Annotated in this window: 42 protein-coding genes and 7 pseudogenes; 39 read left to right on the forward strand and 10 right to left on the reverse strand. The window is 53.5% G+C overall.

The window, feature by feature from the left end; translation table 11 throughout:
* The 4 genes and pseudogenes from AB2L51_RS11925 to AB2L51_RS11940 all read left to right on the forward strand — a co-directional run.
* Positions 1–231, forward strand: a pseudogene (locus AB2L51_RS11925) (IS701 family transposase); the annotation flags it as partial.
* Positions 232–1308: 1077 nt separating this feature from the next.
* Positions 1309–2370, forward strand: a complete 1062-nt coding sequence (locus AB2L51_RS11930) for a fatty acid desaturase family protein (protein WP_395582448.1) — start codon at positions 1309–1311, stop codon at positions 2368–2370.
* Positions 2371–2798: 428 nt separating this feature from the next.
* Positions 2799–3030, forward strand: a pseudogene (locus tag AB2L51_RS11935) (IS5/IS1182 family transposase); the annotation flags it as partial.
* Between the two features lie 95 nt (positions 3031–3125).
* Positions 3126–3945, forward strand: a pseudogene (locus AB2L51_RS11940) (transposase); the annotation flags it as partial.
* A 134-nt stretch (positions 3946–4079) separates the two neighbouring features.
* Here AB2L51_RS11940 and AB2L51_RS11945 read toward each other — a convergent pair.
* Together AB2L51_RS11945 and AB2L51_RS11950 are read right to left on the reverse strand one after the other, a co-directional pair.
* Entirely contained in the window at positions 4080–5594 is a 1515-nt protein-coding gene (locus tag AB2L51_RS11945; RefSeq protein ID WP_395582447.1) for an MFS transporter, read from the reverse strand.
* The gene (locus tag AB2L51_RS11950; protein WP_395582446.1) at positions 5591–5998 is read right to left on the reverse strand and encodes a GlcG/HbpS family heme-binding protein; all 408 of its coding nucleotides are present in this window, start codon (positions 5996–5998) and stop codon (positions 5591–5593) included. The genes AB2L51_RS11945 and AB2L51_RS11950 overlap by 4 nt, the downstream gene beginning before the upstream one ends.
* Before the next feature lie 111 nt (positions 5999–6109).
* On the opposite strand from AB2L51_RS11950, the gene AB2L51_RS11955 reads away from it, so the two are divergent.
* The 3 genes and pseudogenes from AB2L51_RS11955 to AB2L51_RS11965 all read left to right on the forward strand — a co-directional run.
* Positions 6110–6997, forward strand: coding sequence for a LysR substrate-binding domain-containing protein (locus AB2L51_RS11955; RefSeq protein WP_395582445.1), 888 nt, complete (start codon positions 6110–6112; stop codon positions 6995–6997).
* A gap of 398 nt (positions 6998–7395) precedes the next feature.
* Positions 7396–7614: pseudogene (locus tag AB2L51_RS11960) on the forward strand (integrase core domain-containing protein); the annotation flags it as partial.
* 44 nt (positions 7615–7658) lie between these two features.
* Positions 7659–7872, forward strand: a pseudogene (locus AB2L51_RS11965) (IS5/IS1182 family transposase); the annotation flags it as partial.
* Between the two features lie 318 nt (positions 7873–8190).
* Here the strand turns inward: AB2L51_RS11965 and AB2L51_RS11970 are convergent.
* Together AB2L51_RS11970 and AB2L51_RS11975 are read right to left on the reverse strand one after the other, a co-directional pair.
* Positions 8191–8988 carry an IS5 family transposase gene (locus tag AB2L51_RS11970; RefSeq protein WP_395582444.1) on the reverse strand — a complete coding sequence of 266 codons (798 nt, stop codon included), beginning with the start codon at positions 8986–8988 and terminating at the stop codon, positions 8191–8193.
* A 286-nt stretch (positions 8989–9274) separates the two neighbouring features.
* Positions 9275–10678: an aminotransferase-like domain-containing protein gene (locus AB2L51_RS11975; protein WP_354859688.1), complete on the reverse strand. Its 1404-nt coding sequence runs from the start codon at positions 10676–10678 to the stop codon at positions 9275–9277.
* A 442-nt stretch (positions 10679–11120) separates the two neighbouring features.
* Here AB2L51_RS11975 and AB2L51_RS11980 point away from each other — a divergent pair, with 442 nt between their 5' ends.
* From AB2L51_RS11980 to AB2L51_RS12025, 10 genes and pseudogenes are all read left to right on the forward strand, one after another.
* Positions 11121–11603, forward strand: coding sequence for an MSMEG_0572/Sll0783 family nitrogen starvation response protein (locus AB2L51_RS11980; protein ID WP_354859742.1), 483 nt, complete (start codon positions 11121–11123; stop codon positions 11601–11603).
* A gap of 24 nt (positions 11604–11627) precedes the next feature.
* Entirely contained in the window at positions 11628–12602 is a 975-nt protein-coding gene (locus AB2L51_RS11985; RefSeq protein WP_395582443.1) for a Nit6803 family nitrilase, read from the forward strand.
* Positions 12599–13708, forward strand: a complete 1110-nt coding sequence (locus AB2L51_RS11990) for an MSMEG_0568 family radical SAM protein (protein WP_395582442.1) — start codon at positions 12599–12601, stop codon at positions 13706–13708. Before AB2L51_RS11985 ends, AB2L51_RS11990 begins: the two co-directional genes overlap by 4 nt.
* Positions 13705–14268, forward strand: a complete 564-nt coding sequence (locus AB2L51_RS11995; protein WP_395582441.1) for an MSMEG_0567/Sll0786 family nitrogen starvation N-acetyltransferase — start codon at positions 13705–13707, stop codon at positions 14266–14268. Before AB2L51_RS11990 ends, AB2L51_RS11995 begins: the two co-directional genes overlap by 4 nt.
* Positions 14268–15239, forward strand: a complete 972-nt coding sequence (locus AB2L51_RS12000; protein ID WP_395582440.1) for a sll0787 family AIR synthase-like protein — start codon at positions 14268–14270, stop codon at positions 15237–15239. Before AB2L51_RS11995 ends, AB2L51_RS12000 begins: the two co-directional genes overlap by 1 nt.
* Complete coding sequence (locus AB2L51_RS12005) at positions 15236–16417, forward strand: MSMEG_0565 family glycosyltransferase (RefSeq protein WP_395582439.1); 1182 nt, start codon at positions 15236–15238, stop codon at positions 16415–16417. Before AB2L51_RS12000 ends, AB2L51_RS12005 begins: the two co-directional genes overlap by 4 nt.
* Positions 16405–16692 carry an MSMEG_0570 family nitrogen starvation response protein gene (locus tag AB2L51_RS12010; RefSeq protein WP_395582438.1) on the forward strand — a complete coding sequence of 96 codons (288 nt, stop codon included), beginning with the start codon at positions 16405–16407 and terminating at the stop codon, positions 16690–16692. Before AB2L51_RS12005 ends, AB2L51_RS12010 begins: the two co-directional genes overlap by 13 nt.
* 15 nt (positions 16693–16707) lie before the next feature.
* Positions 16708–17955 (forward strand): MSMEG_0569 family flavin-dependent oxidoreductase, encoded by a 1248-nt coding sequence (locus AB2L51_RS12015; RefSeq protein WP_395582437.1) that lies wholly within the window; start codon positions 16708–16710, stop codon positions 17953–17955.
* Positions 17956–17971: 16 nt separating this feature from the next.
* Positions 17972–19759 carry an AMP-binding protein gene (locus tag AB2L51_RS12020; RefSeq protein ID WP_395582436.1) on the forward strand — a complete coding sequence of 596 codons (1788 nt, stop codon included), beginning with the start codon at positions 17972–17974 and terminating at the stop codon, positions 19757–19759.
* A 556-nt stretch (positions 19760–20315) separates the two neighbouring features.
* A pseudogene (locus tag AB2L51_RS12025) lies at positions 20316–21349 on the forward strand (transposase).
* 578 nt (positions 21350–21927) lie between these two features.
* On the opposite strand, the gene AB2L51_RS12030 reads toward AB2L51_RS12025, so the two are convergent.
* Positions 21928–22521, reverse strand: a complete 594-nt coding sequence (locus tag AB2L51_RS12030; RefSeq protein ID WP_395582435.1) for a redoxin domain-containing protein — start codon at positions 22519–22521, stop codon at positions 21928–21930.
* A gap of 664 nt (positions 22522–23185) precedes the next feature.
* On the opposite strand from AB2L51_RS12030, the gene cyoA reads away from it, so the two are divergent.
* From cyoA to cyoD, 4 genes are read left to right on the forward strand one after another with little or no spacing between them, the layout of a single operon-like run.
* Positions 23186–24100 (forward strand): ubiquinol oxidase subunit II, encoded by a 915-nt coding sequence (gene cyoA, locus AB2L51_RS12035; RefSeq protein ID WP_395582434.1) that lies wholly within the window; start codon positions 23186–23188, stop codon positions 24098–24100.
* A complete protein-coding gene (gene cyoB, locus AB2L51_RS12040; RefSeq protein ID WP_395582433.1) occupies positions 24100–26076 on the forward strand; it encodes a cytochrome o ubiquinol oxidase subunit I in 1977 nt (658 codons plus the stop codon). The genes cyoA and cyoB overlap by 1 nt, the downstream gene beginning before the upstream one ends.
* Positions 26076–26687: a cytochrome o ubiquinol oxidase subunit III gene (cyoC, locus tag AB2L51_RS12045; RefSeq protein ID WP_395582432.1), complete on the forward strand. Its 612-nt coding sequence runs from the start codon at positions 26076–26078 to the stop codon at positions 26685–26687. The genes cyoB and cyoC overlap by 1 nt, the downstream gene beginning before the upstream one ends.
* 35 nt (positions 26688–26722) lie before the next feature.
* A complete protein-coding gene (cyoD, locus tag AB2L51_RS12050) occupies positions 26723–27043 on the forward strand; it encodes a cytochrome o ubiquinol oxidase subunit IV (protein ID WP_354859007.1) in 321 nt (106 codons plus the stop codon).
* A 207-nt stretch (positions 27044–27250) separates the two neighbouring features.
* Here the strand turns inward: cyoD and AB2L51_RS12055 are convergent.
* A pseudogene (locus AB2L51_RS12055) lies at positions 27251–28017 on the reverse strand (integrase core domain-containing protein).
* Between the two features lie 417 nt (positions 28018–28434).
* Here AB2L51_RS12055 and hemA point away from each other — a divergent pair.
* The 3 genes from hemA to AB2L51_RS12070 are packed head-to-tail and all read left to right on the forward strand — an operon-like array spanning position 28435 to position 32153.
* Entirely contained in the window at positions 28435–29664 is a 1230-nt protein-coding gene (hemA, locus tag AB2L51_RS12060; protein ID WP_354859009.1) for a 5-aminolevulinate synthase, read from the forward strand.
* A gap of 22 nt (positions 29665–29686) precedes the next feature.
* Entirely contained in the window at positions 29687–31696 is a 2010-nt protein-coding gene (locus AB2L51_RS12065) for a DUF2849 domain-containing protein (RefSeq protein ID WP_395582452.1), read from the forward strand.
* The gene (locus AB2L51_RS12070) at positions 31683–32153 is read left to right on the forward strand and encodes a DUF934 domain-containing protein (protein ID WP_395582431.1); all 471 of its coding nucleotides are present in this window, start codon (positions 31683–31685) and stop codon (positions 32151–32153) included. The genes AB2L51_RS12065 and AB2L51_RS12070 overlap by 14 nt, the downstream gene beginning before the upstream one ends.
* Positions 32154–32196: 43 nt before the next feature.
* On the opposite strand, the gene AB2L51_RS12075 is transcribed toward AB2L51_RS12070, so the two are convergent.
* The gene (locus AB2L51_RS12075) at positions 32197–33357 is read right to left on the reverse strand and encodes a phosphoserine transaminase (RefSeq protein ID WP_395582430.1); all 1161 of its coding nucleotides are present in this window, start codon (positions 33355–33357) and stop codon (positions 32197–32199) included.
* 401 nt (positions 33358–33758) lie between these two features.
* On the opposite strand from AB2L51_RS12075, the gene AB2L51_RS12080 reads away from it, so the two are divergent.
* The 6 genes from AB2L51_RS12080 (at position 33759) to AB2L51_RS12105 (ending at position 39258) form a co-directional block, all read left to right on the forward strand.
* Positions 33759–35849, forward strand: coding sequence for a ParB/RepB/Spo0J family partition protein (locus tag AB2L51_RS12080; protein ID WP_395582429.1), 2091 nt, complete (start codon positions 33759–33761; stop codon positions 35847–35849).
* Between the two features lie 91 nt (positions 35850–35940).
* The gene (locus AB2L51_RS12085; protein ID WP_395582428.1) at positions 35941–36441 is read left to right on the forward strand and encodes a DUF6878 family protein; all 501 of its coding nucleotides are present in this window, start codon (positions 35941–35943) and stop codon (positions 36439–36441) included.
* Positions 36431–36796 (forward strand): DUF6915 family protein, encoded by a 366-nt coding sequence (locus tag AB2L51_RS12090; protein WP_395582427.1) that lies wholly within the window; start codon positions 36431–36433, stop codon positions 36794–36796. The genes AB2L51_RS12085 and AB2L51_RS12090 overlap by 11 nt, the downstream gene beginning before the upstream one ends.
* A 146-nt stretch (positions 36797–36942) precedes the next feature.
* Complete coding sequence (locus AB2L51_RS12095; protein ID WP_395582426.1) at positions 36943–38130, forward strand: DUF932 domain-containing protein; 1188 nt, start codon at positions 36943–36945, stop codon at positions 38128–38130.
* 80 nt (positions 38131–38210) lie between these two features.
* Complete coding sequence (locus AB2L51_RS12100; protein WP_395582425.1) at positions 38211–38621, forward strand: hypothetical protein; 411 nt, start codon at positions 38211–38213, stop codon at positions 38619–38621.
* Positions 38614–39258 carry an antitoxin of toxin-antitoxin stability system gene (locus AB2L51_RS12105; protein WP_395582424.1) on the forward strand — a complete coding sequence of 215 codons (645 nt, stop codon included), beginning with the start codon at positions 38614–38616 and terminating at the stop codon, positions 39256–39258. The genes AB2L51_RS12100 and AB2L51_RS12105 overlap by 8 nt, the downstream gene beginning before the upstream one ends.
* A 12-nt stretch (positions 39259–39270) precedes the next feature.
* On the opposite strand, the gene AB2L51_RS12110 is transcribed toward AB2L51_RS12105, so the two are convergent.
* The 3 genes from AB2L51_RS12110 to AB2L51_RS12120 all read right to left on the reverse strand — a co-directional run bounded on the left by AB2L51_RS12110 (position 39271) and on the right by AB2L51_RS12120 (position 40980).
* Positions 39271–39882 carry an RES family NAD+ phosphorylase gene (locus AB2L51_RS12110; protein WP_395582423.1) on the reverse strand — a complete coding sequence of 204 codons (612 nt, stop codon included), beginning with the start codon at positions 39880–39882 and terminating at the stop codon, positions 39271–39273.
* Positions 39883–40605 carry a hypothetical protein gene (locus AB2L51_RS12115; protein WP_395582422.1) on the reverse strand — a complete coding sequence of 241 codons (723 nt, stop codon included), beginning with the start codon at positions 40603–40605 and terminating at the stop codon, positions 39883–39885.
* A 99-nt stretch (positions 40606–40704) separates the two neighbouring features.
* Complete coding sequence (locus tag AB2L51_RS12120; protein ID WP_354859034.1) at positions 40705–40980, reverse strand: HU family DNA-binding protein; 276 nt, start codon at positions 40978–40980, stop codon at positions 40705–40707.
* Positions 40981–41178: 198 nt separating this feature from the next.
* On the opposite strand from AB2L51_RS12120, the gene AB2L51_RS12125 reads away from it, so the two are divergent.
* The 9 genes from AB2L51_RS12125 to AB2L51_RS12165 all read left to right on the forward strand — a co-directional run bounded on the left by AB2L51_RS12125 (position 41179) and on the right by AB2L51_RS12165 (position 51185).
* Positions 41179–45483: a strawberry notch-like NTP hydrolase domain-containing protein gene (locus AB2L51_RS12125; protein ID WP_395582421.1), complete on the forward strand. Its 4305-nt coding sequence runs from the start codon at positions 41179–41181 to the stop codon at positions 45481–45483.
* Positions 45483–46544: a DUF7146 domain-containing protein gene (locus AB2L51_RS12130; protein WP_395582451.1), complete on the forward strand. Its 1062-nt coding sequence runs from the start codon at positions 45483–45485 to the stop codon at positions 46542–46544. The genes AB2L51_RS12125 and AB2L51_RS12130 overlap by 1 nt, the downstream gene beginning before the upstream one ends.
* 312 nt (positions 46545–46856) lie before the next feature.
* Positions 46857–47792: a DUF2493 domain-containing protein gene (locus AB2L51_RS12135; protein WP_395582420.1), complete on the forward strand. Its 936-nt coding sequence runs from the start codon at positions 46857–46859 to the stop codon at positions 47790–47792.
* Between the two features lie 158 nt (positions 47793–47950).
* On the forward strand, positions 47951–48526 hold the full coding sequence (locus tag AB2L51_RS12140; RefSeq protein WP_395582419.1) for a hypothetical protein: 576 nt from the start codon (positions 47951–47953) through the stop codon (positions 48524–48526).
* A 540-nt stretch (positions 48527–49066) separates the two neighbouring features.
* Positions 49067–49282: a hypothetical protein gene (locus AB2L51_RS12145; protein WP_395582418.1), complete on the forward strand. Its 216-nt coding sequence runs from the start codon at positions 49067–49069 to the stop codon at positions 49280–49282.
* A gap of 18 nt (positions 49283–49300) precedes the next feature.
* Positions 49301–49624 (forward strand): DUF736 domain-containing protein, encoded by a 324-nt coding sequence (locus AB2L51_RS12150; protein WP_395582417.1) that lies wholly within the window; start codon positions 49301–49303, stop codon positions 49622–49624.
* Positions 49625–49968: 344 nt separating this feature from the next.
* Complete coding sequence (locus AB2L51_RS12155) at positions 49969–50106, forward strand: hypothetical protein (protein ID WP_395582416.1); 138 nt, start codon at positions 49969–49971, stop codon at positions 50104–50106.
* Between the two features lie 310 nt (positions 50107–50416).
* Positions 50417–50635, forward strand: a complete 219-nt coding sequence (locus AB2L51_RS12160; RefSeq protein ID WP_400922106.1) for a transcriptional regulator domain-containing protein — start codon at positions 50417–50419, stop codon at positions 50633–50635.
* Positions 50583–51185 carry a DUF2285 domain-containing protein gene (locus AB2L51_RS12165; RefSeq protein ID WP_400922111.1) on the forward strand — a complete coding sequence of 201 codons (603 nt, stop codon included), beginning with the start codon at positions 50583–50585 and terminating at the stop codon, positions 51183–51185. Before AB2L51_RS12160 ends, AB2L51_RS12165 begins: the two co-directional genes overlap by 53 nt.
* Positions 51186–51239 lie beyond the last annotated feature (54 nt).

Genomic DNA, 51239 nt, shown 5'->3' on the forward strand with positions numbered 1-51239 from the left:
TGGAGAATCGAAGAATGTTTCGAGACGGCCAAAAACGAATTCGGTCTTGATCATAACGAAACCCGTTCCTGGCATGGCTGGCATCGGCATGTCTCTCTGGTCATGCTCGCCTATGCCGTCATGGCAAGTGTCCGGTATCAGGCAAACTCACGGAAACCGAAAAAAACACAGCGCAGGACACGATCGTCCTCGTCCGCTGGTCCATACAGGAAATCAGGCGCCTCGTCGTAAAGCTTGCACAACGCAGGTTACCCGTCGCCCATATCCTCAGATGGTCCGTCTTTCGACGAAAACATCAGGCAAACGCTATGCGCTCTCACTCACATTACAAAATGCAACTGTAGTGCTAGGTTTTGATCCAGTCTGCTGCTGCGGCGATGTGTATGACCGCGAAGGTGACATTGCTATTTTTTCGTATCTGGTTGCGACAGAGCATCACTCTCTGAGGCTAGCCCAGAGGTTCTCAACGAGATGCAGGCATCGATAGGCCCATTTTGGGCAGGCGACCGCCCCATCGCGTCGTTTCGCAGGAATGGTGGGCCGGGCTCCCATGCCCCATATGCGTTCACGAAAGGCGTTCGGTGCGTACCTCTTGTTCGCCACACCCTGAGGGAAATGGTGGGAAGGCTGCCGAGCATCGCGCGTGCCAGAGACAGTTCATCAGCCTGTCTATGTGCCAAAGCAAAACCGAAGGCTTTTTCATGTCCGTCAGTGATCACACAGACTTTTGTGCCATAGCGGCCGCAAGAACAGCCGAGTGCTTCACGATGGTCTCGCACTTCGAAAGAGGCGCCTTTTTTGGGTTTCTGCGGCCTTGTGGTGAGCTCTGATGTTGGTGCTATCCAGAAAAATCATTCTGGGCGCCACTCCGTGTTGTTCCTGAACCAGTTCGGGCAGGCACTCCCACACACCAAGTTTCGTCCAGCGTATGAAACGCTGTGCCTCGCGGCACCAAGGGTTCAGTTGATACTCCGCGACTTCGCGCCATTCTCATGACGCCAGAAGACCGCTGCTATCGTGCGCAGCAGATCATGGGGCGACAGCCGCAATCAGAGGTTCCCATATCATCCAGGTCTCGTCCGTAAAAATGCCTGTCCTGTCTCCTTCTTCCATTCTGACAATATGGGAAAAAATTCAAGATCTAACAGCTTCTAAACACCTAATTTGTTTTCTGATGTAGGCTTTAGAATTTCAGAATTGTCATTGAAGAATGAATACAATATAAAGACATTTGCGCGCGATTGTAGCTGATTTAATCGTGTTAAACCTGCTATGTGCTTTAGATATCACTAATGGGATTGTTGTGTTGTGGTAAAAGAAGATAAATATGATATGCCGATCATATATAAAGATAATACTATCTTAAAGGAAGCATACTCTTTAACAAAAGATCTTCAGAATCCGAAAGTAACTTTATTCTGGTCTGATTTTTTCTTGTCGGCAATAATTGGATATTTTTTTCTTTTTGTGTCTATGAAAAATTCGAACTATTATATCGAAAGTGGTAGTGTGTGCATCACAATTTTTTCTTTATATCGTGCTATTAGTTTTATCCATGAAATAGCACATATTAAGGTTGGATACTTAAAAGGCTTTAAGCTAGCGTATAATATTTTTATCGGTATCCCTTTATTGCTCCCATCTTTTTTATACGAGCGAGTGCATTCGTTACACCATATGAAGACGCGTTATGGAACTGATAAAGACCCAGAGTATTTACCCTTTGCGAGATTAAAGCCATGGGTTTTATTATCTTCAATATTTCTTTCTTTGTTTGCACCTCTAGGGTTGGTTTTTCGCTTTGGTATTTTAACCCCTTTATCTTACCTTATACCTTCTTTGCGTCAGGTAGTGATCGTACGTTTTTCAGCATTAACAATTAACCCACAGTTTCGTCGTCAACTTTTGCCTAAAGATATGCCAAAGGAGTGGAAGCTTATTGAAGGTGCAGCTAGTCTGTGGTCTATCATTATTATTTTTAGTATTATTGCAGGAAAAATATCAGTTCATGAAATAATAATTATCTATATTGCGGCATCTGGCATAGCATTTGTCAATCATATTAGAACTATTTCCGCTCATTTATGGGAGAGTGATGGTTCGCAGTTAACAGTTATTGACCAATACCTTGACTCAGTAAATTTCCCACGACCTGCTATTTTTCCAGCGTTATGGGCTCCAGTCGGTTTAAGATACCATGCATTACATCACCTTTTACCTAGTATTCCATATCATAATTTAGCAGAAGCTCATCGACGTATCACACTCGCTATGCAACCTGATTCTGTTTACCATAAGGTGAACTATACAAATTGGTTGCGCCTAGTGAGAGGTATTTTGTCTTTTCATGATAGGCAAGATAGCATTTGATATAAGAAAATAGTTAGAATTCCTTATGAGTTTTAGACTATTTTCTACATGTCGTCCCCAATCATTCTTACCGACAATGGTATTCTATTGTCGAGTAATCTCGAAACCGGGGTATGGCACGGTCAGGTTCCATGCGTTAGGACAATATCAACGAGGTAAACGGAGTTGAGGACCGACAGATAAAGGCAAGCATTTGGTAGTAGGCACGAGGAGGGTTCGAAAAACCCTCTAGTTTTGGGCCTTTCTCTGTGTTTCCATCTCTTGCGTGATGACTGGAGGAATGGCTCATGACGCATGCTTGGTTTCTTTTGATGTTGAAGAGCGGCTTGCTTGGTTGAGTGGGCTCGGTGACCAGCTTGAAGCGTTATCCCGGACTGTGGATTTTGAGGTGTTCCGTCTGGAGTTGCACAAGACACTGTCTTATTCAGACGGAGGCAAAGCGTCAGGATGACGGGACGATCCCGTCTAAGGGGCTGGCCATCCCATTCTTTGTTATAAATCGCATGTTTCTATCGACCGAAAGTTTCGGCTGATCCGCAAATGGAAGACGACGGATGACACCGCCAGTGATGGTGCCATACTGCGTCAGGGGCTTCTTGATTGCTGCAATACGGCGTTGATGTCCGGGCTGACACAGCCTATCGCTCAAAGGTCAATGAAGGCTTGACCTTGCCACCTGAAATTCCCTCGATTTGAAGTAAGGTCTGTCCATTGGAGACAGATGATGAAGTAAAGAGTGTTTCACGCAGGACCAGATTATCGGGATACTGAAAGAGCATCAGGCGAGAGCGACGGCGGCAGATCTGTGCCGTAGGCATGGGATCAGCGATGCGACATTCTACACATGGCGATCGAAATACGGCGGGATGGAGGTATCGGAAGCGCGGCGGCTCAAGGCTCTGTAAGACGAGAACGCGAAGCTGAAGCGGCTCCTGGCGGAGAGCGTGATGGACGTATCGACGTTGAAGGAACTGCTGGAAAAAAAACTCGTGACGCCCGGTTTGCAGCTGGAAGCCGTGACCTGGGCGATTATGAAACGGGATTACTCGCAGCGGCGGGCCAGCGGGCCTGCCGGCTGATCGGCATGGATCCGAACATCTGGCGCTCTGCATCGCGACGGCGCTACGACGCCGATGCGCGTGTCCGACTTCGCGTATTGGCCGCGGAAAGGTGTCGGTTCAGCTATCTGAGGTTGCAGATACTGCTCGATCGGGAGGGGATGACCATGAACTACAAGAAGCTCTTCCGGCTCTATCGCGAGGAAGGGGGGCTATCGGTCCGCAAGCGTGGCGGCCCCAAATGAGCGATGGGCACGCTTGCGCCGATGATGCTGCCCGACGGACCAACCGGTGCTGGAGCCTGGATTTCGTCTCGGCTCCCCTGAATAGCGGACGACGGTTCCGCGTGCTGACGGTGGTGGACGACTACACGCGCGCGAATGCCAGGCGCTGGTGGCGGATACGTCGTTGTCAGGCGAGCGGCTCGGCCGGGCACTCGACCGGATCGGGGAATATTGCGGCTGGCCACTGATGATCGTCAGCGACAATGGACACCGAGATGACATCGAGCGCGATCCGAGACTCAGGAACCGTGCCGCGCCGTGGATACTGGCGTGTTCAGAGATTACTCTTACGCACAGCAGTTGCCATAGGTCGAATAGAGGACGTTTCACTTGGATTTAACCCAGTTAGTGTCGGGGATCCGCATGCCTATTGCGCTCGCATAAGTCGAAAAACAAACAGAGACGAGAAAATTGAGAACACTGCAGCAGTAAGCAACGCTCCGGAAAATCCGAAGGAAAAGGCTTCATGTGCGCGTTCAATCGCAAGTTCCTGTGCGGGGCCTGTCAGATCGGCGACTGCGCGCGGTAGATCCCCTGCGATGACGGCGTCGGCGAAGGATGACGTTGAGGCGCACGATGTGTCGCAATTCGGATCTACCAATCTGCTACGGACCACTGTCGCCAGCACGCCGCTGAGCAAAGCAAATCCCAGCAGGATACCAGAGAAGCGAGAGGTGGTGCTGATCCCTGAGGCCATCCCGGCGCGCTCGCGCGGGACGACGCTCATGATGACTTTCTGTGTCTCACCGTTCAGAAGTCCGCCACCGCTGCCGAGAATAAGCATTCCGACCATTACGGTCGGCCAAACTCCGAGATGTGCGCCCCATGCGGTTGTGGCATTGCCGATCCCGACGAGGACAAGACCGATGGCCAGGATAGCTCGTGAGGAAAGACGGCTTCCTAGCACCCGTCCGACTTGAGGAAAGAGCAGCATTGTCAACGCGAAAGGCAGCATAGCAAAGCCCGCCTCGAGGGCTGAGTAGCCTAAACCATTCTGAAGAAACAGCGGGAGCATTGACGCCATGACCTGCGCGGCAGCGGCATAGGCGAACATCGCCCACACTGCGCCAACGAAGCGGGGATTTGAAAAGAGCTGTAGATCGAGCATGGGGCGTTGCTGGGACCGCTCGGCGACGATGAAAATCCCAAGCGCCAGTGTCCCGCCGATGAAACCGACTAGCGCACTGGCTGAAGCCCACCCGTTTGCCTGACCGTTGATCAAGCCCCAGGTCAGGCCGAACATGGCTGCGGTGAAAGAGAAGATGCCGACCGGGTCAAGTCGGCGGGCGGCAACGTCGCTCGACTCGTCAACGAGTAGAAGAGCTGCGACGGCCAACAGAGAGCAGATCGGTGCGTTGATATGAAAGGCCCAGCGCCATTCGAGTGCATATGCAATTACGCCGCCGATGATCGGCGCCAGGACCATCGTGAGGCCCATTATCGCGCCCCAGATCGCCCAGGCGCGATTACGCTCGGTCTCGACGTGGAAGGTGTGCCCGATGATCGCTAGGGCTGGTGCTAGGAGGAACGCTGCGCTGACGCCCTGTAAAGCCCTTGCAAGGTACAGCGCCATAGCCGACGTCGCCAAGCCGCACATGAGAGAGGAAATCGCGAACGAAAGAATGCCGATCAGGAATATGCGGCGTCGGCCGAACCGATCTGCGATCGCGCCGGCGGGCAGAAGCAGTGACGCGAAGCAGAGAACGTAGGTGCTGATGACCCATTCGATGTCAGCGAAACTTGCCTGGAAGTCGCGAGCGATCGTTGGAATGATGATCGCCACGACATTCGTGTCGAGGACGGTCATCGCACAGCCGATCGATGCAGTGAGTAGAACAAAGAACGGGTTTGTGGGGCGGCGTGTGATTACGATATCGCTCATTTGTTGATCGCGGCGACGCCGGCCTTTGCGATCTGCTCGTCATGATCGGGCGTGTCGGCAGATACGCCGATGATGCCAATGACCTGGGCGTTGATGACGACCGGAAACCCTCCGCGTATCAGAACGAAACCTCGGGCAGTTATTGCTGCTGGGCGCTGCCCGTTGATTGAGGTCTCGAATGCTCCGCTGTTACGGCGAAACAAGGCTGCGGTCTTCGCTTTGCCGGGCGCCAACTCTACTCTGGCGGGCACCGCAGCGTTGTGCATTCGCGTCAGCAGGGTCGGCGATCCAGCGTCACCTACGACTGAGATCACGCATGACCAACCTTCTGATGAGGCTTTTGCTTCTGCAGCTGCTGCCACCGCTGTGGCTGCTAGACTTGGAATAGAGTGTTTTCGTAACATGGGCGGCTCCTTGACGTTCGATGATCAATGTTCTAGGCGCCGCTTTAATTTCTCGCATTGTCGGTCATTTTCCTTATTATTAGGAAACACCTAATTTAGGGCGACACTGCGATGGAACTGCGACATCTCAAATATTTTGTGGTCGTGGCAGAGGAACTGCATTTCACACGGGCGGCGGAACGATTGAACATTGCTCCCCCGACTTTGACCGTGCAGATTCAAGAGATTGAAAGATCATTGTCGACCCAACTCCTCGTCAGGACGAAGCGCTCGGTAGCACTGACGCCGGCAGGAGAGATCTTTCTTGATGAGGCCCGCCATGTTCTGGCGCAGTTCGAAAAGGCACAGAGCATTGGCCGGCGGGCCGGTCGAGGCGAAATCGGCCGTGTCGAAATCGGATATGTCGGTTCTGCCGCCTACGCCGGGGTGCTTCAGGAGCAAATGAGCGAGTTCTTACACGCGTGGCCCAGCGTCGATCTCAACGCGCGAGAAATTGCAATGGAGACGCTCCTAGATCTTATCGTAGATGGGCAAGTCGATGTAGGGTTCGTTCGATTGCCTATGACAATGCCCGAATCGGTTCAGCGGCATGTTCTCCTCCGCGATCGATTTTGTCTCGCAATTCCCAAGGGTCGTGCATGGAGGAATGAGCAGGATGCGATCCAACCACGTCGCCTCAAAAACGAGTCGTTTATTGCTCCAGAACAGGACGCGGGTACGTTTGAGGTTGCCAGTCGTGGCGGCTTCCAGCCACGGATCGTTTCGGCTCCAGGGAGCTTATTGGCTGTCCTGACGCAGGTATCGCTGGGTGCGGGGATCTCAGTGATCCCCTCAGTTGCCTGCGGGGTGCTGCATCTGCCGTGTGTGGAATTTCGGCAAATCACTGGGGAACCGATAACATCTGAAGTCGCGGCGGTTTACCGTAGTGATGAGAGCTCCCCGACCGTCAACAATTTTATAGCGCAGCTTGCCGCGTCTCCGATCCGGGAAATTATCTAGGCTCAGGACTTGTCTTATGAAATCCGGGTCACTGTATGTGCAATAAAGGCAGCAGTCAGGAGGTGACCACCTCCTGACTGCTGGAGAGAGAGGGGCAGGTCAGGAGAAGCCATTATTGACCGCGAATGAGTATGACCGCCTCTTCTTTTCCTCGGACCTGAACGGATACCTGAGAGAAAATCCCGGATGACAAGCATAGGACAATGGGAAGTGGCATAAACATGCGTAAAGCTGGAAAGTAATGCCGTTGCTGTTGGTATCGACGTTTCCAAGGATCATCTTGATGCCGCTCAATATCCATCTGGTGACCTGATCCAGACTTCCAACAATACGAAAGGCCTCAGAACGCTTCTACGCTGGATTGGCAGGCAACGTGCTGTACATGTTATCTTCGAGGCGACGGGTTCGTCGAGAGTTTCAACGGCCGGTTCCGTGACGAATGCCTCAATGAGCACCTGTTCCGTAACATCGCCCACAGGCGGACTGTCATCGAGGACTGGCGCGCCGACTACAACGCCGTCAGGCCCCACACCAGCCTCAATGGCATGACGCCAGAGGCTTTCGCTCAACATGCGATCAAGGCATACAGCAACACACAGACCCTAACTCAAAACTGAGGGTACGTTCGGGGCAAGGTCAGACTTCATGGTAAAAGCTGTGTTTTGTCTCGAAGATCCATCGTAAAAAGCCACATCTCAAGCCCGTGCCCCGGTATATCTCGCGTTGAGCACGTCTTTACAGATCAAAAATCACAAAAGGGACTATTCATCCGGGCAGTGGGCATCACCTGGATCACAATGAGGATATGGTTGGCCCATATCGTTTATAATATGCGCCGCTTTCTCTTTCCGGGGCGGATGAGTGCTGCTGCGTAGCAATCCACAGGATGGTAGCGATCAATCAGTAAGCTAAAAGTCCAAAATCAAGAGAAGGAGCATCAATCAGCGGTTCTTTGATCCCTCCTCGTTCGGTATGGCGTACCAAGCTATCACGTAGTGGATCACCCCGTAACGCAGTCTGTCGAACAGTGCGCGCAAATTATGCCGCTGCTGTTCTGCTCCTCTTCCATCGGGACAAGATACGGTACAATCAACGAGGGTTCTTCGCCTGATACGTCAGAGGGATACCGCTTGCAAACGCGTCAGTCAGCATTACTTGAACTAGTCACTGATCTTAAGAGCCTGTTTGGAAAGTCATGGATGAGCGTTTCTTCGGGTGAGATTGGCGCCCATGGCGACGAAGATCATGGCCTGTGAGGCATCGATGCGGCGCTCGTAATCGCGCACGAGGCGTCGCCATCGGGTCATCCATCCGAAGGTTCGCTCCACGACCCAGCGCCGGGGGAGAACCTCAAAGCCTTTCGTTCCGTCCCTGCGACGAATCACCTCGACGACGAAGTCCAGGTAAGCAGCCTTGTCCATCAACTGGAGCCGGTCATAGGCACTGTCCGCGAATAGATTCTTGACCCACGGCCAGCGCTTGCGGATCGCGTCCAGGATCATCTGCGCTCCGGCGCTGTTGGAGATGTCCGCCGGCGTTAGGTTGACCATCAGCAGGCGTCCGTCCGTATCCACGGCGATATGCCGCTTGCGCTCGATAATCTTTTTTCCAGCATCGTAACCTCTTGTTTTCGCGTGCGGCGCCTTGATGCTTTGACTGTCGATCACTCCGGCCGAAGGGCTGGCTTCACGACCCGATCGCTCCCGGTCAAGCATCAGTTCCACATCGTGAATGGTCTGGAACAGGAAGCGCCGGGCCAATTCCCTGAACCAACCATAGACCGTACGCCAATGCCCGAAATGGATCGGCAGCATCCGCCAGCCGCAGCCGGATCGAACCAGATAACGCACCGCGTTGATCACCTCGCGAAACTCGATCTCGCGCGGACGCCCCGCGCGTCCCAGTTCGGGCATCAACGGCGCGATGCGCGCCCATTCCTCCTCCGTCATATCAGACGGATAACGCTTCGTCTTGCGGGTAATCCTGGCCATGCGGCCTCTCTGCTCTGGCGTTCACATCCAGAGCTTGAATCACACTTCAGCCACTTTCCAAACAGGCTCTAAGCACATAACGCCCTTTAGACACACTAGATTGAAGTTAAAATATACTAAAGCGAAGAGTAAGATGATTGGAGTATTCTATCAAAGTATATCATCATCTCATTCATTCATTCATTCATTCATTCATTGTATGCAAGAATCATCAATAAAAACTCATTAAATTGAAAATAGACTCATGGTCATTTCAATCCGTGGATTTCGATCACTCTAGGCTTGTTCATACAATACTTTCGAAACCGAATGTTTTTTTATGGTTCATTAAATCAGCGATGCCTTTAAGAGAATTTATCAAATTTTCACGATTAGTTGCACTTCCTAGCGCAATTCGAATTCTCTGAGGGGGTTCGCCTTCGACGGTAAAAACACTACTAGGTACCAAACCTAACCCTTGCTTCCTGGCGTAAGATACAAAATCTATGCTGCTCCACCATTCTGGTAGCTTGAGCCAAACATGTGGGCCTTCTGGGTGGGTGCAGTGTGAATCACCTAAAATATCTTTTGCGATTTTTTGTCGCTCTGACAACTCTTCTCGTATTGCGGATAGAATTTGAGTGGCGGTACCTTTTTCAATCCATTTGGTCATGAGAACTGTCATTAATCCAGAATTAGTGAGGGTCGTGGCGCGTAACGCGGCCGTTATCCGTTTAGAGAACTCTACGTCTGGGGCGCACATAAATGCCAGTCGTAATGAAGGAGAAATAACCTTGGACAGAGATGCGACATAGAAAACTCGAGAGGGCTCCAATTGCGCTAGGGCAGGTAGTGGAGTTTTTAGGAGTAGGCTGTAAGGATCATCTTCGAGAATATAAGCATTATTTTTTCTGGCGATAGAAATTACTTTTTTGCGTCGTTCAATGGACATAGTTGAAGTTGTTGGGTTTTGTATTGTTGGAGTGCAGTAAATTAAGCGTGGCTGTAAACGCGAGCAAGCTTCTTCTAATTGATCGGGTAACATCCCTTCGGAATCACTATCTATGCCTTTGATGATAATATTAAATTGTGCACAAACGGTTCTTATGCCTGGATATGTAAAGCGATCAGTAACAATAATATCGCCTGCCTTTAGAAGCGTTGTGACTATTGCAGCTATTGCTGCTTGTGCTCCAGGAACAATTAAAATATTGTCTTCATTTTGATGTCCGATAACCGGGGATATCCAACGGCAGGCTTGCTTCCTTTCATCTGCAGTTCCACCCGTCATACGATAAGAGAGCAAGGCATGAAGGTCTTGTTGCCGAAGAATGCTGCTGAGTTCGGTCTGAATAAGATTTTTTATAGAAGGATTTTCTGGAATTGGCGGAAGATTCATCGTGAGATCTACCACTGCTTGGTTTGTATTTTTCCAGCGGGTTTCTGATGCTCCGATTCTAATGAATGTACCTCGTCCGACGGTTGCCTCTATAAGGCCCTGTTTGCGAGCCTCAGAAAATGAACGTGTAATTGTAGTAAGATCAGTTCCTAATTCTTTTGCTAAACTGCGCTGAGGTGGAAGCCTATCGCCTTCACCAACAATACCTTTATTGATGGCATCTATAAGAGCATTTGGAATGGAAAGGTAAATAGGTCCAGGATTGTTCTCGATAAAAAATTTCATGATTTTTATTAATTCACGCGTATTCATTTTTTTTCCTGGCAGGCCTAACTGTAACATTCAGACGGCACTATAGTAAGGGATGATCATCCTATCAAGTCCATACATAAATAAATTTATTGCATACATTTTGTGCTATTAATATGTTCTTTATTTATTTCAATATGTTGGTTTGATTAACGCCTGATGGTGACGGGGGGGCGCGTGGGAATCTGATGTTGGGGCAGTGTTGGATAAATAGGTGATATAAGATTTTTTCTTAAAATAAAAAATATAATTATATCAATTCATTATACGATTGATGGCATAAAAAATAAAAATTGTATTTATATGTTTGTGTTAAAAATACGAATATAAATAACTTTGTATGCATATGTATTTATTTTACGGCTCGACAATTAAAAATGTTCATGTCATGGTTTTGTTGCGAGACAGGATTGACTGTATTCTCGAAACGAAATGGAAACTTATTATGCCGCAAATCGAACATGCTCCACATAAAGATGGCGACTGCTTCGTTAACTATGAAAACAAGGTTTTCGAGGACGTCAAAGCCCAGCCCGGCGAAAAAGCCCTTATCACCTTTCATACCGTGGCCAATGAAGGGTCGGTCGGGTTTGTAAACCTGCTTCAGGCCACACGCCTGATCCGCAAGGGGTTCGAGACGTCGGTACTGCTGTACGGCCCGGGTGTCACTCTTGGCGTGCAGCGCGGTTTTCCCCGCCTGGGTGATGAAGCTTTTCCGGGTCACATGAACTGCAACAAGCAGATCGCAAAAATCCTTGAAGAAGGCGGCAAAGTCTACGCCTGCCGTTTCGCGCTTCAGGCCCTTTACGGATACGGCGAGCACAACCTGATCCCCGGCATTACGCCGATCAATCCGCAGGACGTGCTGGACCTGATCCTGCTGGCCCGGCGTGACAACGCTTTCATCCTCAACACTTGGACTCTCTGAAGGCCAAAGGGAGGACCGCACGCCATGTCCCGTATTGTTCGCGCCGCAGCCGTCCAGATCAGCCCCGTCCTTGGTGACGATGGCCTGGGCACTGCCCGGAAAGTCTGTCAGGCCATCCGCGATGCCGCCGAGAAAGGTGTAAAGCTGGCGGTCTTTCCTGAAACCTTCGTGCCTTATTATCCCTACTTCTCGTTCATCCAGCCAGCTTTTCGCTTTGGTGGAGAACATCTGGAACTCTATGAGCGCGCCGTGGCCATTCCCGGTCCGGTCACAGATATGGTGGCAGAAGCCGCGCGTGATACTGGCATGGTTGTGGTGCTGGGCGTGAACGAACGCGATTTTGGCACGCTCTACAACACACAGATCATCTTTGATGCAACGGGCGAAATCCTGCTCAAACGCCGCAAGATCACACCCACCTATCATGAACGTATGGTCTGGGGACAGGGCGATGGCTCCGGGCTACGGGTTGTTGAAAGTGCTGCCGGTCGTATCGGGGCACTTGCCTGCTGGGAGCATTACAACCCCCTTGCCCGTTATGCGCTCATGGCCCAGCACGAGGATATTCATTGCGCGCAGTTTCCCGGCTCACTGGTGGGGCAGATTTTTGCTGATCAGATGGAAGTCACCATTCGCCACCACGCGCTGGAGTCCGGCTGCTTTGTCGTAAACGCCACAGGATGGCTTACGGAAGACCAGATCAAGGACATTGCGCGTGATCCCGCGCTGGAAGGGCCACTGCGGGGCGGATGCTTTACCGCAATCGTCTCGCCCGAAGGCAGGCTGCTGGGCACGCCGCTGACTGAAGGCGAAGGCATGGTCATTGCCGATCTCGATTTTGGACTGATTACCAAACGCAAGCGGATGATGGATTCCGTCGGGCATTACGCCCGCCCCGAACTGCTGAGCCTGCTGCATGACCGACGGCCAGCGCGCACGGTGCATTACGCGGGTGAAACCGATCCGTCTTTCTTGCATACGGATGAGGCCACGCCATGACCGTTCCAACACTTGGCACGCTTTCGGGGCGCAAGCTTGTCACCGACCTGCAATCCTTCGGGCTCCAGATCAGCGGGGATCATGGAGGCATGACCCGCAAGGGCGGGGCTGGCCCTTCGGACCACAAGACCATCACCATCGCGGGACAGACTGTCATGGTCCCGGTCTATACGTCTGGGGCACAACGCTCTCCGTTTCAGGCCAGCCCACCCGACCGCAGTGGTGCCAGCACGCTGCTGCGCGACGGACAAACCTTGGGTACAATCCACTTTCCAGTGGCGCCGCGCTTTTATGGGCTGAGCACGGCAGACGGTATTCCTTACTGGAAAATCGCCCTGCTACATGGGCGCGACACGCTGGCCACAACAGTACACCAGACCTGCATCCGCTATGCCGACCGGCGCACCTCCTGCCAGTTCTGCGCCATTGGCCAGTCTTTGGAAGCAGAGCGTACCATTGCCTACAAAACGCCCGCACAACTGGCCGAGGTCGCCAAAGCCGCTGTGGAACTGGATGGCGTGCGGGATATGGTGCTGACAACCGGCACGCCCAACGTCATCGACCGGGGTGCTGCAGTTCTGGCGGCATCCGCCCGCGCCATCAAGGCAGCCGTAGACCTGCCGCTTCAGGTCCAGTGTGAACCACCACGCGACCATGACTGGTTCCAGCGCCTGCGCGATGCGGGAGCCGACAGTCTGGGTATGCATCTCGAAGCCGCTACACAGGCCGTGCGCGAAAAAATCATGCCGGGCAAGGCGACTGTCAGCGTCGATCGCTATATGGACGCCTTTGCCACGGCCGTGCCCATTTTCGGGCGCGGGCAGGTCAACACCTATATTCTGGCAGGTCTGGGTGACACCGCAGCAGACATTCTGGCTCTGGCCGAGCGCCTGATCGCTCTTGGGGTCTATCCTTTTGTGGTGCCGTTTGTGCCCATTTCTGGAACACCTCTGGAAAATCATGCGCCACCTTCCGCAGATTTCATGAAATCCGTTCTGGCTCCACTCGGTCGGATGCTACGCGATGCCAACATGAAATCCACCGATATCCGGGCCGGGTGTGGCCGATGCGGTGCCTGCTCCTCCCTCTCGGCCTATGAACAATGAGCACACTGCTCGAGGACGTGGAAGACCGGCCGTTCATTCCCACGGAATATGTCGTGCGCCTTGCCCGTACTCCTTGGGAACGCGCAGGTTATCATGCCCTCCGCCGCGAGGTATTCTGCACCGAACAGCAGGTCTTTGCCGAAGATGACCGGGACGGCATTGATGACGTAGCCATCCCCATTATCGCGGCCTGCTGTGTGGCAGGCATGCCGGACCGGATTGTAGGAGCCGTACGCATCCATGAAGCCGAACCTGATGTCTGGCGCGGCTCCCGTCTAGCAGTGCATGAAGACCATCGCAAGCTGGGACGGATCGGGGCGGAGCTGATCCGCATGGCTGTCAGCACAGCACACGGGCTTGGGGCCACGCGCTTTCTGGCCCAGGTGCAGGAGCAGAATGTACTGTTCTTCCGCCGCCTGCACTGGAAAAGCCTCGGGGTAATCTCCCTGCATGGTCTGCCACATCATGACATGCAGGCCGACCTTTCCCGCTATCCGGCACATGGCCTGAACCAGACCTGGCTGCTGCGCCCACAACCGCGCACCAGACAGGTGGCATAATGGCAGGCAAGCTCACCGCGCTGCTGCATACCCTGCGCCACAGCCGCGCCCTTGCATGCAAGCAGGATATTGCCGAGGCAGCGGCAATCCTTAAACCCACCGACCCCAGCGCCATCCGCCTTGGCGATGACTGTGCCGCCATACGGGATGGAGATGGTTACCTCCTGCTGGCCAGCGAGGGTTTTCAGGACAGTTTTGTACGCGCCATGCCGTGGTTTGCCGGTTACTGCGGCGTCATGGTCAACATCAGCGATATTGCGGCAATGGGTGGCCGCCCCGTTGCGGTGGTCAATGCCTTATGGAGCGATACCTCTGAATCCGCAGCATCCGTCCTGCAAGGTTTGCAGGACGGAGCACTGACCTATGGCGTTCCCGTTGCTGGCGGGCATACCAACATGCGCAGCACTCACAACTCGCTTTCGGTCGCAATTCTGGGGCGGGCACGCCATCTGCTCACCAGTTTTGACGCCCGCCCCGGCGAGGTGCTGATTGCCGCCATTGATCTGCGCGGCCGCTGGCATGACCCACACCCGTTCTGGGACAGTAGTTCAGGGCTGTGCGGCACCGATGCGATTACCCGGTTACAGGCCGACATGGACCTTCTGCCACAAATAGCCGAGGACGGGCTGAGCCGTGCAGCCAAGGACATCAGCATGGCCGGCGTGCTGGGTACAGCCCTTATGCTGGCCGAGTGTTCTGGCGTGGGCATGCACATCACGCTGGATGATATTCCACGCCCAGAACACGCCCCCATGCCCCGCTGGCTGGCGGCTTTCCCCAGCTATGGCTACTTGCTGAGTGCCCGGCCAGAGGATGCACAGGCCGTTATGGCGCGCTTTCATGGGCGGGACATTGCTGCGGCTGTTATCGGCCAGTGCAACAATACCCGCAGGCTGGATGTTACCTGGGGAGACGAGATAGACACTTTCTGGGATCTTGCACAAACGCCGCTCATGGGGTTTGTGCCATGAGTCTGTCCATTGGCATTCTGACGCACTCGACCCTTCCACGCGGTGGCGTGGTGCATGGTATGGCGCTGGCAGAGGCGTTGTGTGACGCAGGGCATAAAGCAACCCTGATCGCCCCGGATGTGACAGGTGCAGGCTTTTTCCGCCAACCCCGCTGCGCTACGCGTTATATTGCAGCCCGAGCGGAGCAGAACCTACCTGCTCTGGTGGAACGCCGTATATGCGAGATCACGGACGCGCTCAGGGATGAGGCACCATTTGACGTTCTTCATGCGCAAGACCCCATAAGTGCTAACGCGCTGGCTGAACTGGTAGCGCAAGGCCGGATACCGGGCTTTGCCCGCACGGTTCACCACCTCGACCGTTTTGCTCACCCGGGCCTTGCAATGCGGCAGGAACGCGGGTTCATGGCCGCGGCCGAGCTGTTCACTGTCAGCACCATGTGGAAGGGCATCCTGCGCGGCGAGCATGGCCGTGAAGCACCTGTTGTTGGCAACGGCGTTGATCCTGAACATTTTTCACCCGCACCGGGCCCGCAGGACAGTTCACTGCGGGCGCGTTACCACCTGCCGGTTGGCCGCCGCCTGATTCTGGCGGTCGGCGGGGTCGAGCGCCGCAAGAATACGCTGCACCTGCTGGAAGCTTTTCTGGCCCTGCGACGTGACCAGCCCGATGTGCATCTGGTTGTGGTAGGCGGGGCTTCATTGCTGGATCATTCGGCCTACCGCGCGCTGTTTGATATGCGGTTGCGCCAGAGCGATGCAGCCGAACATGTTACCCTCACCGGGGCGGTGGCAGATGAGGATATGCCGGCATTTTACCGGCAGGCAGCCGTGCTGGCCTACCCATCCGTAACCGAGGGGTTTGGTCTGTGCCCGCTGGAAGCCCTCTCCTGCGGCACGCCAGCCATTGTGCCGAAGGTGGCCCCTTTTACCGAGCACCTTCAGGCGTCAGACGTGCTCTGGTGCAACCCCGAGCACCCCGACACCCTGTTTTTAGCCTTGCGTGACGCCCTTAGCGCCAAAAACCGCGAGCACTTCCGGCTCAGCGGCCCCGCAACGGCCCGTCGTTTCGATTGGCACGGTGTTGCCAGTCGGCACCTCCCCGCATACCGGCGGCTGGCGGCCATGTCGCACGCTGGCACTCCGGCTTCTGGAGCTTTGTCATCATGCCCGAAATGATTTTTCGTGTGCGCTGGCCCGATGGGCAAGAGAGCGATTGCTACTCTCCATCGCTGGTCATCAAGGACCACTTTACACCGGGTAAAGATTACCCGGTGCGCACTTTTCTGGAACAGGCCGACATAGCCCTGACACAGGCCAGCGAGCGGGTGCGTGCACGCTACGGCTTTGCCTGTAGCCGTGCCCTTGGCCAGCTCCAGGCGATCCGCCAGACCTGCACGCCCTTCCTCAATCAACCTGATGCGCAGGTGCGTATCCTGTCTTTCAGCCTCTGAAACGAAAGAACGACCATGACACAGAATGAAAAAAGCATCCCCGTCATTATAGTGGGTGGTGGTCAGGCTGGCCTGTCCATGAGCTGGTATCTCTGCCGTGAGAACGTGGACCACGTAGTGTTCGAGGCCAAAACCGCCTGCCATTCGTGGGATGATGAGCGCTGGGACAACTTCTGTCTGGTGACACCCAACTGGCAGTGCGAACTGCCCGGGCACCCCTACAGGGGGCGCGACCCGCACGGCTTTATGGTAAAGCAGGAAATTATTGACTACGTAAAAGGGTTTACGGACTCCTTCACCGCACCTTTGCGCGAACATACGCCAGTCACGTCCATTGCCCGCCATGAAAACGGTGGCTACCGCGTAGTGGCAGGGGCAGAACTCTGGCACGCACAGCATGTTGTGATTGCTTCGGGCGCGTACCATGATGCCGTTATTCCCGGTTACGCCAGCGCCATTGATCCTTCCATTTATCAGGTTCACTCTCAGGATTATCGCAACGCGGCCCAACTGCCCGATGGTGCCGTGCTGGTGGTGGGAAGTGGCCAGTCCGGCGCGCAGATTGTAGAAGACCTGTTTATTGAAAACCGCAAAATTCATCTGTGTGTCGGTTCTGCCCCGCGTGTCTCGCGCTTTTATCGTGGACGGGATGTTGTGGACTGGCTTGCAGACATGCAGTTTTACGACCTGACAGTAGACAACCATCCGCTGCGTGATGGTGCGCGTGACAAAACCAACCATTATGTCACCGGCCGGAATGGTGGCCATGACCTTGACCTGCGGCTTTTTGCCAAAGACGGCGTGGGCCTGCACGGCACGCTGGAAACCATTCGGGACGAGGTAGCCCATTTTGCACCGGACCTGCGGGACAATCTGGATGATGCCGACAAGACCAATGCTGACATCAAAAAATCCATTGATGCCTACATTGCCCGTGAAGGCATTGCCGCCCCAACCGAAGCACCATACGTGCCCGTATGGGAGCCCGATGGCAGCAATACGCCACTGGACCTGAAGGCCGCGGGCATTACCTCTATCATCTGGTGCATTGGTTTTCGCCCGAACTATCGCTGGATCGACGTGCCGGTCTTCAATGGCGCCAATAAACCGGTGTGGCATCGGGGCGTGACCGATGCGCCAAATTTCTACTTCCTCGGTCTGCCGTGGCTGCATACATGGGGCTCCGGCCGGTTTTCCGGTATTTCGCGCGATGCGGCGTGGCTGGCCAGCCAGATTACCGGCAAAGACGTGCCTGTAGCCTGAGGAAAGGAAAAGCCCCATGCTGCCATGGACCACTTATGAGGCAATGTATGATGCGGCCCAGAACCAGCCAGAAGCATTCTGGCTGGAAGCCGCCCAACGCATTACATGGCAGCAACAGCCCGGCATGGCTTGCCGGGCACGGGCGGATGGCTGGCATGACTGGTTCCCCAATGCCACGCTCAATACCTGTTACAATGCCGTGGACAGGCACGTGGAGCAGGGCCTCGGCGCGCAGGCAGCCTTGGTCTGGTACTCCTGCGCCACAAAAGAACGGCAAACCATTACATATAAGGAATTGCTCGGCAGGGTAGCCGGGTTTTCTGGCGGCCTGCGCTCATTAGGGGTGGAAAAAGGCGACCGTGTCCTGATCGCCATGCCAACCATGATTGAAACAGCCATAGCCATGCTGGCCTGCGCACGGATAGGCGCCGTGCATGTTGTGGTATTTGCCGGTTACGCAGGCCCCGAACTGGCCCGCCGGATTGACGATGTAGCCCCCAAGGTCGTGATTATCGCCAGTTGCAGCTTTCAGGGGCAAACCGCCATTCCGTCCGCCCCGGCCCTTAACGTTGCACTCACGCAGGCCACGCACGAGCCGCAGGCATGTATTATCGTGCAGCGCAACGCCTGCCCCGCACCACTTATGCCCGCGCGGGACCATGACTTCCACACCCTGGAACACTCGGCACCTGTGGCACCCGTCATGCTGTGTTCTGAAGACCCGCTCTATATCCTGCATACATCAGGCACCACAGGCAAACCTAAGGGTATTGTGCGTGATAATGGTGGCCACGCGGTAGCATTGGCTCTTTCTATGGAGTTAATTTACGGCTGCGAATTGGGCGATGCATTTTTTACGACCTCGGATCTAGGCTGGGTGGTTGGGCACTCTTACGGCGTGTATGCACCGTTGCTGAGTGGGGGCACCAGCATTATTGTGGAAGGGAGCGTTTCAGCATCAACTATACGGGTACTGTGCAATGACTATGCAGTAAAGTGCTTGTTTACAACGCCGACCCAATTGCGGGTTATACGACAGGAAAGTCGTAACCTTACATATTCGCTGCTACCAGTTCAGGCACACATTTTTGTTGCGGGAGAATATGCTGACCCCAAGTTGTTAGGGTGGGCGCGTTCCTACTTCCAACGGCCAGTCGTTAATCATTGGTGGCAGACAGAAACGGGGTGGAGCATTACAGCATATTTCTTCGGTCTGCCAGCGCGGGAATCAAAAGAGGGTATGAATGGTATTGGGCGGCCAGCGCCAGGTTTTTTTCCAGTTCTGATTCCATCTTGGCCAGACGATATATGTGGTGAGATTGTTCTGAAACTCCCTTTGCCTCCTGGCTGTTTGGTAGGAATTTGGCAAAACGGTAATATAAGTGCTCCTACAAGCTATTTTGACGAATCAGGCAAATATTATCGTACTTTTGATGAAGGCATGATCACAGCAGATCGTGTAGTTAACATGCTAGGGCGCTCTGATGATGTGATTAAGGTTGCTGGGCGGCGAATTTCAGGGGTGCAGATCGAAGAAATTATTTCTTCCAACCCAAATGTTTACGCATGTGCGGTTACTGCTGAGCCTGATGCTCTGAGAGGACAGCGTCCTGTTGCTTATGTTGTTGCTGTTAAAAATTGCACGATTAATGAGAGTTTGATGCGTTCTGACATTATAGAGCAAGTTAACCAGACGATAGGAAAATGGGTGGGCTTAAAAGAAATACATTTTATGGCGCAGTTACCAACAACACGATCAGGAAAAATTCTCAGAAATAAGATGGAGAGATCGAACAACCGTTGATTGAAGATCATGTAAATAGATTTTAGATATAGATGGTTCTGTGGTCTGACTTTCACTCTACGTTTTTAACTAGAGTGATGGTTGTATGTTCTGATTCTCTAGACTGCTTAATATGCTCTAAGAATAAGAAGTCGCGTATATTGTAGATGACCTTGGCCAATCCATTCCACATGGCAAGCCAGTTAGTGGCTACGCTTCAGATAACGAGCCTTTATGTGATTTCTGATCGGCGAAGACATGCTCGATATCTGAACGGATAACGGATAACGGATAACGGATAACGGATATTGCGGAGGTAGATATCTGGATTGCGGCATCGGTTTGAGATGTGGCTTTGTACGATGAACTGTGGAAACAGCGTCCTGCTTTTCCATGGAAGTCTCATTGGCTATTGAGTGATAGGCTGTGTCGGCTCCAACATTAGACGCTGTATTGCTTCGATCGAGCTGTCCATTATTCAGCCTAACACCATCACCGAGAGAGTTCTAAAAACTCCATGGTTTTTGTAAGTGTACCCATGATTTCATGCCTCCTATGGTGATTGGGTGGAGGAATAATGAAGCATCCGGGTTTCTTTGATGTCGAAGAGCGACTTGCTCGTTTGAGCGGGCTTGACGATCAGCTTTAAGCCTTTTCCCGGACTGTGGATTTTGAGGTGTTACGGCCTGATCTGGACTAGGCTCAGGCCTATTCGGATGGAAGTAAAGGCGGGCCGTCCGTCTTGTGATGTGGTTCTGATGTGCAAAATCCTGGTGATCCAGACGCTGAACAACCTCTCCGACGAACGAAATACCTGATTAACGACCGTCTGTCTTTTATGCGTTTCCTTGGTCTGGGGCTGTGGGGCCGGGTACCGTATGCCAAAACGCTCTGGCTCTTTCGCGAGCGTCTGACACAGACGGGTGTGATCGACAGTCTGTTCAATCGCTTTGACGCAACGCTGGTTGCCTTCCGATCCAAAGCAGCGCAATACAAACGCGGAGACGGCGGATCTTCTGGCGGGACTGATCGCACAAGACTGGCAGGACGAACCTGCAAAGATGCTCCACAAGGATCATCATGCACGCTAGCCTCAGAAATTCACAAAGGCGAAACGGGGCAGGACGATGGAACAATCCCGTCAACGGATCTCGCCATCCCATTCTTTGGCTATAAATCGCATATTCCCATCGACCGAAAGTTCCGGTTGATCCGGAAATGGAAAGCGACAGATGCTGCGGCTAGCGATGGTGCGAGATCGAGAGAAGGTCAGCTCGACAGCAACAATACCGCGTTTGATGTTTGGGGCGACATGGCCTATCGGTCAAAAGCGAATGAAGCCTTCATGGAAAAACATGGCTTTGTCTCCAAAGTTCATCGCACAAAGCTGCATCTCAAGCCTATGCCCTGTCATATCATCCAGCGGTCCAATGCCGGGAAATCCGTAATTCGGTCATGTGTCGAACATATTTTTGCAGATTAGAAATCACAGGCAGGACTGTTCATCAGGACAGTGGGCATCACCAGTGCCACCATGAGGATCGGACTGCCAACATCGTCTACAACATGTGCCGCTTTATATTTCTGGAGCGGATCAGTGCAACTGTGTAGCAGCTCAGGGGGGGTAATACCCATCACGGATCAAAACGCAGAGAAAAAGTTGCCCTGATAACTATCAATCAAAACGTCATAGCCCTGAAATCAGGAAACAGGAGTTCAAAAAACAGTTTTTCGATCCCTCCATGTGTATGAGCGCGAGGGTAACATTGCTATTTTTTCGTATCTGGTTGCGACAGAGCGTCACTGCCTGAGGCTAGCCCAGAGGTTCTCAACGAGATGCTGGCATCGATAGGCCCATTTGGGGCAGGCGACAGCCCCATCACGTCCGTAAAAATGCCCGTCCCGCCTCCTTCTTCCATCCCTACAATATAGGAAGAAATTCAAAATATAACAGCCTCTAGCTTTTGCTATCCGTCTGAATAGGTAAGAGTTCTCTTCCGGAGCAAAACAGAAGGTTTTGAAATCCACAGTTCAGGAAAACGCTTTGAGTTGGTCACCAAGCATACTTAGGCAAGACAGATGCTCTTCAACATTAAAGAAGGCCAGTTTTGTCATCATCAACCACGACGTCAAGGATGGAATTACAACAGAAGCTTCAGAGCCAAGAAGTTTTTGAAACGATCCAGATATTACTGTAGGTGGTAAAACCACTGCTTTCCAATAGACATCATAGTTTTTCTGTCACTTATTGTGTCAATAATACATTGCTCTCCAGGTTGCCAGTCAACTGGGGTCAAGGTAGCGTTGTGATCATTGTTCTGTAAAGCTGCAAGAGTTCTTAATATTTCTTTTGCAGACATTCCAATAGATTCTGGATAATGGCTCATCCATCTAATTTTTTTATGTGTGTCTATTATGAAAAAAGAACGATCTTTCAAACTATAATTATGACAATTATAGGCCTCAAAAATTTTATAAGTTGGATCTTCCAGAATGGGCAGATCAATTTCTATATTCTTTTCCATATAAATGGAATGAACCCATGCAAGATTGGAGAATAAACTACTTCCAGTTATTATAAGTGGCTGACAATTTTTTTTGGAAAAAAGGTTTATATTGTATTTTAAAGATAAAATTTCTGTAGTTGCAATTGTGTCAAAAGCATTATGGCAAAATAATAAAAACAACCATTGGTTAGAAAAATTTTCTAAGGAGCAGTCCATTTCTGTCGAGCGGGCAGAAAATATGGGTGCCTGATCGCCAAGACGTGGGAACGGATACATGGTTTAAAACATAAATCCTCAAGAATTTTGTGTTAGAGCAGGGTGGCACAACCGGTATTGCACCACCCTGCGGCTAAGTTGATGTCCTAACCGTGCGAAGGAATAGGACGATTCTTATTTAGAACATTGTATTTCATTTTTCAATGGGCAATGTATGCAAAAAAAAGATACAAATTAAATAAATTAAATAAATTCCAAAATTTAAAAAAAATAGTTTAACCAAAAAAATAAAAATCTGTATTTATAAAAATAAAAAATTTAATATACTCCATAATATAATAATAAATATTTTTATTACGGGTTTTATTTCTATCTAAATTTATTTTTTTTACATTTATATTTTATTTTCCGTTCGGTGGGGAGGTTTTTTCTGGTGGATTGGGAGGGGTATTGTTTGGGCATGGCTGAAATCTTGTATGGCATATGTCTTTTGGTTATAAGGGGAGTATAGGGACGTAGATGGACTTAATCCGGGCAATTTGTCTGTGCTTTACGGATGCTCCTGATCTGTCCTGTTGGTTCCGTGGCTTGTTTCTTGGATGGGCGCGGTAGAAAGATGTTCGAAGGGAAGGTGTGATCGAAATGAGGCGGTCACTTGGAGTCTTCTGTAAGGGTCAGTTTTTATACGGCTCAAGAAGGCGCGGAAATCCGATGAGAGGATGCAATGTCGTATAGTAAAGGTAAATATTTACTATCTCTTATAGCCACTTTAGCATTAAGCGGTTGTAGTGATCTGGAATTGCTGAATCCGAAGGGGTCAGTGGGAGAGCAGGAGAAAAATCTTATATTGCTCAGCATGGGTATTATGTTGTGCGTGGTTATTCCTGTTGTCGCGTTATCTTTGTATTTTGCGTGGCATTACAGAGCAAGTAATCCTAACGCAAAGCATGATCCTACGTGGCATCACTCGACGGCAATTGAAATTGTCGTGTGGGGTATCCCCATGGCGATCATTGCTTTTTTAGGGTGGAAAATCTGGGTCACGACACATGCTCTTGATCCATATAAAAAGCTCGACTCGACAGTCGCTGCTGTCGATGTGGATGTTGTTGCACTTAACTGGAAATGGCTCTTCATCTATCCAGAATATGGTGTTGCAACTGTGAATGTGCTGAACATTCCTGTGAATCGGCCGATTAATTTTCATTTAACGTCCGATTCTAACATGAACTCTTTTTTCATCCCTCAGCTTGGCAGCCAAATTTACGCTATGGCCGGTATGGAAACGCAACTGCATCTTATGGGTACCGCAGTTGGTACTTATTCTGGTCGTTCTACCGCATTTAGTGGTCCAGGCTTTTCAGGTATGCACTTCCCAACTCATGTGCAAACCGAAGTGCAATTTAACGATTGGGTAAAAGAGGCGCATAACTCTGCCAACACTCTAGATGACACCGCTTATCTAGCATTACGTAAAGATAGTGAAGATAACCCTGAAACAGTTTACGGCTCAGTAAAGCCCGATCTATTTCAGGAAATTGCAACGCAATATGATTGCACTCAGGAAAATTCGTTGCGCCGTGAGGGTGATGTGTCGCACTGCACGCAATCCGGTAGCGTAGTTATGGAGAACCATTGATGCTAGGGAAACTAAGCATCGAGGCGTTACCCCTCGATCAACCAATCGTTGTGTGGACCTTTATTGTTGTCGCCTTATTAGGCGTAGCCATTTTGGGTCTCGTGACATATTACGGTAAGTGGCAATATTTGTGGACTGACTGGATTACGTCTGTCGATCATAAACGTATCGGCATTATGTATATCTTGTTTGCAGTCGTTATGTTGCTGCGTGGTTTTGCTGATGCACTCATGATGCGTCTTCAGCAAGCATTGGCTGCAACTGGTGGTGCTGGCTATTTGCCCCCGCATCATTATGACCAGATCTTCACGGCTCACGGCGTGATCATGATCTTTTTTGTGGCAACACCATTCATCCTCGGTCTGATGAATTTTGTTGTACCGCTTCAAATCGGCGCACGTGACGTGGCTTACCCGTTCCTGAACTCTTTCAGCTTCTGGCTGACAGTTATGGGCGGTATTCTTGTCATGATTTCCCTCTTCATAGGTGATTTTGCTGCTGTAGGGTGGGTGGCTTATCCTCCGTTGTCAGAGCTTGGTTACAGTCCGACAGTTGGTGTTGATTACTTCATCTGGGCACTTCAGCTTTCTGGTCTGGGTACGTTGATTTCTGGTATCAACTTCATCATGACCATTTTTAAAATGCGTGCTCCAGGCATGAATTTCATGCGTATGCCCGTATTTACTTGGACAGCGCTGATTACCAATATTCTTATTGTTGCTATTTTCCCTGTTCTCACGGCAACACTTGCTTTGCTTTCTGCTGACCGCATGCTGGGCATGCACTTTTTCACGAACGAGCTTGGCGGTAACGCCATGATGTACATCAACCTTATTTGGGTTTGGGGGCATCCTGAAGTTTATGTTCTTGTTTTGCCTGCCTTTGGTGTATACTCAGAAGTAGTTTCAACCTTCAGTGGTAAGCCTCTATTCGGTTATAAGGGCATGGTTTATGCGACCTGCTCCATTGGTGTGCTGTCTTTCTTTGTTTGGCTCCACCACTTCTTCACAATGGGGTCTGGCGCAAACGTCAATGCCTTCTTTGGCATTATGACGTCTCTTATTTCTATTCCTACCGGTGTTAAGCTCTTCAATTGGCTATTCACCATGTACAAAGGGAGAATCCGTTATCACTCCTCCATGCTTTGGTCGATCGGCTTTATGGCGACCTTTGCTTTTGGTGGTATGACTGGCGTTATGCTCGCTATTCCGGGTGTTGACTTCGTTGTTCACAACAGTCTGTTTCTCGTAGCGCACTTCCATAACGTGATTATCGGCGGTGTTGTATTCGGTTTGTTTGCTGGTATGAACTTTTGGTTTCCCAAAGCATTTGGTTTCACGCTGAATGAAACTTGGGGCAAAATTGCATTCTGGTTCTGGTTTATTGGTTACTGGCTTGCCTGGACGCCAATGTACGTGCTTGGCTTTAAAGGCATGACGCGTCGGCTGAACCATTTTAACCAGCCTGATTGGGTGCCTTATCTGAATGTGGCTTTTGTTGGTGCTATTCTAATTGGCATCGGGACTGTCGCTATTCTTATTCAGCTGGCTGTCAGTATTCGTGATCGCAAAATCAATGCCGATGTGACCGGTGATCCATGGGGTGGACGCAGCCTTGAATGGGCTACGCATTCTCCAGTACCATTCTATAATTTTGCACATACACCTATTGTTACTTCTTTGGAGCAGCATTGGGATGACAAAAAAGCCGGAGTAGACCCTAACACTGTACGTCCATATGAAGATATTCATATGCCACGCAACACAGGTGCAGGATTTATTATCGCGGTTTTCGGTTTTGTTATGTGCTTTTCTCTGGTTTGGCACATCTGGTGGCTGGCAATAATTGGTTTTATAGGTACGATTGCGACGTTTATCGTTCGGACATACGATATGGATACGGACTATTATGTTCCTGCCGCTGAAGTGGAGCGTATCGAAGCTCAGTATGCTCAGCCAGCAAAGGGAGGTTTGTAATGAGTAGCGTTTCTTCTATTCATGCAGATGACGGTGTGCATCATCATGCACACGATGACAGTAAGAAGACTATTGTAGGCTTCTGGCTGTATCTCATGACCGACTGCCTTATTTTTGCGTCACTGTTTGCGACATTTGGGGTGTTGTCGCATGCTACGGCAGGTGGGCCTGGAGCTAAGCAGCTCTTTGATCTAAACTACGTCGCGCTTGAAACTCTTTTCCTGCTGTTGAGTAGCTTTACCTTCGGTGTGGCCGTTATTAATGTCCATAACGAGAAAAAGAGTGGCGCTCTTGTGTGGCTGGCTCTTACTTTCCTGCTTGGCTTGGCCTTTATCGGCATGGAAGTGCACGAATTTAGCCACTTAATCGCTGAAAATGCGGGTCCAGGACGTAGTGCATTCTTGTCAGCTTATTTTGGTTTGGTAGGCACTCATGGATTGCACGTTACTATGGGCCTCCTGTGGCTTGGTGTTATCATACACCAAGTATACAAATTCGGTCTAAATGCCGTAATCGAGCGCCGCATTGCGTGCTTAAGTCTATTCTGGCATTTTCTTGACCTTGTTTGGGTCTGTGTTTTCTCCATCGTATATCTTGGAGGTGTTTTATAATGGGAAAAAATACCGCGCATAACGATGGTCACAGCATGAGCAACTCCATTATTGGTTTTGTTCTTTCCCTCATTCTGACAATTTTTGCCTTTGGTGCAGTTATGTGGGGTCTTCTTCCCCACGATATGATTATGCCGGCTGTCATTGTGTTGGGTGTGTTGCAGCTTATCGTGCAGTTATACTTCTTCTTACACCTTGGTCTTGCCCCCGAACATCGAGAAAATACAGTATATCTGATCTTAACAGTTATGCTTATTGTTGTGATTGTTGGGTTGTCGCTGTGGGTGATGCATAATGCAAACGTCAATATGATGCCTATGCACATGTCCGCATCAGATGCGATGCTGCATCAATAAAAGTATCTGTTTTGTTATAAAAATAGATTTGATATCTATAAGGCCCTATGACTGAAAAGTCATAGGGCCTTATATTTAAAATATTTGTTCAGTCATACCGTTAGCGATCTTGCGGGCACATGCCTTCAAATTTAAATTAGAAACGGTTTGTTACCATTTGCCGCTTTGACGTGTTGATCGAGCTTCTCTGACGTCACACCATTAAGGTTAGGTGTTTAGTTCCGAGATTTTATGGGGAATTAATGATGAATCGTTCTGGCTCTGAAGTCCAGATTTTGCAGACGTATTCGTAAGGTGTGAGGTCACTCAGGGTCTTGAGTCTTCGTCTGAGGTCGTTGGCGGCGATAAAGTCGTTGAGATGTGTCCTCAACTGCTCATGACTGTCGTAATGGCAGCGTTTGACGGATGTTTCCTTTATTGTCCGGTTCATCCGCTCAACCTGCCCGTTCGTCCAGGGATGATTGGGTTTCGTCAGGCGATGTCCGCTCCCGTGCGCTTCACAGATCATCTCGAAGCGCACGGGACGCGACCAGACCTTATTGCGATCGGCTTTCCCGACAAGTTGTGTAACAGCGAAGAGGTTTAGCTTGCCTTCAGCGGTCTGGACCTCCGCGATATCGAGATAAAAGAGCCCAATCGGGTAACGTTAGAAACGCTGTCGTTTGAGCTTGTCACCGTCCATGTCCGGAAGTCAGGATATTCCGTGGCGTGAAGGCAACGATGCAGCGCCAAGGGTGTCAACTGGGGAATGCTGGCCTGCAGGGCATAAAGGCAGTCATCCAGCGGTAGCAACGTATGCCGGCGAAATGCCACATCATTGCTTCGGCCGCCTTGGAAAGTACCGTTGATAGGGGCTCTTTGGGACCCGTCTTCTGATCATCGAGAGTCTGACGCTTCCGCTATTTCGCCACTGTCTTCGGATTGATCCCGAACTCCTTGCTCAGTGCCGCGAGTGAAGCCTGCGATCGCAGTATTGCTGCTCAAACGGCGTGCGTGGTAGTGGCGCTCCCATGAGGTATCTGTCAGATAATGTTTCCTTCCACTCTCGTGAAAATACTAAACCATCAAATCCCTAGTCTAAGCACCTAGATATAGCGCGTAGTATCGTTGATCTCATGCTTGCGGGTACCGATCGGCCGCCGACACACCAGCCTTATGCTTTTTCAGGATCTCGATGATTTGGTCATGCGTGAAGCCGGCTCTCTTGATTGCCTGCCTCCGATTTGACAGAACTTACTCAAAAATGAGGACCTGCCCACGGTACAAGGTTATCGGGCCTACAAGAATTTAGTTGATTTATATGCAAAAAAAACATACAAAGATACATCAATGTATGATGCGGTCGGCTGTTAAGGGTTGGCTTATCTCCAGCTAACTAGATGGTGATGTATATGAATTTCACAGAAAAATGCGAACATCTTATTTCGGAAATGAAAAATGATGGCCGATACAGAACATTTATTGAGTTGGAAAGACTCGCTGGAGATTTTCCTACAGCTCTGTGGTACAAGCCTGATGGTAGTAAAGAACCAGTCACAGTATGGTGTAGTAATGATTACCTTGGTATGGGCCAGAATCCAGTTGTTTTAAACGCTATGCATGCAGTGTTAGGGCAGTGTGGCGCTGGCACTGGAGGTACACGTAATATTTCAGGCACTAATAAGCAGCATATTGATCTGGAAAGTGAGTTGGCTAGCCTGCATTATAAAGAGGCAGGCCTCATTTTCACTTCCGGCTGGATATCCAATCTAGCCGCACTCGGCACATTGGCGCAGGTTTTTCCAGATTGTGTTGTTTTCTCGGATGCCCTTAATCATAATTCGATGATTGAGGGTATTCGTCGATCTGGTGTAGAAAAACATATTTTTAGGCATAATGATTATGCTCATTTAGATGAGTTGATGAAGCAGGTTGACCCTGCGCGCCCAAAAATTGTTGCATTTGAAAGCGTCTATAGTATGGACGGTGACATAGCTCCTATTAAAGAAATTTGTGATATTGCAGACAAATATAACGCTCTCACCTATCTTGATGAAGTGCATGCAGTTGGTTTGTATGGGCCTAATGGTGGCGGCATCGCAGAACGAGAAGGGCTATCTGATCGCCTGACAATTATTGAAGGTACGCTTGCAAAAGCTTTCGGTGTCATGGGCGGGTATATAACAGGTCCTAAAGCCATAATTGATGTTATTAGAAGTTTAGCAAGCAGCTTTATTTTTTCTACTTCACTCCCACCCTATATTGCCGCCGGTGCTCTAGAGGCGATCAAACATATAAGGCAAAATCCTGAAAATCGTAATAAACAATTGCATAATGTCAAAATACTCAAAAAGAAAATGCAAGATGCGGGAATTCCAGTAATGGACACAAAGACCCATATTTTGCCTGTTATTGTAGGTGATGCTCATCTTTGCAAGTTGCTTACGGATAAGTTGCTAGATGAGTACAATATATATATTCAGCCTATCAACTACCCTACTGTGCCTAAAGGGCAGGAACGCATGCGAGTTACCGTAACGCCCTACCATACCGACGATGACATGGATTTATTAATAAGTGCATTCCTCAAAATTGATAAAAATATCAATTGGATTCCAAAAAATAAGTTTCATCTATCTTGAAGCAGTGAAGGGAGAAATTGCCATGTCTCAATGTTTCATAACAGGGAATCGTCTTAAAGATGGAGTGGTCGTATGGTTATCAAAAACAGACCAGTGGTCAGAAAGTAGTGAGCATGCCCATATCTATGAGCAAAATGGCAGTGAGTTGTTTTTAGAAACTCTCAAGCGCCGAGACGACTCAAATGTTGTTGATATCCGAGCCGTGGATGTTGAAACGCATAACAATAACAGTGTGTTAGTAGAGCGCCGCGAGCAATTAAGGGCAGATGGACCAAGCGTAAGACCTGATCTTTCAGCTAATGCCGGGAGTAATAGATGGGCAGTGCCGCCATTTCCAGCACCACCTTCGGTAACGTCTCTCTCTCCGTTTGCTGGTGTGTACCGTTATGATGAGCACGACCGTCAGTTTTTACATGAGCGTGTTGCACTCTTTCGCGGTCAGATAGCGCGAAGACTATCTGGCCAACTGACGGAGGAAGAGTTCAAGCCTTTGCGGCTTATGAACGGGTTATATCTTCAATTGCATGGTTATATGTTTCGCGTGGCGTTACCGTATGGCGTTTTAAGTGCTTCACAAATGCGCCAACTTGCTTATATTGCTCGCTATTATGATAGAGGATACGGCCACTTCACCACAAGGCAAAATATACAGTTTAATTGGATTCGTCTTGAAGATGCTGCAGATATTCTAACACTTCTTGCCGATGCAGACTTGCATGCAACGCAAACAAGTGGAAATTGTGTAAGAAACGTCACAACGGATCATTTCGCTGGAGCAGCCAAAGAGGAAATTATAGACCCTCGCTTGTATGCTGAAATTATGCGGCAATGGTCTACAGACCACCCAGAATTTACTTATCTTCCGCGCAAATTTAAAATTGCTATTACAGGGAGCCCCCAAGATAGAGCCGCTGTGCGCGTGCATGATATTGGGCTTTTAGCGCAGCATAACGAAAATGGAGAGCCTGGTTTCCAAGTTTATGCTGGAGGTGGTTTAGGTCGTACCCCTATTATTGGTACTAAAGTAAGAGAATGGTTGCCTGTTAAAGATCTATTGCGATATGTGGAATCTATACTGCGTGTTTATAATAGTTTGGGACGGCGTGATAATATTTATAAAGCACGAATTAAAATTCTTATCCGTGAAATGAAACCTGAACATTTTATTGCGCTTATTGAAAAAGAGTTTAATAGTCTTCCAATAGACTATAATATTCTTGATCAAAAAATCATTCAAGAAGTACAGAGCCGATTTATTAAGCCACCTTTTTTGATTTTACCAGAAAATTCATCTAATATGAATATTCACATTAATGAAAGCCCAGATTTTAAATCTTGGGTTTTGACTAATACACATGCTCATTATATGCCCGGTTATATTTCTGCTGTTATCTCGCTCAAGCCAATTGGCGGTATTTCAGGAGATGTTAGCTCAGATGAAATGGATACAATTGCTATTATTGCAGACCGTTATTCCTTTGGCGAGATAAGGATTTCACATGAGCAAAATATTGTGCTGCCGCATGTATGCAAAGATGATCTTTTTGACCTCTGGAGCCAACTTGCAGATGCAGGTTTGGCGACATCGAATATTGGCTTAATTACAGATATTATTGCGTGCCCTGGTATGGATTATTGCAGCTTGGCGACTGCTAGGTCTATTCCCATAGCGCAGAAAATTTCTAAACATTTTGAAAATCTCAAAAAACAGCAGGATATAGGTTTTTTAGATCTTAATATTTCGGGATGTATTAATGCTTGTGCCCACCATCATGTTGCCAACATTGGGTTGCTCGGTGTTGATAGAAATGGCGAAGAGGTTTATCAAATTACGCTTGGTGGTTCAGGCGCAGAGCATGCATCAATCGGTAGTATTCTTGGACCAGCAGTCTCTGCTGAAAATGTCACAAATGCTGTTGATGCTATTGTGCAAGCTTATCTTGATAACCGCCATGAAGGTGAGTTGTTTATTGATACGTATAGACGCTTGGGAACGAAAGTATTTAAGGAGGCAGTTTATGGTGCTTATTAACAATACGGCAGAGGAAATCCTTGAAACTTGGATTTATCCTGAAGTGGCGGTCAATCGGGTGGTGGAGAATCAAATCCTTCCTCTTTCCGTTATGGAACAAATGCAAGAAGAAAACTCTTACGTGCAACCGCTGGGGCTATATGCTCCAGCGGGGACCATAATTCAAGACTTAATACCATACATTCATCTTGCTTCGTTGGTGCTAATAGATTTTCCGAAATTTAGAGATGGGCGTGGTTTTACTTTAGCACGCAATCTACGTGAGCAAGCTTATTTTCAGAAAGATATTAGAGCGCGTGGTCATTTGATCCCAGATCAGTTTCCGGCGCTGGTGAAATGTGGGTTTACGTCTTTTGTGCTGCCTACGGAGCACCCACGTGAGCAATGGTTGGCTGCTTTACAGAGCAACGTGGTAGAAAAAAAGCAGCCTTTGCTTAAACGATTATTGAAAAATTAAATAGGATCATGAAGGCGTTTGTTAACGCCTTCATGATAGTAAGTTATTTTAGGTTATTAATGGTTTCATTGTAAAAATAGTCGAGCCATTGTAGTGCAATAGTGATGTCTTTCTGTTCTATTGTTGCTCCCGACCAAAATCTGAATCCTGCTGGTGCTGTACGGTATGCACCACAGTCCAGTGCGATATTAGCATCTTGCATTTTTTGAGTAATAGTTTTGGCAAGTTCTGGGTATAAAGCCGGATCAATATCTGGGCTTGTAATTTTTAAGCATACTGAACTTTCTGATCTAATATTGTAATCTTCAGCCAGAAACTTACACCAGGTGCTTTTTTCAACCCATTTTGTAAAGATAGAGAGATTGTCGGTACAGCGTTTCGTTAGGGCGGTAAGCCCCCCAATCTCTTCTGCCCAGCGTAGTCCGTCCAAGGCGTCTTCTACCGTTAGAAGAGAAGGAGTATTTATGGTCTCTCCTTCAAATAATTTATCGGTTACCTGACCTTTACTAACCATACGGAAGAGTTTTGGCATTGGCCATGTTGGCGTATGGTCAGTTAAACGGGTAATGGCGCGTGGGCTTAACGCTATCATACCGTGCGCACCTTCGCCTCCTAAAGTTTTTTGCCAAGACCAAGTTGTCACATCTAATTTGTCCCATGGTAAATGCATCGCGAAAGCTGCAGACGTCGCATCGCAAATAGTAAGACCTGTTCTGTTATCATCAATCCAATTACCATTCGGTACTTTTACACCAGAAGATGTACCATTCCAAGCGAACACTATGTCATGGTTCGGGTCAGTTTTTTCTAAATCAGGTATTTTTCCATACTCAGAAATAAACTCCCTTACATTTTTAAGCTTAAGTTCTTGAACGATATCTGTTAGCCATATCTGGCTAAAGTTTTCCCAGACAAAAACATCAACGGCGCGTGGGCCGAGTAAACTCCACATTGCCATTTCCATAGCGCCTGTATCTGAGCCTGGTACAATAGCAACTTTGTATTCTTTGGGTATTTTTAGAATTTTTTTACTAAGAGTGATTACTTCTAAAAGTTTAGCTTTCCCTGCTTGTGAGCGGTGTGAGCGACCAATCAAAGCGTTGTCAAGTTGGTTCAAACTCCAACCAGGCCGTTTTTTACAAGGACCTGATGAAAAGTTAGGAGAAACGGGTTTTTGTTTAGGCATAGCGCGTGGATCGAGCATTACCGTCCCTTTTTAAGGATGATGATTTTGTGCAATCCCAATATAGCTTTTTCCAACAATGCATACAATAAGTTAAAAATGATTAAAAAATTAGGTAAAAATATTTACTCGTTATTCCCGATTGATTGGAGGCTTACTCTGCTGAGGTAACTAATTTCTAGGGCGTAGATGTGCTGCCAAATAACTTTCCGCATGAGAGACTAAGCGTAATCGGCTCACTCATACATTTATATTTACTATATATAATCGCAGGAAGTATCATTTCTTGATTTTTATTAATAAGTAAAGATTCAAATGATGTTTTTTCTTTTTATTTCAGAGAGTTGGAGGAGTGTTCTTTTTGCTCTGACGGATTAAAGGGGGAGAAAGGCTCTTCTCCGACCGTCGTGGAGTTTTCCGCCATGACTACCACCGTTTCCAAAATCGCGCTTAGTTCCTCGCGTGACATTCCGTTCAACAAACTGGTCCTGTCCCAGTCCAATGTCCGACGTGTGAAGGCCGGTCTTTCGCTCGACGAACTAGCTCGAGACATCGAACGCCGCGGGCTGTTACAGAGCCTGAATGTGCGCCCCGTTCTCGACGACACCGGGGCCGAGACCGGTACTTACGAAGTCCCCGCTGGCGGACGACGTTTTCGTGCGCTCGAACTGTTGGTGAAGCAGAAGAAGCTCAACAAGACTGCCCCTGTGCCGTGCGTCGTCCGCGAGGCCGGATCGTCCATACTCGCCGAGGATGACTCTCTGGCCGAGAATGTCCAGCGCGTGGCCCTGCATCCGCTGGATCAGTTCCGAGCCTTCCGCGACATGCTCGAAAAGGGCATGTCCGAGGAGGAAATCGCAGTCGCGTTCTTCGTCCCCGTCACCGTGGTCCGGCAGCGTCTGCGCCTGATGACCGTCTCCGAAAAGCTGCTGGACGTCTACGAACAGGACGGCATGCGGCTTGAGCAACTTATGGCGTTTGCCATCAGCGATGATGCGGTGCGTCAGGAGCAGGTCTGGGAAATCGTCGCCCAGAGCCATAATCGCGAACCTTACGTCATTCGCCGGATGCTGACCGAAAAGACCGTCCGGGCGTCCGATGCCCGTGCGCGGTTTGTAGGTCTGGACGCCTATGTCGCGGCAGGCGGTCATGTCATGCGCGACCTGTTCGAGGCCGATGATGGGGGGTGGCTGCAGGATCCCGCCATCCTCGACCGCCTCGTGATGGAGAAACTACAGGCCGCCGCTGATCAGGTCAGGGCCGAAGGCTGGAAATGGGTCGAGACGGCCCTGTCGTTCCCCTGGGGGCACACCCGCCATCTGGTCGAGATCGACGGGACGCCGGCGCTGCTGTCCGAGGAGGATACCGCCCGTCTGGCCGCCCTGCGTGCGGAGCAGGAAACCATAGAAGCGGAATACGCCGAGGCCGACGAACTGCCCGACGAAATCGATCATCGCCTTGGCGAGATTGAACAGGCCATCGAAGCCCTCGAAACCCGTCCCGCAATTTTCGATCCGGGTGACATCGTGCGGGGTGGGGCCTTCGTCAGCCTCGACAGTGACGGAACCCTGCTGATCGAGCGCGGGTTTGCCCATCCGGAAGATAACGAAGATGAAAACCCCTCCGACGCGTACGATCCTGCGGCAACCCTGGAAGACGGCGCCGCTCCCGAAGACCATGCTGACAGCGCGACCACCGGTGCGACAGGACAGCACATCGCGCCCGACGACGCCGAAGACGAGGATGATCTCCGCCGCCCAATCCCGGATCGCCTGCTCTCCGAACTGACGGCATGGCGGACGCTGGCCCTGCGGGACGCGTTTGCCAGCAACCCCGGCGTGGCGCTGACGGAATTCCTGCATACCCTCTGCGTCAGCCTGTTCCGGGACGATCGTGGGGGCGCCTGCCTCGAAGCCGGAGTGCGCGCTATCGGGTTCCCGATCCAGGCACCCGATCTGGCTAGCAGTCTGGCGGCCCATGCCCTGCGCGCGCGGCACGAAGGATGGAAGCAGGATCTGCCGCAGGACGAGGACGAACTGTGGGCGTGGCTGGATCGGCTGGATGAGACCAGTCGTCTGGCCCTTCTCGCGCATTGCCTTTCCTTTGGAGTGAATGCCCTATTTGAGAAGGTCAATCCGCATGGGTCGATCTCTCCGCGCGCGATCGAACGCCGTCTGGCCCGCAGCAACCGGCTGGCCTCGGCCCTGCACCTTGATCCGGTCGAGGCGGGATGGCAGCCGACGGTCGAAAACTATCTCGGCCGCGTGACCAAGCCGCATATTCTGGACGCCGTGCGCGAAGCACGCGGTGAACAGGCGGCCGGCCTGATCGCGCATCTCAAGAAAGCGGACATGGCCCGTGAGGCGGAACGCCTGCTCGAAGGTTCCGGCTGGCTCCCCGAAGCGCTGCGTGCGGGACTGGCTGACGATGCCGCGTCTGGCGAGGAACAGAACCACACGGCGGAGGACGTGGAATTGCCGGCCTTCCTGAACGCCGGGATCGCCGCTGAATAACCATTTCCCAACCACTCAGGGCCGTGGTCCCGAGGTTCGCGGGGTCACGGCCCGCCCTTTCTTCCAACTATATGATCCGATGGAGCTTGTCATGTCAGAAACATCAGGCGTCCCCGCCACCCCTGAAGCTGCCCCGGTTGACTATACGCTGCGCTGGCAACGTCACGAAGCCGCGCAGAGAGACGCGGGGGTGCAGAACCGGCGGATTGTATTCGCCACACTCGCCCTTCACGGCATCACCCAGGTCAAGGTCTCCTTTAATGGCGAGGGGGACAGCGGCCAAATAGAGGATATCACTGTCACGCCCGAAGACCAGGCGGACATTCTTCAGCGCGAAATTGCCATGAAGACCACGTCATGGCCCGATGCTGACGTTACCCAGGTGTCCGGCTCTCTCAACGATGCGATCGAGAATGTCTGTTACGACGCCCTTGCACAGACGCATGGCGGCTGGGAAAATAATGCTGGCGCATATGGCGATATCATTTTTGACGTGCCTGAGCGAACCGTCACGCTTGAATTCAACGAGCGCTATACGTCCTCGGAATATTACGAACATAGCTGGACAGAGGAGGCCGACCATGGCGCATAGTTATCATCATGCCCTATCTTCCGTGCGGCAGTGGGGTGGAACGGTAGACGATTTCCTGCCAATTCATGACTTCTTCGACGAGTCCAAGCGGATATCGGCAGACTTCCGTCACAGGGCCTTGCGGCATCATGCCGAGGGGATCTACCTCGCGCAGCGGTTATTCGGTGTCACCCTCACGCTTTCAACGGGCAGGGTCGTGCCCGTCCGGCTGATCGGTGAGCAGCATATGCGCGAAGACTTCGGCTTTATCCCGAGCTTTGTGGACTGGCTGAAGGAAATCCGGCCGCAACCGTGGATGGGACGGGCGAAGTCTCTGCATCAGATGCGGGAGACCGACCTCGACACCCCATCATAACGTTCTGAACACTCTATTATTCTCTATGGTCATGATGCGGCTTTCGGTCTCCGGAAGCCGCATTTTTTCATGTTGCTCATGCCCTGAAGAGGGAGAGGGCGGCTTCGCCTTATGTGCCGAATATCCGGCGCAAGAGGAGAGTTTCCATGACCATGACCGTTCTTCCTTCAGTCCGTCCCGCCGGCGGGTTTCGTATTGATCCTTCCCGTGGCCGGGTTGACCACCGTGTGGCGTCCGAGTGGTATTCCCGGCCCGACGACGAGCGCTACCTCTCGCTCACTGACCTGCACGCGGCGACCCTGAGCCGTGCGGAACGGGCAACAGCGCGCACGGTGGAGAGCCGCGCCATCCGCGTGGACGCGTCACGCGACAACGCCGAGCGGCTGACCCTGTCTGTCCCCGGCCAGAGCGCACCGGTTGCGCCGACCCATTGGTCTTTCGGGCAACTGTGCAGCCTTGTTAGCGCGCCGTCGTCTTACCTGCGCAATCTTCCGGCTCCGCTGGCCGCGATCAACTTACAGCATGGGTTGCTGTCCCATCGGGCGGAACTGGTCAAGACGCTGGAGACCGGCGACGGCCGTGTCGAATTGCGGGCTGTGACCGGGCCGGATTACGGACGCATCTGGGACCATGAGCTTGTGGGAGCCGTGCGAAAAATTGCGGGTAACGGAACAGGTGATACGAACTGGAAAGTACCGGGCGTCATTGACTGGGCGACCATGACCCATAATCCCCATGTGGACATCACGAAAGAAACCACAACGCTCTATGCGTCAGACAGAGATGTTTTTCTGTTCCTCGTGGACGATACACATCCGATCGAGGCAGGACGGCTGCCAAATGGAGATCCTGATCTTTTCTTCAGGGGATTTTACGCATGGAATTCAGAAGTCGGTAGCAAAAGCCTCGGTATTGCCTCTTTCTACTTGCGCGGTGTGTGCCAGAACCGGCTGATCTGGGGGCAGCAAAATCTGCAGCAGATCACGATCCGGCACAGCAAGTTTGCGGCCTCCCGTTTTGTTCACCAGGCCGCACCTGCGCTGCGGAATTTCGCAAACGCCAGCACAGCATCGTTTGTTTCCGGAATTCAGGAGTCACGCAAGCAGATCGTCGCCCGTGACGAGGACGATCGCGAACGTTTCCTGCGGCGGCAGGGCTTCTCGAAACCCGAGACGGGGAAAATCATCGAGACGGTTCTGCACGAGGAAGGCCGGCCACCGGAAAGCGTGTTTGATTTCGTGCAGGGCATTACGGCTTTCGCCCGTACAAAAAGCAATCAGGACACACGGCTCGATCTGGAAGGAAAGGCCCGCAAGCTCATGGAGCGTGTCTGATCTCCCTATTGCACTTTTCATCATTGCCTTTGCGAAAGCCCGGACGTGTTCCGGGCTTTCTCTTTATGGAGGGTTTGAAAATGGCCGATTATTTCACGCATTTCTCCTGCCTTCTCGATGTGAGAACACATGAAAACGCGCTCAAAGCACTGGAACTTTATCGGAACGAGACGGAGGATGAAGATGGTTTTTGTCTCTCTGACGGGTTCTCCCTTCTGCTGTCTAAGGAAGGCTCTTCTGAATTGTGGATCCATGATGAGTCTGGCGGCGACCCGGAATGCGTCATCGCATTCGTGCTGAAATGCGCGGAAGCGTTTTCACTCTCCGGTTTGTGGGGAATGGAGTATGCAAATACCTGTTCGCGTCCCCGTCTCGACGCTTTCGGGGGTGGCGCGCATCTCATTGATCTTGGAGCGGGTAAATCCGTTGGCTGGACCAGCACCAACGAATGGCTGGCCGGTGCTCTCGAAGGAGATGATCCCGATGCCTGAGATACTCTCCGTCACCGTTTATCAGATCGATGAACTGTCCGCTGCCGCTCGCGAAAAAGCCCGTTGCTGGTATCGGGATACTCTGGACGGCTTCCCCTGGTGGGATGCTGTCTATGAGGACTTTCTGCGCATATGCGCCATAATCGGGGTGGACGTTGCGACGGTATCACGGCGTTCGACAGGCCCTTCCAGCGTATGCGATCCCTGCATCTATTTCCGGGGGTTTTCCAGTCAGGGGGACGGCGCCTCGTTCGAGGGCGTTTACAAATATGCGCGGTGTGCGGCCCATGAAATCCGTCAGTATGCGCCGCAGGACGAGGGGCTGCATGCCATTGCAGACCAGCTAACTCCGCTCCAGAGACGGAATTTCTACCAGCTTACCGCGCGGATCACGCAACGCGGCCTCTATTACCATGAATATACGATGCGGATCGACGTCAGTCGTGACAGCCCATCCGGTCAGGATATGACGGCTGACGCGGAGGAAGGGATTACCGAGGCCCTGCGCGATCTGGCGCGCTGGCTGTATCGCTCGCTCGAAAAGGAATGGGACTATCAGTCGTCAGATGAGGCGGCCGACGAAGCCATTCGCGCCAATGGCTACACGTTTATGGCTGATGGCAGTCGGTTCGGGTAATCCGGCTTCTTTCTATTTTATGGCCACCTGGAACAGGTCAAGAATGTCGTCGAGCCCGGATATGTCCATAAGGTGGTTTCTTTTAGAAACGGAGAGTTTCGGAATTGCGCGTTCGAAGACCGCCACATTGATTTCCTCGTTCAGCCGGGAGGGATAGAGGATTCCATCCGGCTCGGCAGGATGATTATGGAGTGCGAGTGACCACCGGCGCGCCAGCCGCTGGTCCGATCCGCCGACGACATCGCTGGGAATTCCCATCCGCAAGGGATTGTCGCTCCGAAGATCCACGAGGCGCAGATCATCGATGACTTGGATTTCGACGTAATCGCGGTCGGTGATCTCCTTCTCGGCAAGCAGAAGCGCGCCAATGATCCCGTTACGGCTGTCACGCAGGATCGCTTCCACGAAACAGACCTTCAGGCTGGTACCCACATAGAGAACGCCGAAACGCTCCTGTGCATGCAGATTGCGTGGATCGCTGAACCGGCTCTCGTTCTTGCCGAACCCCAGACCGTCCGTAAACCGCCTCATCAGGATGCGACCATAACGGGCGCCGGCGGAGACTGTCGTCAGAGCGAGCGTAGCCTCGTCGAAATTGCTGGGGGGCAGGCCTGCGGACGGCATTTACGCGAAGGTGCCCTCGGCGATGCTGGCAGCGACGGACAATACGCGTGTCTCTTCTCCAGCCTGCAACGCGGCGAGCGCCGTGCGCCCTTCGAGTTCCGCATGCTCCTGAGTCAGGAAGCGGTAAAGCGTCCACGGACTGTCCCCCAGTGCGGCGAACAGATCCGGGATGGTGGCGAACGGGCGACCGTCATGATTGAGTTGCCATGTCGGATAACGATAGCCGCGTGTCGCACCTTCAAGCCCGATCAACTGGTGCGCGTGCCGCCGCGCATTGACCGTAACCCGTGTCGTTCCCATGCGTCGGGCCAGTTCTTCCGCCGTCACCATGTCTTCGCGGGCAAGGATTCTGGCGGCCAGCGCTTCGCCACGGGCTTTTGCACGGGCAAGTCCGCTACCCGGAGCCCGTTTCACCTCCTGTGTGCCTGTAACGCCCTCATTTTCTGGGGGATGCACAATCCGGACGGCCCCTTCAGGGGTGACTTCGACAGAAAAGCGGACACTCCGGCCCGTATTGCGGGTCTCCGCCAGTGCTTGTCCAAGATTTTCAATCATAGAGCGCGTGGGTCCGGCCTGCCGGGCAACAGAGGTCAGGATCGTTCGTTCCACGGGAATGGAGAGGGCCTTCGCACCTGGGGCGCTGAGGATCACAGCGCCACTACGCGCCTTTGTGGTGAGGCGGCGCGATTTGGTGGTGGAAGAGGATGCAGTTGCTCGGGGCATGGCGGTTCTCCTGCTGCATCCTCTCTATTCTCGACAAGTTTGTCAAGTTGGATAAGCTCGTAAAATGCTTGACGTCTAATGTCGCGCCTTCGGCCTGTCTCAGTCGTTCAGCGCGTCTTTCAGGGCTTTGGCGGGCGTAAACGCCAGCTTGCGGGAGGCTGCGATCTGGATCTTGTCACCGGTCGCCGGATTGCGTCCTTCCCGGGCCGGCACGTCTTTGACCTTGAATTTGCCGAAGTCGGGCAGGGAGATCTCCTCGCCTTTTTTGGCGGCGGCGGTCATCGCTTCCACAAGGGCATCGAGCACCTTGCGGGTGTCGGTCTTGCTGGCGTCGGTCGTCTCGGCGATCTGATCGACCAGTTCGGAAATTTTCATGTGCAATGCCTTCTGTCGGAATGGTTCAGGCGTAAGCCTCGCAAAACCGTTACGAAGAGATTGTGGCGGCTTCAAGCCCCGCGTGTCCCGGATGTGCGGCAGCGGAGAGGGAAAGGGTGGTTTTGAACCGGACGGTTCCGGTGCGGGAGAGGGAGGCGTGCCGGGACCGTCCGTCTTTCTTCCCCGGAGCGTTCCATCATGGATTGTCCTGTAACCCCTATCGGTGAGACGAACGTTAATGTCGCCGCCGCACGACTGCTTCTCGCCCATCTCGAACGCGGTGAGAAGCTGGATGCCAGCCGACTGCGCCAGGCGATGGAAACCGCCTTCAATGCCCCTGACGCCGCAGGTGCGTGGGACTGGAAAATGGCCTATGACGCGGCTGAAGCGGCGTCCGTTCTCTTCCTGCGCCGCTATGGACCGGCACTGATGGCCCGCGCCTCGGGAGACGCGGATCTCCTCACCAGCATCGCACGCCTTGCGTCACTTCTGCCTTCGCAGACGCATCGGTCCGACGATAGCCAGACCTGGCAGCAGTTCTCGACGCCTCTGCCACTGGCATTCTGCATGATGCGGGCGGCCGGTCTCGCGCACGGCGAGCATGTGCTCGAACCGTCCGCCGGAACCGGTCTTCTGGCCCTCTTCGCCGAACTGGCCGGCGCGTCGTTGACCCTCAACGAACTGGCGCCGGGCCGTACGGACCTGCTGGCAGCGCTCTTTCCGGCAGCCCGCCTGTTCCGGCATGACGCCGCACAGATCCACGACTATCTGCCGCAGACCATCCAGCCGGATGTGGTCATTATGAACCCGCCTTTCTCGGCGACGGTGCATGTGGCCGGTCGCGCACCCGACACGACCTTCCGGCACATCGCCTCAGCGCTGGACCGGCTGGCCCCGGGTGGTCGGCTGGTCGCCCTGACAGGACTGTCCTTCTGCCCTGATAACCCACGCTGGACCGATGATTTCACCACCCTTCAGGCCAAAGCCCGTCTGGTGTTTTCGGCGGGTGTCGCGGGGCCGCTCTATCGGCAGCATGGCACGAGCGTCGAAACGCGGCTTCTGGTGTTCGACCGCACACCTGCTTCCGAGCCATCACACTTCGTCGCGGCCCACGGCACGGCCCCGGATTTTCCCACCCTGCTGGGCTGGGTCACCGATGATCTGCCGTCCCGTCAGCCGCAGCTCCGCCAATCGTCGCCAGTGTCACGCTCTGCTGCTCTTTCTTCGCCTCGCACTGTGCGCGGCTATCTCGGGCGTAAGGCCGCCGCTGCGGGCCATAGGACGGTCTCTGAGATACAGGGCGCAGTTCTGCCGTATGACATCCTGCCGCCGGATAAGCATGGAACCGTAGCGACACGTCTGTCTGACGCTCTTTATGAGGATTATCGTCTCCAGACCATGGTAATTCCCAGCGCCCGGCCGCATCCCACTAAACTGGTCCAGTCGGCCGCCATGGCCTCGGTGCGCCCGCCCGGGCCTTCCCACAAGCCAACCCTCCCTGATGCCGTCATTCATGACGGCCTGCTGTCCGACGCCCAACTGGAATCCGTCATCTATGCTGGCCAGGCCCATGATCGCTTTCTGGCAGGTCGGTGGAAAGCCGATCAGACATGGGACATCCTCACCCGTGTCGGTGAGGACGATCCCGATGGTGTCCGGTTCCGCCGCGGCTGGTTCCTTGGCGATGGCACTGGCACCGGAAAGGGCCGTCAGGTCGCGGGCATCATTCTCGACAACTGGCTTAACGGCCGCAGGCGCGCGGTCTGGGTGTCGAAGTCGGACAAACTCCTCGAAGACGCGCAGCGCGACTGGTCAGCGCTGGGAATGGAACGGCTCCTGGTCACACCCCAGTCGCGTTTTTCGCAGGGCACCGCCATCCGTCTGACTGAGGGCATCCTGTTCACCACCTATGCCACGCTCCGGACGGAAGAACGCGGTGCGAAAGCCTCACGCGTCCAGCAGATCGTCGAATGGCTGGGGGCTGATTTCGACGGGGTCGTCATCTTCGATGAAGCGCATTCCATGCAGAACGCCGCCGGCAGCAAAGGGGAGCGGGGCGATCAGGAAGCCTCCTTGCAGGGCCGTGCCGGACTACGCCTGCAACATGCTCTGCCGGATGCGCGGGTGGTCTATGTCTCCGCCACAGGTGCGACCTCGGTCCACAATCTGGCCTATGCCCAGCGTCTGGGCCTCTGGGGTGGGGAGGATTTCCCCTTCGTGACGCGGGCCGATTTCATTGCCGCCATCGAGGCCGGCGGTGTGGCGGCCATGGAGGTGCTGGCGCGCGACCTCAAGGCCATGGGACTCTATACCGCCCGGTCGCTCTCCTATGACGGTGTCGAATACGAACTGGTCGAGCATCAGCTCACGCCAGAACAGATCCGCATCTATGACGCCTTCGCCCAGGCGTTCATGGTCATCCACAACAATCTCGACGCCGCCATGCAGGCCGCCAACATCACCGGAACGGACGGCACGCTGAACCGGCAGGCCAAGGCCGCAGCCCGCTCGGCCTTCGAGAGCACGAAACAGCGGTTTTTCAACCATCTGATCACGGCCATGAAGACCGTGACCCTGATCCGCGCGATCGAACGCGATCTGGCCGAGGGCCATGCGGCCGTCATCCAGCTTGTCTCCACTGGGGAGGCCCTGACCGAACGGCGGCTGGCGGAGATCTCGCCGGAAGACTGGAATGACCTGAGAATTGATGTGACGCCGCGCGAATACGTCCTTGGGTATCTGGAACATTCCTTCCCGGTCCAGCTTTATGAACCCTATAGCGACGGGTCGGATCATGTGTATTCACGGCCGGTCTTTCACGACGGCAAGCCTGTCCTGAGCCGTGAGGCCGTGGCGCGGCGGGATGCGATGATCGAACAGCTCGCAGCCCTCCCGGCACTGCCCGGCGCGCTCGATCAGATCATCCAGCATTTCGGCACCGATGCAGTAGCCGAAGTGACCGGCCGCTCGCGCCGCATCGTGCGCAAGGGGGACCGCCTTGCAGTGGAAAGCCGACCGGCCGCCGCCAGCCTGATCGAGACGCAGGTGTTCATGGATGACGCCAAGCGTATTCTGGTCTTCTCGGATGCCGGAGGTACCGGCCGGTCCTATCACGCCGAGCTTTCCGCTGCGAACCGGCGTCTGCGGGTGCATTACCTCCTGGAACCCGGCTGGAAGGCGGATGCCGCCATTCAGGGGCTGGGTCGTACCAACAGGACCAATCAGGCGCAGCCGCCCCTGTTCCGGCCGATTGCCACGGACGTGAAAGCGGAAAAACGTTTTCTCTCCACCATCGCCCGCCGGCTGGACACGCTGGGCGCTATAACCCGAGGTCAGCGCCAGACAGGCGGGCAGGGGTTATTTCGCCCGGAGGACAATCTCGAAAGTCCCTATGCGCGCGATGCGCTGCGGCAGTTCTACCGTCTTCTCGCCCGGGAAAAGGTCGAAGGCTGCACTCTGGCGCAGTTCGAGGGCGCGACGGGTCTGTCCCTGGTCGATGACACGGGCCTGAAGGACAAGCTTCCGCCGATTTCCACGTTCCTCAACCGGATGCTCGCCCTGCCGGTGGCGTTGCAGAACCTGCTCTTCGCGACATTCGAGGATCTGCTGGCAGGCCGTGTCGAGGCGGCAGTGGCCGCAGGTGTCTATGATGCGGGGCTGGAAACCCTGCGTGCGGACAGTTTCACCATCCTCGCGCGCCAGACCATCCACACCCATGCCGAAACCGGTGCGGACACGGAATTGCTGACTATCCGGGAACGTCGGCGCTCGGAACCCGTTACGCTCTCGCAAGCACTGGCTCTGGGACGGGAGCGGGAGTCCGGTCTTGTGCGCAATACCCAGTCCGGGCGGGTCGCGGTGCGTGTTCCGGCACCCGGTCTGGTGACGGAAGGCGGGGAATTCGAATGGCGCGTCCGTCTGGTCAGGCCCATGGACACGCAGATCCTCTCGCGTGACGCCTTCGCGGCGAGCCACTGGCAGCCTGTGGATGAGGACACCTTCGCGGCCTTGTGGGAGGCGGATCTGCGCACGGTCGATGAATTCGTCGAGACCGAGTTCCATATGGTGACGGGTCTACTATTGCCCGTCTGGAAACGCCTGCCGACGGATCATGCGCGGGTCTATCGGTTACAGACCGATGATGGCGAGCGTGTGCTTGGTCGACGCGTACCTGTGGCGTGGGCTACCAGCGCTGGGGCGACGGGCAGTCTGTCGCTGTCCGGACAGGACGCGCGCACGGCCTTGCTGCACGGCGGAACGGTTCTGCATCTGGCCGAACGGATGCAGGTGCGGCGGGTCCGGGTGATGGGACGGGCGCGGATCGAACTGACCGGCTTTACCGAAGGGATGCGGGAACGTTTGCGGGCCTATGGTCTGTTTTCGGAAATCATCTCGTGGACATTGCGGTTCTTCGTGCCAGTCGATGAAGCGGGAGATAAGGTTCTGGAACGGCTGTTCGAGACCTGGCCGATCGAGCGCGTGACGGAAAGGGATGCGGCATGATGGCGGAGCATGATGCACGGGATTTGTCACGCCGTCTGGCAGAGAGCGCCGAGGCGGTGTGCCGTCACTACCTCTCGGCCGGGCGACGGCATGGCAATTACTGGCTGGTCGGCGATGTCCATAATACCCCCGGCCGCTCGCTTTATGTCCGACTGCATGGTCCCTCGGAAGGACGGGGGGCCGCCGGGCGCTGGACCGATGCCAGCACCGGCGCGTTCGGCGATCTGCTCGACCTGATCCGTGATTGCCTCGGTCTGATCGAATTCCGCGACGTTGCTGATGAGGCGCGCAGTTTTCTGGCCCTGCCGCAGCCTGAACCTGACCGGACGGCGGATCGCCCGCGAACGCCCCCGTCGCACCGGCCCGAGACGGGCGGCAGCAGCACGGATGCCGCGCGCCGCCTGTGGGATGCCAGTCGGCCCTTGTCCGGTGTTGCGACTGTCTATCTGCGGGGACGCGATCTGACGCGCTGTTCCCCTATGGCGGCCCTGCGTTTCCACCCGGACTGCTACTATCGCGCCGATGCTGACAGTCCAACCGAGACCTGGCCTGCCATGATCGCCGCCGTCACCGATCTCGAAGGCCGTGTTACCGGTGTGCATCGTACCTGGCTGGCGCGCGACGGGCGCGGCAAGGCGCCAGTCGAAATGCCTCGCCGGGCGATGGGCGACCTTCTTGGCCATGCCGTGCGCTTTGGCACGGTGTCCGACGTAATGGCGGCAGGCGAGGGGATCGAGACGGCGCTCTCGCTCCACGAAATCATGCCCGATCTGCCGCTGGCCGCGTGCCTGTCCTCGGTGCATCTCGCCGCCATGGCGTTTCCGCCTGCCCTGCGCCGCCTTTATGTGCTGCGCGATGACGACCTGGCCGGCGACCATGCGGTGACGACCCTGCATGCCCGGACGCAGGAGGCCGGGATCGAATGCCTTGTGCTGTCACCACGTCTGGCGGATTTCAACGATGATCTCCGCTATCTCGGGCGTGGCGCAATGCGGGCGATCCTGCATCCCCAGTTTGCCCCGCAGGACGTGGCGCAGTTCCTGCAATCCGTCGCGCGCTGAGGCGGGCCGGGAAGGGGGGGCGGGTTATCTTCTTTCCGGTGTGGTCCGCGGCTGTCCCGTTTCCGGATAGGGCGCGCCCGCGGCCTTTTCTGGAGGGGAGCGGGCGTCAGCCAGACCGGGCCTGCAATGGCGGAGCCGGCTATTTTCCGCCGCGCGTGCCGCGCTTTGCATCGCGAAGCAAAATAGCCGGCTCCCTGCCATCCTCCACTGCGTTCCGGCCGCGCGTTGCGCGGTTCCGGCCCGACCTTCGTCTGCCGCTTTCCGCCCCCGGAAAGGCCGCGAGGGGCGCGGCCAGAACCGGAGGACAGACCCATGACCCGCACACAGGACGATTTCGAACCCGCACACGCCACCTCTTCCACTGCTCATGTGCTGGCGGAACTTCAGCTTTATGGCCACCGTCCGTTTGAGGATGAGCCGGACCCGAGGCCCTTGCCCGACGCCGGCCAGATCGAGGGCGCGGTTGCCGATATCTTCGACGCCTTGTCGGCCACGCTGACCGACACAAGGCTGGAACCCGATCTCGAACCGCTGCTCTGGTCCACGGTCAATGTCTTTCACCGCATGGTCGGGCAGGTGGAACGGGATCTCGACCGTAACGAGGCGGCGCAGAAGCGCAGCCAGCAGGAGCAGGATGGCAGCGAGATCCGCTCGGTGGAACTGGAGCGCCTCATCGCCGAAGGGCTGACCCTGCTGGAACGACGCAATGCGTACGAGATCTTTCGCGATCTGGCCTGCGACCAGTTTGAACGCCTGACCATGTCGCCCTGGCGACCGCGCTCAGGTTCGCTGGTCAGCCGCAGCACCCTGACGGCGTCGATGATCGATAGCCGCGATTTCCTCAACGCCCGCCGCAAGGCCGAAACCGAATTGCTCGTGCCTCCCGGACCAAAGGTCGCGGTCACCGGCGGGCTCGATTACGAGGATCATCACCTGATCTGGAACCGGCTGGACAAAGTGCGCGAGAAACACCCCGATATGGTGCTGCTGCATGGTGGCTCGCCCAAGGGCGCGGAATTCATCGCCTCCCGCTGGGCCGATCATCGCGAGGTCGCCCAGATCGCCTTCAAGCCGGACTGGAACCGGCACGGTAAGGCCGCCCCGTTCCGGCGCAACGACGCCCTGCTGAAAGTCCTGCCCGTCGGGGTCATGGTGTTTCCGGGATCGGGCATTCAGAACAATCTGGCCGACAAGGCCAAACAGATGGGCATTCCGGTCTGGCGGTTTCGCAGGGAGGCTGGCGCGTGAGCGTCAGTTTCTTTCTCGTTACACCCCTAGTAGTTTACATGAGGTGACCATGATCATGGAATTTGCAAACAGGAAGTCAGTGACAGTAGCCTGCTATGCTCTGCAAATGGAAATTTATCGTTTAACTGAGTGTTGTTGTGAGAGAAAAAGACTGAGAAATGGATAATAATCGACAGGTTGAAATCGGGATGGATCCACAGGACGCGTCGTCGCACAAGGAAACGGATCATTTTTTCGGGGACGTTTCTGTCTGGATCAACGGTGAGGGTGCGCTGCTTCATGCAAGTCTGTCACTGGATAAGGTTATCCGGTCCCAGCGGAAGGTCGTGAGCAAAATTCATCTGACACAACAGCTGCGGCGATTGATAAATAAATACGGCAATATTCGTTTACAAGATTCGCATAGCAGTCCACCATTTTGGCAACTTCTTTCCCTTCTGAACCTGGACGATATTCATTTTCTGTCGATAGGGTTATGGAAAGAGAAGTATTGCGAGGGTACCGGCGTCATGGCGAACTGCACCCTTCATTTTCTGGAAGGTCAAGTCACCGTCTGGCCCTTCTGGACATTGTATAAAACCAGTGCGGAGGTTCTGGGTACTCTGGTTGCTCCATTGCGAGCTAACAATCTGATCGAGCGAACCGTAAAACAGACAGATGCGTCCAGAATTACTGATAGCTCTGATGAAAACAGACAAAATAATGATTTTCTGAAATATATTCGGGGTTATTGAAAAAATCGCTTGCTGAATCAGAAGTCGAACTCATTTCTGCAAAAACGGAGAAACAGTCGGCTACGGCTAATCGACTGACCACACAAACACGTCGGGCTCCCTGTTGCCCGCGCAATCGGTTGAGGCAAACGGGAGTACCCGCGCGCCGGAAGGCCCCACCAGGAGAGATCGGGTGCGGAGTGTGACCTCTTTCCCCATTCCGGCTGCGGGGACGATGGATGAGGGAGACGATGGTCCCCTTCCTCGTCGGTGAACAGGTCGAAACAGCCGTGGCGAAGGAGGGATCGTCCAGCGGGCAACCGGCTGGCCTGCCTTCGTTGGAACGACGGGTCCATAGGATGCGGCCCGAACCGCTCGCAGCAGGGACGCGGCAGTCGGGGGCGGGTGTCAGGCCGTGATCCGCGCCACCAGCATGGAAGACGGTCACACCGGGCGAGCGCGATATCCTCCTATGTCGCACGTTCCCCACCTGTCGGACCGGTCATGCCGGCATTGTCTCTCCATGGGGCTGGCGGGTCCGCACACCATGGCCTCTGTCGGATGGCTGATCTAGCCGAAGACCGGCTGCGCCTCGATCGGCTGGCCGCAACGGCGTTCCAGAACTTTCTTCCCCTGTCGGCTGCGCCGCCATTCCTCGCGAGACAAGAAAGTTCCGGCCCTGCCGTCCTCCGCTGCGCTGCGGCCCTGAAGGGTGCTCTGCCGCTCGCCTCCGGCTGGTCGATCGCCATCGAGGCCACGGTGGTCGCGGCCCGATAACAGCATGGAGATACGACAATGGCTAACATCGGTTCCTTCAAGAAGGTGGGCGAAGGCTTCGAAGGCGAAATCGTCACCCTGGCCCTGCAGGCCCGCAACGTCCGCCTGGTGGCGGAAACCAACCGGGCCAATGACAACGCCCCCAACTACCGCGTCTACCTCGGACGGGTTGAACTCGGCGCCGCATGGACCCGCCGCTCCAACGAAGGCCGCAGCTATCTGAGCCTGAAGCTGGACGATCCCTCTTTCGCCGCCCCGATCTTCGCCAACCTGTTCACCGACGAGGAAGGGGAAGGTTACACCCTCATCTGGACCCGGCCCCGCAGCCGGAACGGGGAGTAAGGTCCCCACTACCAACCCCGCCCGGTCTCCCCGGGCGGGGCCTTCCGGCGCTTCTTTTCCCACGGGCTCTTCCGGGGTACGGGCGGCAGCGCTGGTCGCCCGACGTGAAACGCAGGAGGAACATGAGGCTTTCCCTCAGCTTTCCCATTGTACCATGCGCGAGGGCGAACCGCGTCAAGGACGCGTGGTCCCCCCCAATTTTGCCCGACGCCCCCTTCGGGCACGCCGAACAAAATCGGCTCCCCCACGCGCCGGCAGGCCGGTCGCCTGCGGCGATCCCTGACCCGGTCCACCCCGGCATGAGCCGTCCGTCCTGTCTTCAAGAAACGTAAAGGAGCAGGACGATGAGTACGTTACACGACCACATCCAGATGCTGCGCGCCGAACTGACCAGCTTTCACCTGAGCCGCCGTGAGCGCCGGCAGATCGAGCGCGAACTCAAAGAGGCGCTTGCCCGACGCGATACCGAGCCTCCCGCCTGATGGGGGCTTTGGTCCCGCTCTTTACGTGGTTAGCCTGGCTTTCAGTGCTCACAATATTGTCAGGGTGCCTTCATTAAAGGGAGTCCTGCCTCGTTCTCTAATACCTGTATCAAGGCGATCCGGCTGACGAATTCACTCGAAAATGATGCTGTTTTGGCAAAAATAGCGTTTCGAACTGCAAATCGCCCAACATCCCAATCGAAAACATTGTCAATGGTGCATCATCTTCGGATGCAGTGCTTTCTTGGTGGCATCTATGACGTGCTCTCGCCATCCCTGTAGTTCTGGCTGGGAATGGGAGAGAACTGCCATGGACAAACAGCCCGACTGGCACGATCCACGTTTTCGCTCACATCTGCACCACCTCGATGCGCCCGGGCTTGCGCATGAACTGTTGCGCCGGATTCCTGCTTACGTCACGGGATATCAGTCTCTTGGTCGGCAACTCGGGATGCTTAGGAGTATTCGTGCGCGACATGAACTGGTGGAGCAGTTTGCTCGCTACTGGGGGTTATCCTGTACCGGCTGAGCCGGACATCCCAGCATGGATACAACCGGCACTCTGGGCACCGGAATTTTATCCTGGTATCACAATCATTATGGAAGCACCCGCAGGTTTTGACTACCGTCGGCTTCCGGCCATTTTCCTTGAGGCTATGACCACAGAACAGCAGGGACCGCAAAGTCGAACCTTTGCTCTGCATCACGACGGAAACACCTACACTGTTCAGATCCGTGATGCGAGAGCTCGTGATCGTGCTGCAGTCCTCATTCCTCTTGATGGAGGAGAGGAACTAAGAATTGCAGAAGTACGGAGATTTATTCGTTACCTTTCCGGACTTCCTGTTCCGCCTTTATCTCGAACGCTGGGGCTGCCGGTCTACCGTGCGCGTTTTATCGCGGACGCCATCTGTGCCTATGCCGGACGACGGGCCGGTGCCTCCCATCGCGATATCGGTGTGGTTCTTGATCCATCCGTAAGACACATGAACGCACGGCAATGGGATACCTCGTCCCAGCGTGGACGGGTCGGACGTCTGCTGCGTAAGGCCACGATGTTGATTTTCACTGAGAACTGACCCGGGTTTTTCATCAGGAATTGACCCAGCCAGATGCTATTTCAGGCACAGTCG

Origin of the sequence: Acetobacter fabarum, assembly GCF_040702925.2 — a bacterium.
GTDB lineage: Bacteria > Pseudomonadota > Alphaproteobacteria > Acetobacterales > Acetobacteraceae > Acetobacter > Acetobacter fabarum_B.

Coding starts and splice junctions, on each gene's coding strand:
- AB2L51_RS11945 (WP_395582447.1), bottom strand. CDS start 5,594: ATGAGCGATATCGTAATCACACGCCGCCCCACAAACCCGTTCTTTGTT.
- AB2L51_RS11950 (WP_395582446.1), bottom strand. CDS start 5,998: ATGTTACGAAAACACTCTATTCCAAGTCTAGCAGCCACAGCGGTGGCA.
- AB2L51_RS11955 (WP_395582445.1), top strand. CDS start 6,110: ATGGAACTGCGACATCTCAAATATTTTGTGGTCGTGGCAGAGGAACTG.
- AB2L51_RS11970 (WP_395582444.1), bottom strand. CDS start 8,988: ATGGCCAGGATTACCCGCAAGACGAAGCGTTATCCGTCTGATATGACG.
- AB2L51_RS11975 (WP_354859688.1), bottom strand. CDS start 10,678: ATGAATACGCGTGAATTAATAAAAATCATGAAATTTTTTATCGAGAAC.
- AB2L51_RS11980 (WP_354859742.1), top strand. CDS start 11,121: ATGCCGCAAATCGAACATGCTCCACATAAAGATGGCGACTGCTTCGTT.
- AB2L51_RS11985 (WP_395582443.1), top strand. CDS start 11,628: ATGTCCCGTATTGTTCGCGCCGCAGCCGTCCAGATCAGCCCCGTCCTT.
- AB2L51_RS11990 (WP_395582442.1), top strand. CDS start 12,599: ATGACCGTTCCAACACTTGGCACGCTTTCGGGGCGCAAGCTTGTCACC.
- AB2L51_RS11995 (WP_395582441.1), top strand. CDS start 13,705: ATGAGCACACTGCTCGAGGACGTGGAAGACCGGCCGTTCATTCCCACG.
- AB2L51_RS12000 (WP_395582440.1), top strand. CDS start 14,268: ATGGCAGGCAAGCTCACCGCGCTGCTGCATACCCTGCGCCACAGCCGC.
- AB2L51_RS12005 (WP_395582439.1), top strand. CDS start 15,236: ATGAGTCTGTCCATTGGCATTCTGACGCACTCGACCCTTCCACGCGGT.
- AB2L51_RS12010 (WP_395582438.1), top strand. CDS start 16,405: ATGCCCGAAATGATTTTTCGTGTGCGCTGGCCCGATGGGCAAGAGAGC.
- AB2L51_RS12015 (WP_395582437.1), top strand. CDS start 16,708: ATGACACAGAATGAAAAAAGCATCCCCGTCATTATAGTGGGTGGTGGT.
- AB2L51_RS12020 (WP_395582436.1), top strand. CDS start 17,972: ATGCTGCCATGGACCACTTATGAGGCAATGTATGATGCGGCCCAGAAC.
- AB2L51_RS12030 (WP_395582435.1), bottom strand. CDS start 22,521: ATGTATCCGTTCCCACGTCTTGGCGATCAGGCACCCATATTTTCTGCC.
- cyoA (WP_395582434.1), top strand. CDS start 23,186: ATGTCGTATAGTAAAGGTAAATATTTACTATCTCTTATAGCCACTTTA.
- cyoB (WP_395582433.1), top strand. CDS start 24,100: ATGCTAGGGAAACTAAGCATCGAGGCGTTACCCCTCGATCAACCAATC.
- cyoC (WP_395582432.1), top strand. CDS start 26,076: ATGAGTAGCGTTTCTTCTATTCATGCAGATGACGGTGTGCATCATCAT.
- cyoD (WP_354859007.1), top strand. CDS start 26,723: ATGAGCAACTCCATTATTGGTTTTGTTCTTTCCCTCATTCTGACAATT.
- hemA (WP_354859009.1), top strand. CDS start 28,435: ATGAATTTCACAGAAAAATGCGAACATCTTATTTCGGAAATGAAAAAT.
- AB2L51_RS12065 (WP_395582452.1), top strand. CDS start 29,687: ATGTCTCAATGTTTCATAACAGGGAATCGTCTTAAAGATGGAGTGGTC.
- AB2L51_RS12070 (WP_395582431.1), top strand. CDS start 31,683: ATGGTGCTTATTAACAATACGGCAGAGGAAATCCTTGAAACTTGGATT.
- AB2L51_RS12075 (WP_395582430.1), bottom strand. CDS start 33,357: ATGCTCGATCCACGCGCTATGCCTAAACAAAAACCCGTTTCTCCTAAC.
- AB2L51_RS12080 (WP_395582429.1), top strand. CDS start 33,759: ATGACTACCACCGTTTCCAAAATCGCGCTTAGTTCCTCGCGTGACATT.
- AB2L51_RS12085 (WP_395582428.1), top strand. CDS start 35,941: ATGTCAGAAACATCAGGCGTCCCCGCCACCCCTGAAGCTGCCCCGGTT.
- AB2L51_RS12090 (WP_395582427.1), top strand. CDS start 36,431: ATGGCGCATAGTTATCATCATGCCCTATCTTCCGTGCGGCAGTGGGGT.
- AB2L51_RS12095 (WP_395582426.1), top strand. CDS start 36,943: ATGACCATGACCGTTCTTCCTTCAGTCCGTCCCGCCGGCGGGTTTCGT.
- AB2L51_RS12100 (WP_395582425.1), top strand. CDS start 38,211: ATGGCCGATTATTTCACGCATTTCTCCTGCCTTCTCGATGTGAGAACA.
- AB2L51_RS12105 (WP_395582424.1), top strand. CDS start 38,614: ATGCCTGAGATACTCTCCGTCACCGTTTATCAGATCGATGAACTGTCC.
- AB2L51_RS12110 (WP_395582423.1), bottom strand. CDS start 39,882: ATGCCGTCCGCAGGCCTGCCCCCCAGCAATTTCGACGAGGCTACGCTC.
- AB2L51_RS12115 (WP_395582422.1), bottom strand. CDS start 40,605: ATGCCCCGAGCAACTGCATCCTCTTCCACCACCAAATCGCGCCGCCTC.
- AB2L51_RS12120 (WP_354859034.1), bottom strand. CDS start 40,980: ATGAAAATTTCCGAACTGGTCGATCAGATCGCCGAGACGACCGACGCC.
- AB2L51_RS12125 (WP_395582421.1), top strand. CDS start 41,179: ATGGATTGTCCTGTAACCCCTATCGGTGAGACGAACGTTAATGTCGCC.
- AB2L51_RS12130 (WP_395582451.1), top strand. CDS start 45,483: ATGGCGGAGCATGATGCACGGGATTTGTCACGCCGTCTGGCAGAGAGC.
- AB2L51_RS12135 (WP_395582420.1), top strand. CDS start 46,857: ATGACCCGCACACAGGACGATTTCGAACCCGCACACGCCACCTCTTCC.
- AB2L51_RS12140 (WP_395582419.1), top strand. CDS start 47,951: ATGGATAATAATCGACAGGTTGAAATCGGGATGGATCCACAGGACGCG.
- AB2L51_RS12145 (WP_395582418.1), top strand. CDS start 49,067: ATGGCTGATCTAGCCGAAGACCGGCTGCGCCTCGATCGGCTGGCCGCA.
- AB2L51_RS12150 (WP_395582417.1), top strand. CDS start 49,301: ATGGCTAACATCGGTTCCTTCAAGAAGGTGGGCGAAGGCTTCGAAGGC.
- AB2L51_RS12155 (WP_395582416.1), top strand. CDS start 49,969: ATGAGTACGTTACACGACCACATCCAGATGCTGCGCGCCGAACTGACC.
- AB2L51_RS12160 (WP_400922106.1), top strand. CDS start 50,417: ATGGACAAACAGCCCGACTGGCACGATCCACGTTTTCGCTCACATCTG.
- AB2L51_RS12165 (WP_400922111.1), top strand. CDS start 50,583: ATGAACTGGTGGAGCAGTTTGCTCGCTACTGGGGGTTATCCTGTACCG.